General features: G+C 64.1%; 48 protein-coding genes (2 of these 48 running past the window's edge). 18 read left to right on the top strand and 30 right to left on the bottom strand.

Going from position 1 to position 57,671, the window contains the following annotated elements; genetic code table 11:
- From V1280_RS41515 to hpaR, 16 genes are all read right to left on the bottom strand, one after another.
- Window positions 1–1,302, bottom strand: the 5' portion of a protein-coding gene (locus tag V1280_RS41515) for an FAD-dependent oxidoreductase (RefSeq protein ID WP_334536584.1). The gene continues 222 nt to the left of window position 1, outside the view; the window shows 1,302 of its 1,524 coding nt (coding positions 1–1,302); the start codon lies at window positions 1,300–1,302; its stop codon lies beyond the left edge, outside the window.
- A 78-nt stretch (window positions 1,303–1,380) separates the two neighbouring features.
- Complete coding sequence (locus V1280_RS41510) at window positions 1,381–2,277, bottom strand: alpha/beta fold hydrolase (RefSeq protein WP_334536583.1); 897 nt, start codon at window positions 2,275–2,277, stop codon at window positions 1,381–1,383.
- 53 nt (window positions 2,278–2,330) lie between these two features.
- Window positions 2,331–3,158, bottom strand: a complete 828-nt coding sequence (locus tag V1280_RS41505) for a 3',5'-cyclic nucleotide phosphodiesterase (protein ID WP_148774481.1) — start codon at window positions 3,156–3,158, stop codon at window positions 2,331–2,333.
- Window positions 3,159–3,474: 316 nt separating this feature from the next.
- Window positions 3,475–5,109 carry a tetratricopeptide repeat protein gene (locus tag V1280_RS41500; protein WP_334536579.1) on the bottom strand — a complete coding sequence of 545 codons (1,635 nt, stop codon included), beginning with the start codon at window positions 5,107–5,109 and terminating at the stop codon, window positions 3,475–3,477.
- Window positions 5,110–5,302: 193 nt separating this feature from the next.
- Window positions 5,303–6,181 carry a transglutaminase family protein gene (locus tag V1280_RS41495; RefSeq protein ID WP_334536577.1) on the bottom strand — a complete coding sequence of 293 codons (879 nt, stop codon included), beginning with the start codon at window positions 6,179–6,181 and terminating at the stop codon, window positions 5,303–5,305.
- Window positions 6,178–8,712, bottom strand: coding sequence for a circularly permuted type 2 ATP-grasp protein (locus tag V1280_RS41490; RefSeq protein WP_334536575.1), 2,535 nt, complete (start codon window positions 8,710–8,712; stop codon window positions 6,178–6,180). Before V1280_RS41490 ends, V1280_RS41495 begins: the two co-directional genes overlap by 4 nt.
- 27 nt (window positions 8,713–8,739) lie before the next feature.
- Complete coding sequence (locus tag V1280_RS41485) at window positions 8,740–12,012, bottom strand: transglutaminase family protein (protein ID WP_334536574.1); 3,273 nt, start codon at window positions 12,010–12,012, stop codon at window positions 8,740–8,742.
- 197 nt (window positions 12,013–12,209) lie between these two features.
- Window positions 12,210–13,418: a hypothetical protein gene (locus V1280_RS41480; RefSeq protein ID WP_334536573.1), complete on the bottom strand. Its 1,209-nt coding sequence runs from the start codon at window positions 13,416–13,418 to the stop codon at window positions 12,210–12,212.
- Complete coding sequence (locus tag V1280_RS41475; protein WP_334536572.1) at window positions 13,408–13,899, bottom strand: hypothetical protein; 492 nt, start codon at window positions 13,897–13,899, stop codon at window positions 13,408–13,410. The genes V1280_RS41480 and V1280_RS41475 overlap by 11 nt, the downstream gene beginning before the upstream one ends.
- A 249-nt stretch (window positions 13,900–14,148) precedes the next feature.
- Window positions 14,149–15,672: a UxaA family hydrolase gene (locus V1280_RS41470; protein WP_334536570.1), complete on the bottom strand. Its 1,524-nt coding sequence runs from the start codon at window positions 15,670–15,672 to the stop codon at window positions 14,149–14,151.
- A 96-nt stretch (window positions 15,673–15,768) separates the two neighbouring features.
- Complete coding sequence (locus V1280_RS41465; protein ID WP_334536569.1) at window positions 15,769–16,545, bottom strand: HpcH/HpaI aldolase family protein; 777 nt, start codon at window positions 16,543–16,545, stop codon at window positions 15,769–15,771.
- A gap of 252 nt (window positions 16,546–16,797) precedes the next feature.
- Entirely contained in the window at window positions 16,798–17,526 is a 729-nt protein-coding gene (locus tag V1280_RS41460; RefSeq protein WP_148774473.1) for an ABC transporter ATP-binding protein, read from the bottom strand.
- Window positions 17,526–19,304, bottom strand: coding sequence for a branched-chain amino acid ABC transporter ATP-binding protein/permease (locus V1280_RS41455; RefSeq protein ID WP_334536567.1), 1,779 nt, complete (start codon window positions 19,302–19,304; stop codon window positions 17,526–17,528). Before V1280_RS41455 ends, V1280_RS41460 begins: the two co-directional genes overlap by 1 nt.
- On the bottom strand, window positions 19,301–20,173 hold the full coding sequence (locus tag V1280_RS41450) for a branched-chain amino acid ABC transporter permease (protein ID WP_234681350.1): 873 nt from the start codon (window positions 20,171–20,173) through the stop codon (window positions 19,301–19,303). The genes V1280_RS41455 and V1280_RS41450 overlap by 4 nt, the downstream gene beginning before the upstream one ends.
- An 83-nt stretch (window positions 20,174–20,256) precedes the next feature.
- Window positions 20,257–21,402, bottom strand: coding sequence for an ABC transporter substrate-binding protein (locus V1280_RS41445; RefSeq protein ID WP_334536564.1), 1,146 nt, complete (start codon window positions 21,400–21,402; stop codon window positions 20,257–20,259).
- A gap of 306 nt (window positions 21,403–21,708) precedes the next feature.
- The gene (gene hpaR / locus V1280_RS41440) at window positions 21,709–22,227 is read right to left on the bottom strand and encodes a homoprotocatechuate degradation operon regulator HpaR (protein WP_334536563.1); all 519 of its coding nucleotides are present in this window, start codon (window positions 22,225–22,227) and stop codon (window positions 21,709–21,711) included.
- Between the two features lie 112 nt (window positions 22,228–22,339).
- Here hpaR and hpaH point away from each other — a divergent pair, with 112 nt between their 5' ends.
- The 6 genes from hpaH to V1280_RS41410 all read left to right on the top strand — a co-directional run bounded on the left by hpaH (window position 22,340) and on the right by V1280_RS41410 (window position 28,909).
- Window positions 22,340–23,146 carry a 2-oxo-hept-4-ene-1,7-dioate hydratase gene (gene hpaH / locus V1280_RS41435; RefSeq protein WP_334536562.1) on the top strand — a complete coding sequence of 269 codons (807 nt, stop codon included), beginning with the start codon at window positions 22,340–22,342 and terminating at the stop codon, window positions 23,144–23,146.
- Window positions 23,147–23,178: 32 nt separating this feature from the next.
- Complete coding sequence (locus tag V1280_RS41430) at window positions 23,179–23,577, top strand: 5-carboxymethyl-2-hydroxymuconate Delta-isomerase (protein ID WP_334536560.1); 399 nt, start codon at window positions 23,179–23,181, stop codon at window positions 23,575–23,577.
- Window positions 23,570–25,108 (top strand): 5-carboxymethyl-2-hydroxymuconate semialdehyde dehydrogenase, encoded by a 1,539-nt coding sequence (hpaE, locus tag V1280_RS41425; RefSeq protein WP_334536558.1) that lies wholly within the window; start codon window positions 23,570–23,572, stop codon window positions 25,106–25,108. The genes V1280_RS41430 and hpaE overlap by 8 nt, the downstream gene beginning before the upstream one ends.
- Window positions 25,109–25,236: 128 nt before the next feature.
- On the top strand, window positions 25,237–26,220 hold the full coding sequence (gene hpaD / locus V1280_RS41420) for a 3,4-dihydroxyphenylacetate 2,3-dioxygenase (protein WP_334536557.1): 984 nt from the start codon (window positions 25,237–25,239) through the stop codon (window positions 26,218–26,220).
- Window positions 26,221–26,388: 168 nt separating this feature from the next.
- Window positions 26,389–27,258 (top strand): fumarylacetoacetate hydrolase family protein, encoded by an 870-nt coding sequence (locus V1280_RS41415; RefSeq protein WP_334536556.1) that lies wholly within the window; start codon window positions 26,389–26,391, stop codon window positions 27,256–27,258.
- A 25-nt stretch (window positions 27,259–27,283) separates the two neighbouring features.
- Complete coding sequence (locus V1280_RS41410; protein ID WP_334536555.1) at window positions 27,284–28,909, top strand: thiamine pyrophosphate-dependent enzyme; 1,626 nt, start codon at window positions 27,284–27,286, stop codon at window positions 28,907–28,909.
- A gap of 3 nt (window positions 28,910–28,912) precedes the next feature.
- Here V1280_RS41410 and alkB read toward each other — a convergent pair whose 3' ends face one another.
- The 4 genes from alkB to V1280_RS41390 form a co-directional block, all read right to left on the bottom strand.
- On the bottom strand, window positions 28,913–29,566 hold the full coding sequence (alkB, locus tag V1280_RS41405; RefSeq protein ID WP_334536554.1) for a DNA oxidative demethylase AlkB: 654 nt from the start codon (window positions 29,564–29,566) through the stop codon (window positions 28,913–28,915).
- A 9-nt stretch (window positions 29,567–29,575) separates the two neighbouring features.
- Window positions 29,576–30,322, bottom strand: coding sequence for a 2OG-Fe(II) oxygenase (locus V1280_RS41400; protein ID WP_334536553.1), 747 nt, complete (start codon window positions 30,320–30,322; stop codon window positions 29,576–29,578).
- A 158-nt stretch (window positions 30,323–30,480) separates the two neighbouring features.
- Entirely contained in the window at window positions 30,481–31,167 is a 687-nt protein-coding gene (locus V1280_RS41395; RefSeq protein ID WP_334536552.1) for a DUF2848 domain-containing protein, read from the bottom strand.
- Window positions 31,160–32,509: an amidase gene (locus tag V1280_RS41390; protein ID WP_334536550.1), complete on the bottom strand. Its 1,350-nt coding sequence runs from the start codon at window positions 32,507–32,509 to the stop codon at window positions 31,160–31,162. Before V1280_RS41390 ends, V1280_RS41395 begins: the two co-directional genes overlap by 8 nt.
- A gap of 177 nt (window positions 32,510–32,686) precedes the next feature.
- Here V1280_RS41390 and V1280_RS41385 point away from each other — a divergent pair, with 177 nt between their 5' ends.
- The 4 genes from V1280_RS41385 (at window position 32,687) to V1280_RS41370 (ending at window position 36,401) form a co-directional block, all read left to right on the top strand.
- Window positions 32,687–33,100 carry a Zn-ribbon domain-containing OB-fold protein gene (locus V1280_RS41385; RefSeq protein ID WP_334536548.1) on the top strand — a complete coding sequence of 138 codons (414 nt, stop codon included), beginning with the start codon at window positions 32,687–32,689 and terminating at the stop codon, window positions 33,098–33,100.
- A gap of 3 nt (window positions 33,101–33,103) precedes the next feature.
- Window positions 33,104–34,243, top strand: a complete 1,140-nt coding sequence (locus tag V1280_RS41380) for a thiolase C-terminal domain-containing protein (protein WP_334536547.1) — start codon at window positions 33,104–33,106, stop codon at window positions 34,241–34,243.
- A 5-nt stretch (window positions 34,244–34,248) separates the two neighbouring features.
- Window positions 34,249–35,163: an SDR family oxidoreductase gene (locus V1280_RS41375; protein ID WP_148774456.1), complete on the top strand. Its 915-nt coding sequence runs from the start codon at window positions 34,249–34,251 to the stop codon at window positions 35,161–35,163.
- A gap of 116 nt (window positions 35,164–35,279) precedes the next feature.
- Window positions 35,280–36,401: an SMP-30/gluconolactonase/LRE family protein gene (locus tag V1280_RS41370; RefSeq protein ID WP_334536546.1), complete on the top strand. Its 1,122-nt coding sequence runs from the start codon at window positions 35,280–35,282 to the stop codon at window positions 36,399–36,401.
- 69 nt (window positions 36,402–36,470) lie between these two features.
- Here the strand turns inward: V1280_RS41370 and ppc are convergent, their stop codons facing one another.
- The 4 genes from ppc to V1280_RS41350 form a co-directional block, all read right to left on the bottom strand.
- Window positions 36,471–39,260, bottom strand: coding sequence for a phosphoenolpyruvate carboxylase (gene ppc, locus V1280_RS41365; protein WP_334536544.1), 2,790 nt, complete (start codon window positions 39,258–39,260; stop codon window positions 36,471–36,473).
- A 107-nt stretch (window positions 39,261–39,367) separates the two neighbouring features.
- Window positions 39,368–39,772, bottom strand: coding sequence for a YccF domain-containing protein (locus V1280_RS41360; protein ID WP_334536543.1), 405 nt, complete (start codon window positions 39,770–39,772; stop codon window positions 39,368–39,370).
- A gap of 159 nt (window positions 39,773–39,931) precedes the next feature.
- A complete protein-coding gene (locus V1280_RS41355) occupies window positions 39,932–41,476 on the bottom strand; it encodes an acyl-CoA synthetase (protein WP_334536541.1) in 1,545 nt (514 codons plus the stop codon).
- A 162-nt stretch (window positions 41,477–41,638) separates the two neighbouring features.
- Complete coding sequence (locus V1280_RS41350; RefSeq protein WP_334536539.1) at window positions 41,639–42,448, bottom strand: crotonase/enoyl-CoA hydratase family protein; 810 nt, start codon at window positions 42,446–42,448, stop codon at window positions 41,639–41,641.
- Window positions 42,449–42,552: 104 nt separating this feature from the next.
- Between V1280_RS41350 and V1280_RS41345 the strand changes: the two genes are divergently transcribed.
- Together V1280_RS41345 and V1280_RS41340 are read left to right on the top strand one after the other, a co-directional pair.
- Entirely contained in the window at window positions 42,553–43,425 is an 873-nt protein-coding gene (locus V1280_RS41345; RefSeq protein ID WP_334536537.1) for an SDR family oxidoreductase, read from the top strand.
- A gap of 234 nt (window positions 43,426–43,659) precedes the next feature.
- The gene (locus tag V1280_RS41340) at window positions 43,660–45,237 is read left to right on the top strand and encodes a fatty acid--CoA ligase (RefSeq protein WP_334536535.1); all 1,578 of its coding nucleotides are present in this window, start codon (window positions 43,660–43,662) and stop codon (window positions 45,235–45,237) included.
- Between the two features lie 129 nt (window positions 45,238–45,366).
- Here V1280_RS41340 and V1280_RS41335 read toward each other — a convergent pair whose 3' ends face one another.
- Complete coding sequence (locus V1280_RS41335; RefSeq protein ID WP_334536534.1) at window positions 45,367–46,641, bottom strand: acyl-CoA dehydrogenase family protein; 1,275 nt, start codon at window positions 46,639–46,641, stop codon at window positions 45,367–45,369.
- Between the two features lie 214 nt (window positions 46,642–46,855).
- Between V1280_RS41335 and V1280_RS41330 the strand changes: the two genes are divergently transcribed.
- Window positions 46,856–47,635, top strand: a complete 780-nt coding sequence (locus tag V1280_RS41330) for an enoyl-CoA hydratase-related protein (protein WP_334536533.1) — start codon at window positions 46,856–46,858, stop codon at window positions 47,633–47,635.
- 104 nt (window positions 47,636–47,739) lie between these two features.
- Here the strand turns inward: V1280_RS41330 and V1280_RS41325 are convergent, their stop codons facing one another.
- Genes V1280_RS41325 through V1280_RS41315 form a run of 3 tightly spaced genes read right to left on the bottom strand, consistent with a single transcriptional unit; the run spans window position 47,740 to window position 49,891 of the window.
- Window positions 47,740–48,117: a DUF6285 domain-containing protein gene (locus tag V1280_RS41325; RefSeq protein WP_334536531.1), complete on the bottom strand. Its 378-nt coding sequence runs from the start codon at window positions 48,115–48,117 to the stop codon at window positions 47,740–47,742.
- A 2-nt stretch (window positions 48,118–48,119) separates the two neighbouring features.
- On the bottom strand, window positions 48,120–49,106 hold the full coding sequence (locus V1280_RS41320; protein ID WP_334536529.1) for a phosphotransferase family protein: 987 nt from the start codon (window positions 49,104–49,106) through the stop codon (window positions 48,120–48,122).
- Window positions 49,103–49,891, bottom strand: a complete 789-nt coding sequence (locus tag V1280_RS41315; RefSeq protein ID WP_334536527.1) for an enoyl-CoA hydratase/isomerase — start codon at window positions 49,889–49,891, stop codon at window positions 49,103–49,105. Before V1280_RS41315 ends, V1280_RS41320 begins: the two co-directional genes overlap by 4 nt.
- A gap of 203 nt (window positions 49,892–50,094) precedes the next feature.
- Between V1280_RS41315 and V1280_RS41310 the strand changes: the two genes are divergently transcribed.
- From V1280_RS41310 to V1280_RS41300, 3 genes are all read left to right on the top strand, one after another.
- On the top strand, window positions 50,095–50,874 hold the full coding sequence (locus V1280_RS41310; RefSeq protein ID WP_334536525.1) for an SDR family NAD(P)-dependent oxidoreductase: 780 nt from the start codon (window positions 50,095–50,097) through the stop codon (window positions 50,872–50,874).
- Window positions 50,875–50,983: 109 nt separating this feature from the next.
- Window positions 50,984–51,364, top strand: coding sequence for a VOC family protein (locus tag V1280_RS41305; protein ID WP_334536522.1), 381 nt, complete (start codon window positions 50,984–50,986; stop codon window positions 51,362–51,364).
- A gap of 283 nt (window positions 51,365–51,647) precedes the next feature.
- Window positions 51,648–52,925 carry an acyl-CoA dehydrogenase family protein gene (locus tag V1280_RS41300; protein WP_008138641.1) on the top strand — a complete coding sequence of 426 codons (1,278 nt, stop codon included), beginning with the start codon at window positions 51,648–51,650 and terminating at the stop codon, window positions 52,923–52,925.
- A 118-nt stretch (window positions 52,926–53,043) separates the two neighbouring features.
- On the opposite strand, the gene yghU is transcribed toward V1280_RS41300, so the two are convergent.
- Window positions 53,044–53,922, bottom strand: coding sequence for a glutathione-dependent disulfide-bond oxidoreductase (gene yghU, locus V1280_RS41295; RefSeq protein WP_334536519.1), 879 nt, complete (start codon window positions 53,920–53,922; stop codon window positions 53,044–53,046).
- A gap of 277 nt (window positions 53,923–54,199) precedes the next feature.
- On the opposite strand from yghU, the gene V1280_RS41290 reads away from it, so the two are divergent.
- Together V1280_RS41290 and V1280_RS41285 are read left to right on the top strand one after the other, a co-directional pair.
- On the top strand, window positions 54,200–55,333 hold the full coding sequence (locus tag V1280_RS41290; protein ID WP_334536517.1) for a nitronate monooxygenase: 1,134 nt from the start codon (window positions 54,200–54,202) through the stop codon (window positions 55,331–55,333).
- A 169-nt stretch (window positions 55,334–55,502) separates the two neighbouring features.
- A complete protein-coding gene (locus V1280_RS41285) occupies window positions 55,503–57,011 on the top strand; it encodes an acetyl-CoA acetyltransferase (protein ID WP_334538555.1) in 1,509 nt (502 codons plus the stop codon).
- A gap of 102 nt (window positions 57,012–57,113) precedes the next feature.
- On the opposite strand, the gene V1280_RS41280 is transcribed toward V1280_RS41285, so the two are convergent.
- A protein-coding gene (locus V1280_RS41280) for an efflux RND transporter periplasmic adaptor subunit (RefSeq protein WP_334536515.1) crosses the window boundary here: on the bottom strand, window positions 57,114–57,671 show its 3' end. It continues 639 nt past the right edge of the window; 558 of the gene's 1,197 nt are visible here — the last part of the coding sequence; its start codon lies beyond the right edge, outside the window; the stop codon is at window positions 57,114–57,116.

Below are 57,671 nucleotides of genomic sequence, written 5' to 3'. Positions count from 1 at the left end.
GCGTTCGCGCTTGCCGAGCATGTTGCGCGCCGCGGTCTGGCCCTGCCGCTCGGCGACGACCCAGTGCTCGACGCGGATGTTTTGACCCGAATGCGGATCGGGCCAGCGCGCGATGTCGCCCGCCGCGAAGATGCCGGATGCGCTGGTTTCGAGATATTCGCTGACGCGGACGCCGCGATCGGCCGCAAGCCCTGCCTGCTCGGCGAGCGCGAGCCGCGGCCTGACGCCGATGCCGACCACGACGAGGTCGGCCTCGATCACGGCGCCGCTCTTCAGCGTCGCGCGATGACCCTCGAGCTTTTCCACGGTGTCCTTCAAGTGGAAATCGACGCCGTTCTCCTCGTGCAGCGCGCGGATGAAATCGCCCATCTCGGGGCCGAGCACCCTCTGCATCGGCCGCTCCTCCGGCGCGACCACGTGCACCTCGAGCTTGCGCGCCCGAAGCGACGCCGCGACCTCGAGGCCAATAAAACTGGCGCCGATCACCAGCACGCGCCTGGCGCTGCCGGCGGCCTTGATGATGGCACGGCTGTCGGCGACCGAGCGCAAGGTGTGGACATGGGACTGGTCGGCGCCGGGGATCTGGAGCTTGACGGGCTCAGCACCGGTCGCGAGCAGCAGGCGGTCGAACGACAGCCTGTCGCCATTGCCGAGCGTCACGCTGCGCGTCTTCGGATCGATCGCGGAGACGTTGGTGTTGAGCCGGAGATCGATGCCGGCGTCCTGATAATCGTCCTCGCCCCGCAGCGGCAGCCAGTCCTCCGGCGCGCTGCCGGCGAGATAATCCTTGGAGAGGTTTGGCCGGTCGACCGGCATCGCGCCGTCACTGCTGAGCATGGTGATGGCGCCGGCAAAGCCCTCGCGGCGAAGCGTCTCGGCCGCGGCGAAGCCGGCCGCACCGCCGCCGACAATGACGAATTTTTCGGGTGTCGGCGCGCTGCGATGAGCCGACGACGGTTTTGGTGCCTCGCGTTTTCGCGCAACGGTGATCTTGTCCCGATCGCGCGTGACGTCCCACACCGCCAAAGCGTTCAGCGCCGGCGGACGCGTCGCCTCGCCGGAGCGAAGCGAGAAGCAGGCGTGATGCCAGGGACAGCGGATGGTGTCGCCGACCACCAGCCCTTCGGCGAGCGGGCCGTGGTAGTGGCTGCAGGACGGCTCGATCGCAAAGATCTCGCTGCCGGCCTGCACGAGCAGGACGTCCTCCTCGCCGACATGACCGAGCAGCTTGCCGTCCTTGAACTCGGCGAGCGACACGCCCGTGGTCAGGTCGGGGCCGCTTGGCTTGTTGTCCTCGGTCATGGTCATCTCCCTGGCAGGATAACGCGCAGCTCAGGATTGGACGACGGCGACAGCGAAAAGTTCCTGCGAGCGCGAAAATCAGGCTTTTGCGGCCGCCTTGCGCACGTCGAGCACGGCCTGGGCCCACTCGGCGGGACGCTCCTGCGGCAGATTGTGACCGGCGCCGGCGAAGACGCGCCGCTCGAAAAAGCCCTCGAACTTGCGCGCGTGATGCGCAGTGCCGGAATTGACGCCGTCGCTGTCGCCGTCGATCGCAATCGTGGGAACGCGGACCGGCGGTTGCGCGGCAAGCTTCGCCTCGATCGCGGCATAGGCGGGATCGCCTTCGACCAGCGCATAGCGATGGCGATAGGAATGGATCACGACATCGACGAAATCAGGATTGTCGAACGCCGCCGCGCTCTTCTCGAAGGTCGCATCGTCGAAGGGCCATGTCGGCGACCACATCGCCCAGAGCTGGCGGGCGAAACCGCGGCGATTGTGCTCGAGCGCGCGGCGGCCGCGCTCGTTGTGGAAGAGATATTGATACCACAGCGCCGCTTCCTCCGGCGGCGAGGCCGGCTCCATGGAACGGGCGATGTTCTGGATGTTGTAGGAATTGCCGGAGACGAGCGCGACCACGCGCTCGGGATGCAGCACGGAGACGACGCAGGCCGCGCGCCCGCCCCAGTCATAGCCGCCGACGACGGCGCGCTGGATGCCGAGCGCATCCATGAAGGCGAGGAGATCGGCGCCGAGTGCCGCCTGCTCGCCGGACCGCAGCGTCGCAGGGGAGCGAAAACGCGTCGGCCCATAGCCGCGCAAATACGGCACCAGCACCCGCGCGCCCGCTTGCGCGATCAGCGGCGCGGCCTCGGCATAGGCGTTCACGTCATAGGGAAAGCCGTGGCCCATGATGCAGGGCCAGCCATCCGGCGCGCCGTAGTCGAGATAGGCGATGTCGAGGATGTCGGTCGTGGCGGATTTTTGTTGCATGGCTACAGCAATTCTCTGCGAACCAACTTCGTGCCGCGGCTCGCTGCCTGCCCTTATCTCTGCGGCCCGGACAGCGAGATCTCGCGTTCGGCGCGGAACACGTTGCTGTAGAGATTGGCAATCCACTGCCGGCCGATCTCGGTCTTGTTGAGATAGCCGATCTCGGTCTGGATGTGCGGTGCGACGCTATTCCAATAGAATTGTGGATAGCGGTTCACGATGTCGGCCGGCGAGTCGTAGCCGAGTTGGCGGTTCATCCCGACCTCCTCGAACTCGTAATAGAGTGCGTTGGCCTTGCGCAGATAGTTGGGATCGCCGAGCTGCCCGATGAAGTCGGCGGCGCGCAGGATCGATGCATCGACGTCATACTCCTGGCCTTCCCGGGCCGGGAAGCGCGTCCCCTCGATGGCGCGGGCGATGCGTTCAGGATCAAGCCCTGGAATGTGCCGCAACCGCCGCGTCACATAGAGCTTCGAGCGATCGACGTGATACGTCATCAAGCTGGCGTCCGATGCACCGCGCGGCAACGAGATCTTGGAATTGGCGGCGTCGATGATGAAGCCGTCGATGTCATCTTCCTCGAACAGGCCGCGCACATAGCCGATATCGTGGGCGAGACAGGCGATCATGACGTGGACGTAGTCCTCGGCCGTCAGGTGGGTATGGAGGCTTCGACCACTGAGGATGGAATGGCCCGCCAGCGTCACCAGCATCGTATGCTCGATGTTATGGTAAAGTGCATCGCTGTTGCCGATGCATTCCATCGCCGTGCGGGTTGCGCTCTCGACTATACTTGCAGTGGTCTCGTCATACCGACGCCGCATGAACGTACCCAGCAACTTCTCCAAGGATTCAGCCGCCAGTCGCGGTAACGTCATCATGGATGCAGCCCCGTCTGTCGGTGATGTCCCACGCAAGCTCCTGACGCCTCATACTCGCCCTCGACGCAGGCTCCAGCATAGCCCAATCTGGGGCGACTGGCCAAATCCGGCAACAAAAATACGTAAATATGATATTGCGCCGCCGCGCAGCATCACGGTTGCGGTTACGGTTCGGTGCACCCGGTGGCCAGGCCGCGCGGGCGCTCGCCAGCCCGGCCAATGGCCGACTGTTCATCTTGTGAGGAAGGACGGTGCGCGAGGTGGGCACCCACCGCGATCGGGCTAAGACGCCTGCACCGCGTTGCGGTCGGCGGCGTCAATTCCCTCGTGCGAAGCGCGCGAGCATCCCGTCGAACGCGACCTTGATCCTGCGGATGTACGGGTCCTTGTAAGGAAATTCCGGATTCTGGTCGTGCACCAGCATGGAGGCATTGACCTCGAACACGACCAGATGCCCGTCCCGGTCGAGACCGCAATCGATGCCGAAATAATCGAGACCGATGCGATCGCGAATGACTCGCAACGCCTCATAGTGGGCCGGCCCGAACACCTGCTCGGGCGCGCGCAGAAAACGCTCCTCCTCGTCCTGCATCCAGGCGTGATGCGCCATGTCGGTGGCATCGCGATGGAGCTTCCAGTCGTCTCCGATCGCCAGATGATAAGGCAGGATGTCCGCGCCGATGAACAAGAACCGGTATTTGCGAAAGAAGCCGTCGGCGGAGCGATAGTCGAGATAATCGATCACGTAGCGGTCATGGTCGGCGTGGGCCGCGAGGAACGCGATCAGCGCCGCGGCGTCATCGAGCTTCTCGAAGACGTCGCCGCCATGCATTCCGGCCTGACGCGCCAGCAGCGGAAAGACAAGCTTGAGGCCGTCGGGAAGCCCCTCGCCGGCCGCGACGCGGATCGTGCGCGGCACCCGGCAGCCCTCGACGTCGGCGAGTGCCAAAGCCGTGGCGTCGCGCGTGGTGTTCTGGATTTTTGCGGGATCGTTGACGACCGGCTTGCCAAGGCTGTGCGCGATCGCGGTGGCGAGCGGAAGCACCGCCGCGCCTTGATCGGCGTCGGAGACAAGGTTGACGACGACGTCCGCCTCGCGCGCGAGCAGCGCGAGATCCGGCTCGCTGCCGGGCAGCAGCGACAGGATGCTGGTCTGGTAGGCGCAATCCCTGAAGAGGAATTCGACCGGGGTATTGCCGACGAAGGGTGCAAACAACGCCAGCGCCCGAAACGCCGGCGGCGATTTGGTGGCTTGCCTGCGCAGGATCGGATGCACTTGCGCGGCGTGGGCGTAGGCGGCCTGTGCCGCTTCCTGCTCGCCCCGCACCTGACGGATCGCCCCGACCCAGTAAAAATTCTCGGCCTGTCCGGGCGCGAGCACCACGGCCTGCTCGAACTGCGCCACAGCCTCCTCGGTCTCGCCAAGCTCGAAGCAGACCTTGCCAAGCTGGCTGCGCAGGTCGGCATCCTCCGGCGTCTCCTCGAGCAATTCGAGCAGCAGCGTCTTCGCGATTACGAACTGCCGGGTTGCGACCAGCGCCTGGACCAGATTCGTACGCGACGGCCGGTGGCCCGGATTGCGCCGCAGCGCCTCCAGGTAAAGCGCAATCGCGTCCTGCGTCTGGCCGCTGCGCTGATGCACGATGCCGAGATTGCACCAGCAGGCAACGAGATGCGGCGCGATGCGCAAGGCCGCCTTGTAGTGCTCCCCCGCTGACGCGATGTCGTCGCAGAGCATGAAGGCATTGGCGAGAGCGGCATGAAGATCGGCAACACAATCGACCGCGACACCGATCGACGCCGTGGCCGCACGCGCGAGCCCGACCTGAAAGACGGCGATCGCGTGCCTGATTTCGCCACGCCGGTAGTGCTCGCGACCCGCGCGCAGCAAGTCAGCTAAGCTCGGCATGCCGGCGTCCGGCAGCGCGAGGGCCATCGAAGTCGCAGTCATGGAATCCCCGCCGGGAGCCTCGCCGAGGAGATCCGCAGCGTCGGCGTCAGCAATAATGTTGAGCCAAGATGTCGCCGGGTAGACTTAACAGAAGCTTAATGAACGGCTATTCGCCACATGATAGCAACAGACCGAAACAAATTCTTTGCATCGAGACGCGTTTATTCACAAAGCGGACACAGTGAAACTACGGTCACTCCACCAGTAGCACGTCCACGGCAACGCCAAGCTTCTGCTTCCGCGAGCCGACGATGATGCCGTCCACGGGGGACACATCGGAGAAGTCGCGGCCGACCGCCAGGACGATGTGATCGTTGGCGACCAAGAGATCGTTGGTCGGATCGAAGTCGATCCAGCCGAGCTCCGCCCCGCACCACAGCGACACCCAGGCGTGCGTCGCGTCCGCGCCCTGCAAGCGCGGCTGGCCCGCGGGCGGAATGGTGCGCAGATAACCGCTGACATAGGCGGCAGGCAAACCGAGCCCGCGCAGCCCCGCGATCATCACATGAGCAAAATCCTGGCAGACGCCGTGGCGCTGGTCGAAGACCTCGTTGAGCGGCGTCGAGATCACGGTGGCCTTGGGGTCGTAGCGAAACTCGGTGCGGATGCGATGCATGAGATCGACCGCGCCGGCGAGGATGCCCGCACCTGACGCAAAGCTCTCGGCCGCATAGGCACTGACGGGACGCAGCACCGGCACCAGCGGGCTGGCAAAGACATAGCCGACCGGTGAGGACGGCCCGAGGCTCGTCGCTTCAAACGCGATGTCGCGGATGCTCTCCCAGGACGGGCTGGCGGCGTCGCGCGCCGGTGGCTTCCGGGAGACCGAGACACGCGAGCGCGAATCGATGCGCAAATTGCGATGCGCGGCCTCGATCACGATGCTTTCGGTCAGCGTGCCGAAGAAATCGCGGCGGACGTTGCGCTCGGACGGACGCGGACGGATCTCGATCTTGTGCGAGATCAGCTCCTGGCCGTTGCCGTCCCTCGGCTCGAGCCGCAGCGTGCAGCGGGCGAAGCTGACCGGGCTCTCATATTCGTAGGTGGTGACGTGCCTTATGTCGTAGATCACGCCAGCCCCGTCAGCTTTTCCGGCCGGCTCGCATTGGTGCCGTGCGGGAAGTAGTGCAGCCCGATCGCCTCGGCGAGGCTGAGCAGATCCTGCTCCAGGGCGAACAGGGTCTTGACCTCGAGCTTCTCGGCTTCGGCGGTCGCGAGCATGGACTGCACCGCGACCGCAAGCCGCTGCGGCTGCTCGATCAGGCCGTGCTCCTTCAGGCTTGGTAGTGCCGCGATATGCTCGTTCAAGGTCGTCACCTGGAACGCCACCGAACGCGGATTGTAGGGATCGAGCACGGCAAGGTCGCGCACCGGCGCCAGGATCGGCGCCAGCAGATAGCGCGAGCGATAGGTGATCTGGGAATCGACCAGCGTCAGCAGGATATCGAGGTCCTCGTCGCCCGCCTCGTCATAAGCGAACTGTCGCGCAAAACGTGCCGTGTTGATGGCCCGCTCGGTGCGGCGGCCGACATCGAGGAAGCGCCAGCCGGCGGCGCGATTCATGTTCTCCTGCGCAAGGCCTGCAAAGCTCGCAAGCTCCTGCAAGGTCAGCTCGGCCGCGCTCAACACACTGTCGTCGTCCTCGACCTCGTAGGAGAGCCGATCGGCCATCTCGGTGATGACCTGCCAGGCGTCGGGCGACAGCCGCTCGCGCAAGGAGGTCGCGGTGCGCTGCGCCGAGCGCACCAGCGACAGCGCCGAACCGAAACGCTCCGGGCTCTGCAGGGCTTCGGCGACGATGCGCCCCGGTGCCGCGCGCGAGGTCTGCGAGATCGCGCCCCAGGTCACCAGCAGGCGCTGGATCCGCTCGGCCGATTGCAGCGAGGCCGCGGTGCCCTTGTTGGGCCCGCTCGGCGAGCCCAGCGCACGCACCAGCCGAAGCGTCGCTTCGGCGCGTTCGAGATAGCGGCCGAGCCAGAACAGATTGTCGGCGGCGCGGCTCGGCAGCACGCCGGCGATGCGACGAATGCGAACCTTGTCAGTCGCCGGCAGCAGCGACGCGGTCGAGACCTTCTTCTCCGAGACCACCCAGACGTCGGCGGCACGGGCGCCGTCGCCCATCGACACCGCGCGCGCATCCGCCTGCTCGGCGATTCGGCAGAACCCGCCGGGCATGATGGCCCAGCCCTCGGGCGTTGCGGCAGCGAACACGCGGAGCACGAAAGGACGCGGCGTGATCTGCCCCTGCTCCCACACCGGCATGGTGGACAGGCGCACCACCTCCTGGCCGACATAGTCCATGCCGCGCGCGCCGATGGCATCGGTCAGGCGCTGGCGTCCGGCGGCGTCGAGCTCGCTCGCGAGCACCGGGCCGTTGCGCTCGAAGCCGGGTACGCCGCGCCGATAGGCGCCTTCGACCGCGACCTGGTCGAGCCGCGACAGCACCTCGTCGCGCGCCGACTTCTGCCCGCACCACCAGGTCGCGATGTGCGGCATCTTCAGCTCTTCGCCAAGCAGGCGACGGCTGAGCGCCGGCAGGAAGCCGAGCAGCGCCCTCGCCTCCAGCACGCCCGAGCCCGGCATGTTGGCGACGACGACGCCGTCCTTGCGCAGCACGTCGATCAGGCCCGGCACGCCGAGATGCGAGGAGGCGTCGAGCTCGAGCGGATCGAGCGAGTTGGAATCGACGCGACGCAGCAGAACGTCGAGCCGCTTCAATCCTGCGACCGTGCGGATGTGGACGCGATTGTCGCTGACGGCGAGATCGTCACCCTCGACCAGGAGGAAGCCGAGATAGCGCGCCAACGTCGCGTGCTCGAAATAGGTCTCGCTGAAACTGCCGGGCGAGAGCACGCCGATCCGCGGCTCGTCGCGATCGGCGCGCGCGCGAAGCGAGTCGCGAAACGCCTCGAAGAACGGCGCGACGCGCGGCACGTTCATCGACTTGTAGAGATCGGAGAAGGCACGCGACAGCACCAGGCGATTTTCGAGCGCATAACCCGCGCCTGACGGCGCCTGCGTGCGATCGCCGAGCACCCACCAGCGGCCGTCGGGCCCGCGGCCGACATCGGCGGCATAGAGCGAGAGGTAGCGCCCGCCCGGCGGCGGCACACCGCAGACGGGACGCAGATATTCGGGGCTGCCGGCGATCGCACCCGCAGGCAGCGCGCCTTCCGCGACCAGCCGGCCCTCGCCATAGATGTCGCGCAGCACGAGCTCCAAAAGCTCGGCGCGCTGGGTGATACCGGCGGAGAGCTGCTTCCAGTCGGCCTCGTCGATCAGCAGCGGCAGATGGCTGAGCGACCACGGCCGGTCGGCGGTGTCGCCGGGGGCGCGGTAGGTAACGCCGGCCTCGCGGAGGTGACGGTCGGCCATGCCGAAGCGCCGCTCGACCTCGTCAGGCGCGAGGGCGCCGAAGGCATCGAAGAATCGGCTCCAGACCGCGCGCGGGGCACCGTCAGGCCCCAGAAACTCGTCGGGGATGCCGGGCAGGCGGCGATAGTCGCGGACCCATTGCGCGAGCCGGCGCTGGCCTTCGCGCTGGCTTTCGCGTTGTCCTGGCGCCTTACCCGCCTTGTCCTGTTCGGCTGCGCCCTCGCCCATGCGCCTCTCCCTGCCCCTCCATCATACTCATTGCAGGAGCGGTGTCCGCAAGTCGAGGGTCAGCGGGAATTCATTTGTGCGTTCCTCGGGCGGCGGCTGCATGGGACCTGGGGTATGGCCGTGGTCCTGGAAGCGCGCCAGCCGCCGCGCCTCGGCCTCGTAGGTGTTGACCGGCTTGGTGTCGTAGCTGCGGCCGCCGGGATGGGCGACGTGGTAGACGCAGCCGCCGAGCGAGCGGCCATTCCAGGTATCGATCAGGTCGAAGGTCAAGGGCGCATGGACCGGAATGGTCGGGTGCAGGCCGGAGGCCGGCTGCCAGGCCTTGAAACGGACGCCGGCCACGGCTTCTCCCGAGCGTCCGGTCGACGTCATCGGCAGGCGGCGGCCGTTGCAGGTGACGACGTGGCGCCCCTCGATGAAACCTTCGGCCTTGACCTGGAGCCGTTCGACCGACGAGTCGACATAGCGCACGGTGCCGCCGGCCGAGCCCTCCTCGCCGAGCACATGCCAGGGCTCCAATGCCTGGCGCAGCTCCAGCGTCACGCCGCCATGATGGATGCGGCCAAAGGCGGGGAAGCGGAATTCGAGCTGGGCCAGATACCATTCCGGCTCGAACGGATAGCCGGAGCTCTTGAGCTCGGACAGCACGTCCTGAAAATCTTCCCAGATGAAATGCGGCAGCATGAAGCGATCATGCAGCGCGGTGCCCCAGCGCACGAACTTGCCATGTTGCGGCTCACGCCAGAACTTTGCGATCAGCGCGCGGATCAGGAGCTGCTGCGCCAGCGACATGCGCGGATCCGGCGGCATTTCGAGCGCGCGGAATTCGACGAGACCGAGCCGGCCGGTGGGACCATCCGGCGAATAGAGCTTGTCGATGCAGATCTCGGCGCGATGGGTGTTGCCGGTGATGTCGACGAGCAGATGCCGGAACAGCCGGTCGACCAACCACAGCGGCGTCTGGTAGCCCGGCGGCGGCACGTGCGAGAGCGCAATCTCGAGCTCGTAGATGCTGTCGTGGCGGGCCTCGTCGATGCGCGGCGCCTGGCTGGTCGGGCCGATGAAGAGGCCGGAGAAGAAATAGGACAGCGACGGATGCCGCTGCCAGTACAGCACCAGGCTCTTCAAAAGATCAGGCCGGCGCAGGAACGGCGAATCCGGCGGGCTTGAGCCGCCGACCACGACGTGATTGCCGCCGCCGGTGCCGGTGTGGCGGCCGTCGACCAGGAAGCGGTTCGCGCCGAGGCGTATCTTGCCGGCATCCTCATAGAGCCCGACGGTGATGTCGACCGCCTCGCGCCAATTCTTTGCCGGCTGAACGTTGACCTCGATGACGCCGGGGTCAGGCGTCACCTTGATGACCTCGATGCGCGGATCGAATGGCGGCGCATAACCCTCGACATGGACCTGGAGCTGCATCTCCTCGGCGGTGGCTTCGACCGCCGCGATCATCTCGAGATAATCCTCGATGCGCTCGACCGGCGGCATGAAGGCGCAGATCACGCCGTCGCGGACTTCGATCGACAGCGCCGTGCGGACCGGAATAGACGTATTGAGCTTCTCGGGCGCGACCCGCGACGGCTGCGCCTTCGGGCGCTCCGGGAGCGTGAACACCGGCAGCTTGCCGCGCGCCTCCATCGGGTCCTGCTCGACGATGTAGGGATATTCACCGGGCGGGACGTAGCCGAGCGAGCCGATCGGCAAGCGCAGGCCGAGAGGGGAATCGCCCGGCATCAGGAACAAATGATTGCGCCGGAGTTGCCAGCGCTCGCTGCGCCAGCGCGGCGGCGCGTTCCAGCGCTGCACCGGCAGCACAAAACCGCGTGGCTTGCGAAGGCCCTCATCGAACACCCGCGCCATGCGCGCGCGCTCCTCCGGATTGGACAATTTGGAATCGGAGGGATCGACGTTGACGGGAAGCTCGGCCTCCTTGAGCAGCCAGTAGGCGGTATCCTCATAGGCCGGAATGATGTAGCCGGGATCGAGTCCGAGCCGCGCCGCCGTGCCCTCCATGAAGTCTTCGGCGTCCTCGGTCACGGCGCGCTTGGGATTCTCGATCTTGGCGATGAGGTCGCCATTCTTCCAGATCGGCACGCCGTCCTTGCGCCAGTACAGACCGAACGCCCAGCGCGGCAGGCTCTCGCCTGGATACCATTTGCCCTGGCCGTAATGCAGCAGACCGCCCGGCGCGAAGCGATCGCGCAGGCGGCGGATCAGATCGTCGCCAAGCGCGCGCTTGGTCGGGCCCACCGCTTCCGTATTCCACTCCGCCGCTTCGAGATCGTCGACCGAGACGAAGGTCGGCTCGCCGCCCATGGTGAGCCGCACGTCCTGCGCGGCAAGATCGCCATCAACCTGCTCGCCGAGATCGTTGAGCCGCGTCCAGGAATCGTCGGAGAACGGCTTTGTGATGCGCGGCGCCTCGCGGATGCGCCGGACGCTCATGTCGAAAGAGAACTCGACTTCGGCAAAACCGGCACCGCCGGAGATCGGGGCGGCCGAACGATAATGCGGCGTGGCGGCAACCGGGATATGCCCCTCGCCCGCGAGCATGCCGGACGTTGCGTCGAACCCGATCCAGCCAGCACCCGGCAGATAGACCTCGGCCCAGGCGTGCAGATCGGTGAAGTCGTTCTCCACCTCCGGCGGCCCCTCGATCGGATCGATGTCGGGGCGGATCTGGATCAGGTAGCCGGACACGAAGCGCGCGGCGAGGCCGAGATGGCGGAAGGTCTGGATCAGGAGCCAGGCGGAGTCGCGGCACGAACCGGCGCTGGAGGTGAGCGTCTCCTCCGGCGTCTGCACGCCGGGTTCCATGCGGATGACATAGTTGATCTTCTGCTGCAACTCGCGATTGAGATCGACCAGGAAGTTGACCGTGTTCGGCGCTTCGCGCGGGATCGAGGCGAGATATTTCGCGAAGGCGGGATCGGGCTTGATGGTCTCGAGATACGGCGCCAGCTCGGCCTTGAGGTCTTTCGGGTATTCGAACGGAAAGCTGTCGGCATAAGGCTCGACGAAGAAGTCGAACGGATTGACCGTCGTCATCTGTGCCGTGAAATCGACTTCGATCTTCAGCTCGGTCGTCTTCTCCGGGAAGACGTAACGCGCAATCCAGTTACCTAACGGATCCTGCTGCCAGTTCACGAAGTGATTGGCCGGGGTGACCTTGAGCGAATAGCTCAGGATCGGCGTGCGCGTATGCGGCGCCGGCCGCAGGCGGATGGTCTGCGGTCCCAGATCGATCGGGCGGTCGTATTTGTAGTGCGTGACGTGGTGCAATGCGACGTAGATCGACACGGGGTGCGGTACTCCAGCAGCTTTTTTGAGCAGAACACCGCTGGTGACCTCGATCAAGCATTAACAACGGGCAAAGGGTGCCTACGGCACGGGCGAGGAGCCCAATGAAGCGGCGAGGTCCGGACCGGTGGTGGAGCGGACTTGATAAAGCAAATTCAACGCGAGTTTTGATAAGCGAACGGTTTCCGCAACGACGATTACTGTATGGGCTGAACCTCGCATGTCATCTTAAGGCGCAACTTTTGTCCCAAGTCGTGCTTGATGATCGCAAGGACTTGGTTTTGAAACCATTCGAGATCACTGTCGCTGTTTCCGTCGCCAATATCTCGATAGTCCTTGGACCGGTCGGAAGGTTCGACACTTATCAGCAAATTGAACAGCCCTCCAATTGACACGCTTCTCTTGTGGTAAGGGTCGGCTTCTGCGACCTTCACGGTATAAACCGCATAGGCGTTATCATAGTATCCAGCAAAGAACTTTGAAGGCGTGGCCAAGTTTTTTCCAGCGACAGATACCTCCTGTTTCTTTCTCGAAAACTCCTTCAGGTCGATGTTCGTAATGCCATTCTTCATGATACTTTGAAAATTAGCTAATACATCATCAAGAGACATCTTAGTTTCGAATTCACAATCTGCACCAAACGCGGCTCCGCCTTCTCTGATTTGAGGCGTGTCGTAACTTAGCACATACCAGCCACCCTTTTCTTCGTATGCAACGACGTTGCAGTTGAAAGGAAACCCAAGCCCGATCGGAGAGTTCATGATTGAGCAATACGCGTACGCCTCGCTGCCTTTCCGGTCGCCATGAACAACAACCGAACAAAAATCTTGCACTTCCAGGCATTGCCGGTTGGGTCGCTTGCCTACTTGTTCTTTCCAAAATTCGAGCGCATCCATTCCGCCAATCGCCTGATCCGCAGGAGCAAAAACGTGAGATTGGCTCTCGTGGCCAAGAACAACGGTGTGTTCAGGAAGTTCTGTCCTTTCCTTTGAAGACAGAATCCGCGGCGCGAACGGCTTTCGGCTCGCAAGGTATTTCGTGTTCCTAACTTTATCCCAGTTAGGCTCGCCAGGACCGTAAAAATAAGAAAGAACTGCAATCGGCCTCACGAACGCGAGACCATCTCCATAATCGTAGTCGCGTTTCGGCCGGCCCGTCAGCTTGAAGCAAGCCGCCTTCATGTCTGCAAAATAGCAATCGATTTTTTGCAATCCCTTCGCCGATTGGTCCCTCCAGATGGGAACGTCCTCAGGCCCAAACTCTAGCGATATCTGGTTGTGCGCGAAAAGAATCGTTTGGCCTTCCCAATCCACTTTCAACGGCCACGTCGAATCCGCGCGAACAACGTAAGGGACAAGAAATAAGATTGAGAAAAGAAGTAAAAGCCGGCTTGTTTTAACTACCACTGCCAACCTCGTCTTTCGCTGGAGGCGCGCCAAAAAGGTAACTTGAAATGATACTAACGGTAGCCGCAAGTAAGCCCAAGCAAACCGATAGATATCGACTTAGCGAATTGAAATCCATTCGATCAATGCGCGGTTCATTCGTAGCCAGCGGCCGATGCGATAGATAATGTGCAAGAAAAAGAGCCGAGACTGCCGCGATAAAAATCAAAAAAGGTCCATGGACTAACAATCTCATCATACCAACGTTTTGGGGGTCAACGTCTCGGCCGCGATTCGCATTGAACAAAAAATGAGAAGCGGCTCCTAGGTAACCGAAGAAGGTTGGCAGAACGATATCGATCAGCCTCAGGTTTTGCTCTTGGCCATAGTCAAATCGCATTCCGAGAGGTTGCGCTAAGATAAGACAAACGATCAGTACTCCGGTAATTGCCAAACTATAAATTACAATTGCCATCCTCGCGGATTGGGCTGGCGTTGTCATGCTGACTCCCTCATGTCGCCGATCGAGCGAGATGAAGTTGTATTGCTGCTCAGTGCAATTGTCGATCATTCTAGCGATGTTGCGCTAAGTCTGGGACAAGCTCCCCCAAAAGACCTGAACACCGCGGACAAAGCGATAAATTTTGGAAAGGTGGATGAATCGAAGGCCTGACGAGCGCGGGTGCTTAGACCGATGGGTCCAGCGAGCGGTTGCGGAAATGCTCAAATTCCCTATTCGCCACCAGCCCCATTACATCGTCGCGCCGAGCACCCAGGGCGCGAACTCGGCGCCGCCGAAATCAAAGCTTTCGCTCTTGGTCGGCTGGCCGGACGCGGTCTTCAGGATGAGATCGAAGATGCGTTGGCCGCAGTCCTGCACGCTCTCCTCGCCTTCGAGGATGGTGCCGCAATTGACGTCCATGTCCTCTTCCATGCGCTTGTACATGGGCGTGTTGGTGGCGAGCTTGATCGAGGGCGCGGGCTTGCAGCCGAACACGCTGCCGCGGCCGGTGGTGAAGCAGACGAGGTTGGCGCCGCCGGCGACCTGACCGGTGGCCGCGACCGGATCGTAGCCGGGCGTGTCCATGAACACGAAGCCGCGCTTGGTCACCGGCTCGGCGTAGCGGAGCACGTCAACCAGATTGGTGGTGCCGGCCTTGGCCATCGCGCCGAGCGATTTTTCCAGGATGGTGGTAAGGCCGCCGGCCTTGTTGCCGGGGCTCGGATTGGCGTTCATCTCGGCGCCCTCGCGCTCGGTGTATTCGTCCCACCAGCGCATGAGATCGACGAGCTTCTCGCCGACCTCGCGGCTGACGGCGCGGCGTGTCAGCAGATGTTCGGCGCCGTAGGTCTCGGGCGTCTCCGACAGGATCACGGTGCCGCCGTGACGCACGATGAGATCGCTGGCAGCTCCCAGCGCCGGATTGGCCGATACGCCGGAATAGCCGTCCGAGCCGCCGCATTGCAGCGCCACGGTGAGCTCGCTCACGGCGACAGTCTCACGCTTGACCTCGTTGGAGTCGGCGAGCGCCTCGCGCACGAAGGCAATGCCGGCCTCCACCGTCTTGCGGGTGCCGCCGACTTCCTGGATGTCCATCGCGCGCAGACGGCCGGCGAGCTTCTGCTCTTCCATCAGCCCGCCGATCTGGTTCACCTCGCATCCCAGCCCAAGCACGATGACGTGGGAGAAATTGACATGCCGTGCATAGCCGCCGAGCGTACGGCGGAGCAGCGCCAGCGGCTCGTTCTGCGTCATGCCGCAGCCGGTCTTGTGGGTTAGCGCGACCACGCCGTCGACATTGGGGAAGTCGGCGAGCGGGTTGTCGCCGGTGAAGGGATTCTTCTTAAAGACGTCGGCGACGAGGCTAGCGACATGCGCGCTGCAATTCACCGAGGTGAGGATGCCGATATAGTTGCGCGTGGCGACGCGGCCGTCCGGGCGGCGGATGCCCTCGAAAGTCGCCGGCAGATCGAAGTTCGGCGTCGGCTTGACGTCGGCGCAATAAGCGTAGTCCTTGGCGAAATCGCCCATGCCGATGTTCTGCACATGCACGTGCTGGCCCGGCGCAATCGGCGCCGTCGCAAAGCCGATGATCTGGCCGTAGCGGATGACGGGCTCGCCCACCGCGATCGGCTTGATCGCGACCTTGTGGCCGGAGGGAATGCGCTCGACCGTGGTCACGCCGTCGGCGACCACCGTCCCCGGCGGCAGGCTCGCGCGCGCGATCAGCACGCCATCAGCGGGATGCAGGCGGATGACGGGGCTGATGGTCATGAGAGTCTCCTTCGGAGGCGAGTAGCGAATGGTGAGTGGCGAATGGAAAAAGGGAATAGCACTATTCGCCACTCCCTATTCGCCATTCGCGAGTTGTTACGCCTTGCCGCCCGAATCCTTGCGGGTCGCGTTGACCTGCATCTTGGCGTAGGTCGTCATCAGGCCGACCTCGTTCGAGAGCGTCACCAGCCTGAAGCCCATGTTGATGGCGCGCGCCGCACCTTCGGCGCCGCTGCAATGGATGCCGGCGTTGAGGCCGCGCTTGCTGCACTCCTTGATGATCTTGTCGTAGATCGCGAGGATCTCGGGCTCGGTGCGGTCGAGCTTCGGCTCGAGGCCGTAGGAGAAGCCGAGATCGGACGGACCGATATAGACGCCGTCGATGCCCTCGACGTCGAAGATCGCTTCCATGTTCTCGACCGCGGTCTTGGTTTCCATCATCGGCAGCAGCACGATGTCGTCGTTGGCCGTCTTCTGGTAGGAACCCGCGGTGCCGTACATGCCGGCGCGGATCGGGCCGTTGGAGCGGACGCCCTTCGGCGGATATTTCGAATAGGAAACGAGGTTCTTGGCTTCCTGCGCCGTGTTGACCATCGGGCAGATCACGCCATAGGCGCCGCCGTCGAGCACCTTGCCGATGATGCCGGGCTCGTTCCAGGGCACGCGGACCATCGGGGTCACCGGATGCTTGTCCATCGCCTGGAAGCACTGCACCATCGACTGATAATCCTGCACGCCGTGCTGGATGTCGACGGTGACGCTGTCGAAGCCGCATTGCGCGATCATCTCGGCGGAGAAGCCGGAGGGAATGGCGAGCCACGCGTTGACCACGGCCTTGCCCGACTTCCAGATTTCCTTGACCTTGTTCGCCACGTTGCCTTCCTTCTTCGTTGTTTGGACGCGTGTTTTTTGGACCGCGCTGTTTGGACCGTCGTCACCAGCCGAGCGCCGCGACGGCACACCCTTGCTGTTACCGCGAACCGGGCCGCCGCGCTACGCTCGCGATGACGCAAGACCTATGCGCTCGCCCACTGGGTGCGGGCCTCGCGGGCGGCGACACTATCGCCGCCCGGGTGCCGTCCGGCAAGGGGACCCGGATTGGGACCCTGGACGGAACCCTCCCGGCTACGCACTCACCTTGGCATGGCCACCGAGATAGGCGGCGCGGATGGCCTCGTTGCCCCAGAGCTCGTCGGGCTTGCCGCCGAGCACGATACGGCCGGTCTCGAGCACATAGCCGTAGTCGGCGACCGACAGGCCCATGCGCGCGTTCTGCTCGACCAGCAGCACCGTCGTGTTGCGGCGGATTTCGGAGATGATCTTGAACACGGCCTGCACGATGACCGGCGCAAGCCCAAGCGACGGTTCATCCAGCAGCAACAGCCGCGGTTTTGCCATCAGCCCGCGCGCGACTGCCACCATCTGAAGCTGGCCGCCGGACAGCGTCCAGCCGAGCGCGTTGGTGAACTTGCGGATGTCCGGGAACAGATCGAACATCGCATCCGCCTCGCGCGAGATCTCCGAGGTCGCGGCCCGGCGGTTGGACGCGCCGAGCATGATGTTCTCTTTCACCGTCAGCCCGGGGAAGACGCGGCGGCCTTCCGGCACGTGGCTGATACCCATGCGGACGATCGCTTCCGGGCCGAGCCCCGCGATCGACTTGCCGTCGTACAGGATGTCGCCCGACGTTGGTTTTGCGAGCCCCGAGATCGCGCGCAAGGTCGTCGACTTGCCGGCGCCGTTGGCGCCGAGCAGCGTCACCACCTGTCCCTCTTCGACGGCGCAGGTGACGCCGCGCAGCGCTTCGATCTCGCCGTAGCGCACCACGAGATTGCGGATTTCCAGCAACGGCATCATTCGCTCCCGAGATAGGCGGAGACGACGTCGGGATGACGCAGCACGGCCATGGATTCGCCGTCCGCAATGCGGCGTCCGAAGTTGAGCACGGTGATGTGCTGGGCTGCTTCCGAGACCAGCGTCATGTCGTGATCGATGATCAGGATCGTCAACCCCTGTGCGGCGATGCGCTTGAGCAGCTCGTGCAGCTCGAGCTTCTCGGTCGAGTTCAGGCCGGCCGCGGGCTCGTCGAGCAAGAGCAGCGTCGGGTTCGACGCCAGCGCACGCGCGATCTCGATCAGGCGCTGATGGCCGTAGGAGAAGCTCGAAATCAGCTCGTTGGCGCGGCTGCCGAGGCCGACGAAGGTGAGCGCTTCCATCGCACGCTCGGTCAGCGCGTCATCGCCCTTCCCGACCATGGTATTGCCGGGCCGCTCGGCGCCGATCTCGACATTCTCCAGCGCCGTCATCGAACGGAACAGGCGGATGTTCTGGAACGTGCGGCCGAGGCCCGACGCAGTACGCTGATGCGGCGGCATGTGGGTGATGTCGGTGCCGTCGAGCACGATCTTGCCGGCGGTCGCCACGTAAAGGCCCGAGAGCACGTTGAGCGTCGTGGTCTTGCCCGAGCCGTTCGGCCCGATCAGCGCATGCACGCCGCCGCGCTTCACGGCGATGTCGACGCCGTCGACAGCCTTGAGGCCTCCGAAATATTTCGAGAGCCCCGTCACTTCGAGCACGACGTCGCCGCCGACCGTCGCGGGCTTGAGCTGCAAGGCCGCGGCTGCCGGCGGTGTCTTGATCTTGGCGCGCCAGCGCGTGAAGGCATCCGCGACAAAGCCCCAGATTCCGTCGGGCATGAAGCGGATGATCAGGATCACGAACAGGCCGTAGATCGCGAGGTACAGGCCCGGCACGCTCTTGAGGAAGCGCAGCCATTCCGGGATCAGAATCAGGAGACCCGTGCCAATCGCAGAGCCGATCGGCGAGGCCACGCCGCCGAGCAGCGACATGGTCAGGAACACGATCGATTCCGCGAAGGAGAACTGATCGGGGCTGACATAGGCGAAGCCGCCGGCGAACAATCCACCCGCGAGCCCGCCGAGCAGCGCGCACAGCGCAAACGCGTAGATCTTGGTGCGGAAGACGTCGATGCCGTTGACGCCGGCCGCGAGCTCGTTGTCGCGCACCGCCCGCATGGCGCGGCCAAGCTTGGTATCGGAGAGATGCCAGACCAGATAGCCGACGATCGCCAGCATCGCGACGCAGAAGGCGAGATAGCTCTGCGAGCTCTGGAACAGGTCAGGACGCTTGATGTTGGAGACGCCGTCGGGACCATGCGTCAGCCAGATCGCGTTGATCATCACCAGCGTGACGATCTGCTGGAACGAGATCGTCACCATCGCGAGGTAATGGCCGCCGAGCCGCAAGGTCGACATGCCCAGGAGCGCGCCGGCCAGCAGCGAGATCACGCAGCCGCCGACCAGGCACAGCCAGAAGCTGACCTGCAGATCCGTCGTGCCGATGCCGACCGCATAGGCACCGAGCCCGAAGAACGCGGCCTGCGCCAGATTGATCTGGCCGCACAGGCCAAGCACGACCGAGAGCCCGAACACCGCGATCGCGAATGTGGTCGCCTGGAGCAGGATGTTATGAACGTATCCGTCGAAGTTCATATTGGCCGCGAGCACGACCAGGATGGCCGCGCCGATGAAATACGGCAGATGCCGGACCAGCAGCGGCTTCGAGTGGATGGCGGGTGCCGGAATCGGCATGTTGTCGCTGGGGGCGCTCATGCCTTCTCCGCCACGCGTTCACCAAAAATGCCCTGCGGCCGGAAGATCAGGAAGGCGATCAGCACCAGGAAGGCGAAGCCGTCCTTGTAGGGCACCGAGATATAGGCCGCCCCAAACGTCTCGATCACGCCGAGCGCGAGACCGCCGATGATGGCGCCGGCGACGTCGCCGAAGCCGCCGATGATGGTGGCGGCAAACGCCTTCAGCGCGATGGTCGAGCCCATCTGGATCGAGACGAACAGCACGGGCGCGACCAGAATGCCGGCTAGGCCGCCGAGCACGGCCGAATAGATGAAGGTGATCATGATCATGGTGGAGACGGAAATGCCGAGCAGGGAGGCCATTTCCTTGTCCTGCGAGGTCGCCTGCAGCTTCTTGCCGAGCAGCGTCTTCTCAAAGAACCAGAAATTGAAGATCACGAGGCAGATGGTGACGCCGATGATCAGGAGATACTGGCTGTCGAGATAGACCGGGCCAAGCTGAATGCCGGGCGTGTCGAACCAGCCCTGCAGCACCTGCGGCTGCGGGCCGTATATCGCGAGCACGGAGTTCGCCAGCAGGATCGAGGCGCCGATGGTGGCGATGATCACAGGGAGATAGGTGCGGTGGCGCAGCGGATAATAGACACCGAGATTGAAGACCACGCCGAGCAGCGCCATGCCGAGCAGCGCGACGATGAAGGCCGCCCAATAGGGCAGACCGGCCTCGACCGCGACGACCATCAGATAGGCCGCGACCATGGAGAATTCGCCCTGGGCGAAATTCACCACATTGGTGGCACGGAAGATCAGCACGAAGCCGAGCGCGACCAGCGCGTAGACGGCGCCGATACCGATGCCGGTAAAGAGCAGTTGTAGGGCGAGATCCATGACAAGCTTCTGTTGGAGGGTCAGATTCGTCCACTGAATGACGTTTGACCTCCCCGATCCGAATCGGGGAGGACAATTCAGCGTCAGTCGTTGAACTCGATGTGCTTGTCGAAGACGATATTCCCCTTGTCGTTCTTCACGATGTTGTAGCCGTGAAGACCGTCGCCGTTCTGGTCGAAATTATATTCGCCCTCGGCGCCTGCGAATTTTTTGGTCGCCAGGATGGCTTCGCGGATCTTGGCGGGATCGGTGGAACCTGCCTTGTTGATCGCAGCCGACAACACGTTGATCGCATCGAACGTCCAGGAGCTCTGGTTGTCAGGCGCGACCTTGACCGCATCGCGGTAGATCTTGCCGAACGCCTTCGAGCCCTCGCTGGAATCCTCGGCATAGTCGGCGACGCCATAGGTGTTGTAGAGCGCGGGACCGGCGAGCTTCAGCGCGGTGATGTTGACGATCGAGGGCGAGCCAACCCACGGGATGTTGACGCCGAGCTGACGGAGCTGGCGGGCGAAAATGCCGAGGTCGTTCTCGAAGGTGAAGTAGGAGCCCAGGATGTCGGCGCCCGACTGTTTGATCGCGAGCACGACCGGCGTGAAGTCCTGGCTCTGGTTGGCGTAGCCCTGATCGAGCACCGAGGGGGCACCGAGCTTTTCCAGCGCGCCCGTCAGCGCTTTGCCGCCGGCGGTGCCGAAGGCGTCGGTCGAGTGCAGCACGGCCCACTTCTTCTTGCCGAGCGTGTTGACGCCGTATTCGGCGATGACGCGGCCGGAATAGCTGTCATTGGGGCGGAAACGGAACAACCATTGGTTGCCCATATGGGTGAGGTTCGGATCGGTACCGCCGATCATCACGGGCTTGCCGAGCTTGGTGACGTCAGGCGCCATCGCGTGGACCTGGGTCGAACGGATCGAACCAAGGAAGCCGACGATGTCGGGTTGAGAGGCGAGCTTGGAGAAGGCGAGCACGATGCCGGGATTGGTGGTCTGATCGTCCTCGACGATCAACTCGCCCTGCTTCCCCAGAATGCCGCCGGCCTTGTTGACGGCTTCGAGCGCGAGCTTGGCGCCCTTGATGGCGTAACCGCCGGATTCGGCGGCGGGACCGGTGACGGGCGCGCACATGCCGATCTTGATGGTCGCGCCCTGCGCATTCGCGCTCTTGATGAGGTATGGCGCGGCAATACCGGCAGCAATTCCGGCAGCGAAATCGCGTCTCGTCAGTCTCATACATTCCTCCCTGGGGCCGGGCATCCTTGTCGGCCCTTCTTGTCTTCGCGTTCATTTGGCTTTGTTTCTGAATACAGAGCCGGATGCTACTTACGGACTCTTCCGGCGTGAGTAAATTGATATTGAGATGTCATCGACTAAGTGCGGAGAGATCACGCCCCAGAAGTGATTAACACCTGCGGCGGCGATCTATTCTCAGCTGCTTTTCCAGGGGAATCTCGCGCAATTCACGTCGCGCGCGCTGCCCACGCGTTATGCAATGACGACAGTCATGCGTGACGGGAACATCATCATGCAAATTTGCCGCTACGCATCATCAGTGATCTCGTCACGCGTATCCGTGGAAGCGAGGCACAATTCCAACTCTCCGAGCATCTCCTGCAACTCGGCGAGCTTGCGCGCGCCGAAGCGCTGCGTGATCTCGGCATAGATCGCCTCGGACGACGGCGCGACCGAGGCCATCAGTTTCACGCCCTCTCTCGAAATCGAGACCATGCTGCGGCGCTGATCCGCCTTCGCGGTCTTGCGCTCGATCAAATTGCGCGCCTCGAGATCGCGCAGGATGCGCGACAGGCTCGGTCCCAGGAGAAACGCGGTGCGCGCGAGTTCCGTGACCTCGGCGCCGTCGATGGCGGCAAGCGCGCGCAGGATGCGCCATTGCTGCTCGGTCAGGCCGTGCTCGCGCAGCGATGGGCGAAATTGCCGCATCACCGCCTCGCGTGCCCGCAGCAGCGACATCGGCAGCGATCGCGAGAAATCGCGCATCGGCACCTGGCGCGCGGCAGGCGCGTTTCCGTTGGTGGGATCAGCCGGTCTCTTCGCCATATCGCCCTTTCAAGCCGCAAAAAGTTTGCAGTGCAGCAAGCCCAGATTCAGTTTGACGCATTCGCTTAACATGTTAAGTATTTCCGGGCACCACGATTTTGGTCGATCACCAATGGCGCTTTCCGAAGACGATATCCTTGCTTGCGCGAACCGTCTGCACCAGGCGGAGAAAACCCGCGTGCAGATCCGGCAGCTCTCGCAGGATTTCCCCGACATCACCATCGCCCATGCCTACGCGATTCAGAAGGCGTGGGTCGACATCAAGATCGCCGAGGGACGCCTGGTCAAAGGTCACAAGATCGGCCTGACCTCGAAGGCGATGCAAAGCGCGCTTGACATCAACGAGCCGGATTCCGGCGTGCTGCTCGACGACATGTTCTTCGCCGACGGCGGCCTTGTCCCGACCGAACGCTTCATCGCGACGCGCGTCGAGGCCGAGCTCGCCTTCGTCATGAGCAAGCGGCTGTCGGGACCCGACTGCACGATGTTCGACGTGCTCAACGCCAGCGACTTCGTGGTGCCGGCGCTGGAGATTCTGGACACCCGCATCGAGCGCGTCGATCCCAAAACGAAAGCCACGCGCAAAATCTACGACACCATCGCCGACAATGCGGCGAATGCCGGCATCGTCCTCGGCGGACGGCCGATCCGTCCGCTGGATGCCGATCTGCGCTGGATCGGCGCGCTCTGCTTCAAGAACGGTCAGCTCGAAGAGACCGGCCTTGCCGCCGGCGTGCTCAATCATCCCGCGACGGCCGTGGCGTGGCTCGCCAACAAGATCGCGCCGCTTGGGCTGGCGCTGGAGCCGGGCCAAATCGTGCTCGCGGGCTCCTTCATCCGTCCGATCGAGACCCGCAAGGGCGACACAATTCAAGCCGATTATGGCACCTACGGCTCGGTCAGCTGCTACTTCGCTTAAAGCAATAAGAATACACAGGGAGTGAAACCGCCATGCCGCATTTCACGATCGAATATTCGGCCAATCTCGATAGCCGTCTCGACATCGGCGCCGTCTGCGAGATCGTGCGCAAGGCAGCAGTCGCGACCGGCATCTTCCCGCTTGGCGGCATCCGCGTTCGTGCCATCCGCTGCGAGCACTACGCGATCGCCGATGCCGAGCGCGATTACGGTTTCCTCGACATGGTGCTGCGCATTGGCGAGGGCCGCGACCTCCCCACCCGCCAGAAAGCCGGCGAGCATGTCTTCCAGGTGCTCTCAAAGCATCTCGATCCCGTCTTCGCTGGCAGCAAGTTCGCCTTGTCGTTCGACATGCAGATCAACGACAAGGACACCAGCTGGAAGCGCAACAACATCCACGACGCATTGAAAGTGGTGGCCGCCCATGGATAAGCCCACTCCGAAAGCCGATGTCTTCCAGGCCAACCGCGAACGTGTCGCGCCGCTGCTGAAGAAGCTCGGAGCCGACGGCATCGGCCACATGATCGACGGCAAGATCGTCCCTTCGATCTCCGGCGAGAGGTTCGAGACGAAGTCGCCGGTCGATGGCGCGACGCTCGCAAGCGTTGCCCGCGGCAATGCCGAGGATATCGACGCCGCGGCGACGGCCGCTGCGCTCGCCTTCAAGTCCTGGCGCGACATGGGGCCAGCGATGCGGAAGAAGCTGCTGCATCGGGTCGCTGATGCGATCGAGGACAATGCCGAAGACATCGCCGTGCTCGAATGCATCGACACCGGGCAGGCCTATCTCTTCATGGCCAAGGCCGCGATCCGCGCCGCCGAAAACTTCCGCTTCTTTGCCGACAAATGCGCCGAGGCACGCGACGGCCAGAATACGCCGAGCGACGAGCACTGGAATATCTCGACCCGCGTGCCGATCGGCCCCGTCGGCGTGATCACGCCGTGGAACACGCCGTTCATGCTGTCGACCTGGAAGATCGCCCCAGCGCTGGCAGCCGGCTGCACCGTCGTGCACAAGCCGGCCGAATGGTCCCCGGTGACGGCCTCTATTCTCACAAAGCTCGTGAAGGAAGCCGGCGTCCCCGACGGCGTGCTCAACACCGTGCATGGCTTTGGCGAAGAAGCCGGCAAAGCCCTGACCGAGCATCCCGCCATCAAGGCGATCGGCTTCGTCGGCGAGAGCGCGACGGGCTCGGCGATCATGGTTCAGGGCGCGCCGACATTGAAACGCGTTCACTTCGAGCTTGGTGGCAAAAACCCCGTGATCGTGTTCGACGATGCCGACCTCGACCGCGCGCTCGATGCCGTCGTGTTCATGATCTACTCGCTCAATGGCGAGCGCTGCACATCCTCCAGCCGCCTGCTGATCCAGCAGAGCATCTCGGACAAGTTCATCGAAAAGCTGACCGCGCGCGTGAAGGCGCTCAGGGTTGGTCATCCCCTCGATCCCGCCACCGAAATCGGGCCGTTGATCCACGAGCGGCATCTGGCAAAGGTCTGCTCCTATTTCGACGTCGCACGCCAGGACGGCGCGACGATCGCGGTCGGCGGCAAGGCTTATGACGGCCCCGGCGGCGGACATTATGTCGAGCCGACGCTGGTGACCGGCGCGAGCGGCAAAATGCGCGTGGCGCAGGAAGAGGTGTTCGGCCCCTTCCTCACCGTGCTGCCCTTCAAGGACGAAGCCGACGCGATCGAGATCGCCAACGACATCCGCTATGGCCTGACCGGCTATGTCTGGACCAACGACGTCGGCCGGAGCTTGCGCGTCGCCGACGCGCTGGAGGCCGGCATGATCTGGTTGAACTCGGAGAACGTCCGCCATCTGCCAACCCCGTTCGGCGGCATGAAGGCGAGCGGCATCGGCCGCGACGGCGGCGACTACTCGTTCGATTTCTACATGGAAACCAAGCACGTCTCGCTGGCGCGGGGCACGCACAAGATTCAGAAACTGGGAATTTAGGGAAACGTCATTCCGGGGCGTGCGCAGCACGAGCCCGGAATCCATTCATCCACCAACACTGCTGCGCGATGGATTCCGGGCTCGGCTCTGCGAGCCGCCCCGGAATGACAGGATCGAGGGGAAACGCAATGCCCGTACCGCAACACATCTTCGAGCCGCCGTTCAACATCATCCGCTCCAGCCACGTCGTGCTCGACGTGACCGATTTGAAGCTGAGCCGCGCATTCTACGAGACCATTGTCGGCCTGCATGTCGAGGACGCCGACGACAAGTTCGTTTACCTGCGCGCGGCGGAGGAGCATCAGCATCACTCGCTGGTGCTGCGCAAGGCAGCCGCGGCGGCCTGCGCCCGGCTCGGCTTCAAGGTCGGCAATGACGGAGACCTCGACAAGGCCGCAAAGTTCCTCTCCGAGAACGGCCTTGGCTACGCCTTCGCAGACCAGCCGTTCCAGGGCCGCACGCTGCAATTCACCGATCCCTTCGGCTTCCAGATCGAGCTCTATGCATCGATGGACCGGCGGCCGCATCTGCTGCGTCGTTTCGACCTCTACAAGGGCTGCCATCCGCAGCGGCTCGATCATTTCAACGTCTTCGCCGCCGAGGTGCAGGACACCGTCGACTTCTATGCACAGCTCGGCTTCCGCCTCACCGAATATGCCGAAGAGGACGGGCCGAACGGGCGCATTGCGGCGGCCTGGATGCATCGCAAGGGCAATGTCCACGATTTCGCGATCACCAACGGCAAGGGCCCGCGGCTGCATCACTTCGCCTACTGGACACCGACCGCGATGAACATCATCCATCTCTGCGACGTCATGGCCTCCGCGGGCTTCGTGAAGAATATCGAGCGCGGCCCCGGCCGCCACGGCATCTCGAACGCGTTCTTCCTCTACGTCCGCGATCCCGATGGCCACCGCCTCGAGCTCTACACCAGCGATTATTTTACGGGCGACCACGACCACGAGCCGCTGCGCTGGTCGCTGCGCGATCCGCGCCGCCAGACATTGTGGGGCGCACCCGCGCCGCGCTCCTGGTTCGAGCAGGGCTCGCCATTCACGGGGCAAGCCGTGCGTGAGCCAAAGTTCGTCGCCGACGTGCTGGTGGCGGATTGATGTGGCGATGAACTCTCAGCCCGTCGTCCCGGCGAAAGCCGGGACCCATAACCACAGGGTGGAGTTTGGCGAAGACTCGTGGTTCGATACTGCTGCCGAACACAATCGATAGATCACGCGGTATGGGTCCCGGCTTTCGCCGGGACGACAAGGAATGAAGAGCAACCAATGAAGCTCCCTCGCCTCGCCACCTATTCCGTCAAGGGTGAAACCAAGTACGGCGCCGTCCTGGAGGGCGGCATCGTCGATCTCTCCGCGCGCCACGCAAAAGACTATCCGACGCTGCGCGAAGTCATCGCAGCCGGAAAGCTCGTGAGCTTCGCCGAAGAGGCCGCGGGCCGCACGCCAGTTCATGCGCTCAGCGAGATCACATGGCTGCCGCCAGTGCCGGCGCCGGAAAAGATCATCTGCATCGGCGTCAACTACCCTGATCGCAACGCCGAGTACAAGGACGGCCAGGACGCGCCGAAATATCCGAGCATGTTCATGCGGAGCCAGCGCTCCTTCGTCGGCCACGACACGCCGCTGGTGCGCCCGCGCGCGTCGGAGCAGCTCGACTATGAAGGCGAGATCGTGCTGGTGATCGGCAAGCCCGGGCGGCACATCGCGGAAAGTGCCGCGCTCGATCACATCGCAGCGCTGACGCTCTGCAACGAAGGCTCGGTGCGCGACTGGTTGCGCCACGCAAAGTTCAACGTCACGCAGGGCAAGAACTTTGATTCCAGCGGCAGCCTCGGGCCGTGGCTCGTGCCCTACATGAGGGAAGCGCAGCTTGCCGACATTCGCCTCACCACGCATGTCAACGGCGAGCTGCGGCAGGATGACCGCACCAGCCGCTTGATGTTCCCATTCCGCTACCTCATCAGCTATATCTCGACCTTCGCGACGCTGGTCCCCGGCGACATCATCGTCACGGGCACGCCAACCGGCGCCGGCGCACGGTTCGATCCACCGCGATACCTGAAGCCCGGTGACGTCATCGAGGTCGCGGCCGAGGGCATCGGATCCTTACGCAACGGCGTCGTCGACGAAGCCTGACCAACAACACGAATGGAATGATGCAATGACCACCCTCACCGGCGGCGAAGCGATCGTAAGCGGGCTCGTCGCCCACGGCGTCGACACCGTGTTCGGCCTGCCCGGCGCGCAGGTCTATGGCCTGTTCGACGCGTTCCACCAGGCCCAGCTCAAGGTGATCGGCGCACGGCATGAGCAGGCCTGCGGCTACATGGCTTTCGGCTATGCCCGCTCCAGCGGCAGGCCCGGCGTGTTCAGCGTGGTGCCCGGCCCCGGCGTGCTCAACGCCAGCGCGGCGCTGCTCACCGCCTATGGCTGCAACGAGCCGGTGCTGTGCGTCACCGGCCAGGTGCCGACGCAGTTTCTGGGCAAAGGCCGCGGCCATCTGCACGAGATGCCTGATCAGCTCGCCACCTTGCGCACCTATGTGAAATGGGCCGACCGCATCGAACATCCCGGCAATGCGCCGACCACGGTCGCGCGCGCCTTCCAGGAGATGACGTCGGGACGGCGCGGCCCCGCCTCGGTCGAGATGCCCTGGGACATCTTCACCCAACGCGCCGACACCGCCGCCGCGCAGGTGCTGGAGCCGCTGCCCGCGCCGCTACCTGACCCTGACATGATCAGGCAGGCGGCCGCGCTGATCAAGAGCAGCAAGGCACCGATGATCTTCGTCGGCAGCGGCGCAATCGACGCGCGGGAGGAAATCCTCGAGCTTGCCGAGATGATCGACGCGCCGGTCGTCGCCTTCCGCAGCGGCCGCGGCATCGTCTCCAATGCGCATGAGCTTGGGCTCACCATGGCCGCCGCCTACAAGCTGTGGCCGAAGACCGATCTGATGATCGGCATCGGCTCGCGGCTCGAGCTGCCGACCATGTCGCGCTGGCCTTATCGCCCCGACGGGTTGAAGAGCATCCGGATCGACATCGATCCGGTCGAGACGCGGCGCTTCATCTCCGACACCGCGATCGTCGCCGATGCCAAGGCCGCGACGGCCGGTCTCACTGCTGCCGTCAGCAAGGCCGGCTACAGCAAGACCGCCGGCCGCCGCGCCGCGATCCGCGAGGCGACGGCGATCGCGCAGCAGGAGATCCAGCGCATCCAGCCGCAGATGGCATATCTCAACATCCTGCGCGAGGTGCTGCCGGCGAATGCGATCGTCACGGATGAGCTGTCGCAGTTCGGCTTCGCCTCCTGGTACGGCTTTCCGATCTACGAGCCACGTACCTTCATCACCTCGGGCTACCAGGGCACGCTCGGCTCGGGCTTCCCGACTGCGCTCGGCGCCAAGGTCGCCAATCCCGACAGACCGGTGGTGGCGATCACCGGCGACGGCGGCTTCATGTTCGGCGTGCAGGAGCTTGCTACCGCCGTGCAGTTCAACATCGGCGTGGTGACGCTGGTGTTCAACAACAACGCCTATGGCAATGTCCGCCGCGACCAACGCGAACGCTTTGACGGCCGCGTGGTGGCATCGGATCTGGTCAATCCGGACTTCGTCAAGCTCGCGGAATCCTTTGGCGTCGCGTCCGCACGCGTCACCGCGCCGGATCAGTTCAAGGCGGCGATGGAGAAGGCGCTTAGCCACAGCGGGCCGTACCTGATCTCGGTCGAGGTGACGCGGGACTCCGAAGTCAGCCCGTGGGCGTTCATTCACCCGCCGAAGCCTTAATCGTCAACGCGTCCGGCGGAACGTCAGATTGATCCGTTTCCGCCCGAGCAGCGCGTGCTCGCCCTCGGCAAGCGGCGCCACGCCGTGATAGGCGAGCCTGGACGGACCGCCCCAGACCACGACATCGCCATGGACAAGCCGGTAGCGCCGCGGCTTGTCTGCGCGCGCGAGGCCCCCGAACAAGAAGGTTGCGGGCAGGCCGAGCGAGACCGAGACGATCGGCGCCGAATAGTCCAGCTCGTCCTTGTCCTGGTGCAGCGACAGCCGCGTGCCCGGTTCGTAGCGGTTAACGAGACACGCATCCGGCGCAAAGTTTTGGAAGCCGCCCTGCTCCGCCGCGTGACGGGCGAGGTCACGGAGCAGCGGCGGCATCGCCGGCCATGGCGCGCCGGTTCGCGGGTCGATCGGATCATAGCGATAACCGGTGTGATCGGTGATCCAGCCGCGCTCACCGCAATTGGTCATGGCGACCGACATCAGATGACCGCCGGGCGTGGTCATGCGGCGGAACGGCGATTGGGCGACGATCGCGCGCACGGCTTCGATCAGCTCGCCCTCGATCGGCTTGACGAATCCGCGCAACAGCACGGCGCCGTCGGCGATTTTTTCGCGCGATGGCTGTGCCTCGGCGACGCTGTCGAACAAGTCAGACGTCAATCGCAGTGCTCATTTGGCATCATGAAAGATCACACCCAGCGTGTGGCGCTGGCCGGCGCGAACCCGGCTGACGCCATGGCGCAGGTTAACGCGGTAGGTGCCGCGTGTCCCCTGCACCGGACGATGATGCACAGCGAAGGCGACCGCGTCGCCCCGCGCGAGTGGAACCACTTCGGCGCGGGACTGCATGCGCGGGCGCTGCTCGGTCAGCACGAACTCGCCGCCGCTGAAATCGCGGCCCGGCTCGGACAGGAGGATCGCGACCTGGAGCGGGAACACGTGCTCGCCGTAGAGGTCCTGGTGCAAGCAGTTGAAATCGCCGGCCTCATATTGCAGCAGCAGCGGCGTCGGGCGCGCCTGGCCCGCTTCGTGGCAGCGCTTGAGGAAGGCTGCATGCGCCGTGGGATAGCGGATGTCGATCCCCATCGCCTCGTTCCAGCGATTGGCGACGCCTTGCAGGCGCGCGTACAGCGCCGGGCGCAACTGCGCGATCAGGTCGGGCAGCGGGTAGGAGAAATATTTGTACTCGCCACGGCCAAAGCCGTGGCGGCCCATCACGATCCGGCTGCGGAAGTGCGCATCGTCGGGATAAAGTTCGGCGACGGCGCGACACTGGTCCGGCGTGAGCAGGCCCTTCAGGATTGCGCAGCCCTGGGAGTCGAGCTCGGCGGTGATTTGGGGCCAATCGAGGGCGTCGACGCGGGCGGCGAGGTCGATGGAGGGCTTTGGGGGCGATTTTCGTGCGGTCATTGTCATGGCAATCACCTTCGCAGTCCGACGTTCACCCCACCACCCGATTTCCGATGACTATCTCCTCGTCATTGCGAGCGAAGCGAAGCAATCCAGAATCCCTCCGCCGAACCAGTCTGGATTGCTTCGTCGCAAGGGCTCCTCGCAATGACGGTGGAGAGAGATCAACCCCTCACCGGCAACGTCACCACGTCGTACCCATGCCTGATGGTCCGCTTCAGCACCGGGTCCTCAAGCTCGAACTCGAAGCGATCCGCCGGGCGGATGCCGCCCTTGGCGGCAAAGGTGCCGCCAAACATGGCGCAACCGTCGGGGAATTTTCCGCCTTCGAAGCCGCGGGCGATGAGGTCGGCGACCGGCAGCATCGCGTCCAGCGTGCCTTCCTGGTAGAGCACGCGCTCGCCGTTGATCGTGGCGTAGGAGCGCAAAATCATCTTGTCCCAATGGCCGATCACGTCCTCCAGCTCCCACAGCGTGGAGGCGATCGGCTTGTCGCACATCTGCTTGGACACGGTGACATTATAGGCCTCGACCTTGCGGTCGGTATGGTCGGAGCCGCAGCCGACGAAGAGGCGGCCCTGCCATCCGATCAGCACGAACTCGACCTCGCCAGATGAGTCCCCGCCGCAGCACTCGATGCTGTCTTCCTGGGTCAGCCGTCGTGCCGAGGCGCGGTAATAGATCGGCGTCGAGGCCGGCCGGGCGATGCCCATCGCCTCGAGCTCGTCGATGTGCTTGTCGCGCGCGATCGCGTCGCGGCCGGTCCAGCCGGCGATGACCATCTGGTCGATCGCCAGCGTCAGCGGCGTGGTGGTGTCCCGGGCGTCGACGGTGAAAGTCAGGTCAAACACGAATGACGGCCTCCATGCCGGCAGCAAGTTCAAAGATACGACGATCCGATCCGCCCGCCCCTGCAAGCATCAGGCCGACGGGAACATCGCCCTCGCGATGCGCGGGCAGCGAGATGGCACAGCCGTCTATCATGTTGATCAGGGTGCAATTGCGCAGTGCGCGCATGTTTTGCGCGGTAAACGCCTTGTCGTCGGCGAGATCTGAAATCTTCGGCGGCGTGTTGGCGGTGGTCGGCAGCACCAGCGCGTCGTAGGGCGCGATGCGCGCGTTGACGCGGGCGATCAGCGAGCGGCGCTCGTTGAGGAGATCGATGTAGTCGGCCGCGCTCTGCGCCTCGCCGCGCATGATACGGACGGAGACTCTGGGATCGTAAACGTCGCCCTTGGACGTGATGAGGTAGCGATGCCAGGCATAGCTTTCGGACGCCGCAAAGCCGCCCTTGGCGTTCATCGGGCCGATGTCGTGGAATTCCGCCATCTCGATGCGCTCGATGATGGCGCCGTGATCGGCAAGCGATTTCAGCGCGCGCTCGAAGGTATCAGCCACGGCAGCATCGAGATCGTCAAGTGCGATCGTGGTCGGCACGGCCAGCCGCATGCCTTTCACGGGGCGCGGCTTCAGCGCGACGATCGGTTCGTTCGCGAGCACCGCGTCGAGAATGGCACAGCAGCTGACCGATCGTGCCAGCGGCCCGATGCTGTCGAGCGAGAAGGACAGCGGCACCGCGCCATCGAGCGGCACGCGCCGCTGCGTCGGCTTGTAGCCGACGATGCCGTTATAGGCCGCCGGAATGCGGCAGGAGCCGCCGGTATCGGTGCCAAGCGCGCCGTGCGCCATGCCGTCGAGCACGGAGACCGCGGCGCCCGAGGACGAGCCGCCGGGCACGTGGCCCTCGGCCCGGTTCCAGGCGCCTTTGGGTGTACCATAATGCGGATTGATGCCGATGCCGGAATAGGCGAACTCGGTCATGTTGGTCCGCCCGATCACGACGAAGCCGGCCTTGCGCAGCCGCGCCACGGTGGCGGCATCCTGCTCGGCCGGCGGGGAATCGTCGAGCGCGCGGGAGCCGGCGCGCGTCACCTGGCCCTTGATGTCGAACAGATCCTTGATCGAGACGGGGATACCGGCATAGCGCGACGGCGCGGCCTTGGCCTTGCGCAAGGCATCCATGGCATCGGCGGTCACGAGTGCTGCGTCCTTGTCGACGTGGATGAAGGTGCGCTGCCCCTCGCCGGCGGGATCGGCGATCTTGGCGATGCACGCCTCGACCAGTTTTCGGGAGGTGGTGCGGCCGCTTTCGAGGTCCTCGGCGAGCTTCGCCAGTGTCGGAAAATCGGGCATGTCTGTCTCACGGAATATTGCGCGCGCAATCTATAGCGCCGGCTCAGTTCGACACAAGCATTGTGCGCATGATGGCATGCATGCTGTCAGCTGGACCGTTGACGCACCATAGTCAATTGTCGCATCAAGATCGAAACGGGCAGGCGCGAAGCCTGTTCTCTGGGAGGACCAGCCGACATGGCCGAACCGCAGCGCGCGCGACCGAAACCGACGCCGGAAACCCAGCATTTCTGGGACGGCACGAAAGCGGGCGAACTGCGCCTGCAGCGCTGCGACGCCTGCGCGCATGTCTATTTCCCGCCGCGCCCGTTCTGCCCGTCCTGCGCCTCGCGCAAGGTCTCGATCTTCAAGGCAAGCGGCAAGGGTTTTCTCTACAGCTACGTGATCAACCATCGCCCCGCCGCGCCCGGCTTCACGCCGCCGTATGCAATCGCAGTGGTCGAGCTCGCCGAGGGGCCGCGGATGATGAGCAACATCATCGACTGCCCGCAGACGCCGGAGGCGCTCGAACTCGACATGAAGCTCGAGGTCGCGTTTGAGACACTTGACGACAAGATCACCCTCCCCGTGTTCCGTCCGGCGAAGGGGTAAACCATGCGCAGCAACCAGGTTGCCATCGTCGGCGCCGCCGAGACCACTGAGCTCGGCGTCATCCCCAACATGTCGCAGCTCCAGCTTCATGCGGATGCGGCACTCAACGCCATCGCCGATGCCGGGCTGAAACTGTCCGACATCGACGGCTTCGCCACCGCGGTCGAGACGCCGCAGCAGGTCTGTCACTATCTCGGCATCAAGCCGACCTGGGTCGACGGCACCTCTGTCGGCGGCTGCTCGTTCATGCTGCATGTTCGCCATGCGGCAGCTGCGATCGAGGCCGGTCTTTGCAAGACCGTGCTGATCACGCATGCCGAGAGCGGCAAGTCGATGATCGGCAAGGCGCCGCGCTCGATCCCCGCCGACAGCCTGCAAGGCCAGTTCGAGGCGCCCTTCGGCGTCTACGGTCCGCCCAGCATGTTCCCGATCCCCGTGCTGCGCTTCATGAAGACCTACGGCATTACCCACGAGCAGCTGGCCTCGGTCGCGGTGGTGCAGCGGGAATGGGCCGCGAAGAATCCGCGGGCGATGATGAAGGACCCGATCACGGTGGCCGACGTCCTCAACTCGCGCATGATCGCCTATCCGTTCCGGCTGCTGCAGTGTTGCCTCGTCACCGACGGCGGCGGCGCGCTGATCCTGACCTCGGCCGACCGCGCCAGTGACTTTCCACGCAAGCCGGTCTACATCATGGGCACCGGCGAGAGCGTCGAGACGCCGATGGTCAGCCAGATGGAGACGTTCAACTCCTCGCGCGCGTTCAAGACGGCTGGTCCCCTCGCCTTCGAGGAAGCTGGCATTGCGCACAAAGACGTCGATCATCTCATGATCTACGACGCCTTTGCGCATCTGCCGCTGTTCGGCCTCGGCGACCTCGGCTTCATGCCGCACGAGGAGACCGGCCAATTCATCGCCGACGGCAACACCCGCGCCGGCGGCAAGCTCCCGCTCAACACCAACGGCGGCGGCTTGAGCTACATGCATTCGGGCATGTACGGCATGTACGCGCTCCAGGAGAGCGTGCGCCAGATGCGCGGCATCGCGCCGGCGCAGGTGCCGAACGCGAAGATTTCAGTGTGCCACGGCGTCGGCGGCATGTTCGCCGCCAGTGGCACGATCGTGTTTACGAACGAGAGGTAATCCACATGAGCAAATCACTGCAGGACAAGGTCGTCATCGTCACCGGCGCAGGCCGCGGCATCGGGCGCGAGATCGCGCTGCTTTGCGCGGCGGAAGGCGCCAAGGTCGTCGTCAACGATCCCGGCGGGGCCGCCGATGGCGCCGGTTCCAGCGCTTCGCCTGCCGAGGAGGTGGTGGAGGAGATCAAGAAGCGCGGCGGCATCGCCGTCCCCAATTTCGAAAGCGTCGCAGAAGCCGTCCCGGCGAGCAAGATCGTGAAGACCGCGACCGATCATTTCGGCCGGCTCGACGGCGTCGTCAACAACGCCGGTATCCTGCGCGACATGATCTTCCACAAGATGAGCGTGGAGGCGTTCGAGGCCGTCATCAAGGTTCATCTGATGGGCTCGTTCTATGTCAGCCACGCCGCCGCGCGCATCTTCCGCGAGCAGGAGTCTGGCTCCTTCGTGCACTTCACGTCGACCTCGGGCCTGATCGGCAACTTTGGCCAGGCCAACTACGCCGCCGCCAAGCTCGGCATCATCGGGCTGTCCAAATCGATCGCACTCGACATGGGCCGCTTCAACGTCCGCTCGAACTGCGTCTCGCCGTTCGCCTGGACCCGCATGATCGGCACCATTCCGACCGAGACCGAAGCCGAGAAGGCGCGCGTCGAGAAGATCAAGCAGATGGGTCCGGAGAAGATCGCGCCGATCTGTGCCTATCTGCTCTCCGATGCCGCCAAGGACGTCTCCGGCCAGATCTTCGGCGCGCGCATGAACGAGCTGTTCCTGTTCAGCCAGAACCGCCCATTGCGCTCGGTCCATCGTAGTGAAGGCTGGACGCCGCAATCGATCGCGGAACACGGCATGCCGGCGCTGAAGGGCTCTTTCTACAAGCTCGACCGCTCCGCCGACATCTTCCCGTGGGATCCCGTCTAGCCACATTTTTGGCATTCCTGCGCCGCGATCTTTGGTTGTCTTGTCCAGAGATCGCCCCGCTTTATGCCTGAATGCGGGCGAATGGTGTCCTCCCAACACAACTTTGGGAGGAAACCATGACAAGAATACTGACCAACCCCAACGACAACTCTTCCACAACGGAACCCGGCGGCCTCGGTCGCCGCGATATTTTGAGAGGCGCGGCGGTGCTCGCCGCGTCCACTGTGCTCGCCTCAGGCGCCGACGCGCGCGACTTCGGCGCCAATGCCGAGCCGCAGCGCTATCCCGATCCCGATATCATCGCCATCGACCCCAAACGCTTCAAGGCCAAGGTCGGCAACACCTCGATCAAGCGGCTCTACACCGGCTGCCTGTGGGCGGAAGGACCGGCCTGGAACGCCCAGGGGCAATATCTCCTCTGGAGCGACATCCCTGCCAACCGACAGCTGCGCTACCTCGACGACGACGGCCACATCTCCGAACAGTTCCACAAGCCGTCAAACGAGGGCAACGGCAATTCGTTCGACACCGAGGGACGCCAGATCACCGCCGAGCGCACCCGCCTCGTCCGCTACGAGCACGACGGTTCGGTGACGGCGCTCGCCGAGCAGGCCAACGGCAAGCCGCTCAACGGCCCGAACGACATGGTCGTGCATCCCAACGACAAGTCGATCTGGTTCACCGATCCCGGCTACGGCGCGATCAGCATCTACGAGGGCAAGCTCGCCAATACCGGCTCGCTGCAGCCCTACCAGAAAGAAGCCGTCTATCGCCTCGACGCGCAGTCCGGCCAGCTGACCAAGGTCGCCGACGAGCCGTTCAAGCCGAACGGCATCGCCTTCTCCCACGACTACAAAAAGGTCTATGTCTGCGACACCGGCATCACACACTATCCGCAGGCGGAAAACGTGGTGTGGTCCTACGATCTCGACGGTCAAAAGCTATCGAATCCGAAGCGGCTGATCGACATGAAGCTCGACGGCAAGTCGGGCTTCCCCGACGGCCTGCGTGCCGACACCGAAGGCAATATCTGGGTCGGTGCCGGCTGGGTCGGCCCGGGCTATGACGGCGTTCAGGTGTTCGCATCGACCGACGGCGCACGCATCGGCCAGATCCTGCTGCCCGAGACCTGCGCCAATCTCTGCTTCGGCGGCAAGAAGCGCAACCGCCTGTTCATGACCGCGAGCCAGTCGCTCTATTCGGTCTATGTGGAGACGCAGGGCGCGCATTTCTGCTGATGTGAGGCGAATGGTGAGTGGCGAATGGCGAATGGAATCCATTCGCTACTCCCTATTCGCCATTCGCCACTACCCCGTATTCCGCAACCCCGCCGAGATTCCGTTGATCGTCAGCTGAATCCCGCGCAGCACCTGCTCATCCGGGTTCTGCGCGCGGTGCTCCCTCAAGAGCTCGACCTGCACGTGGTTGAGCGGGTCGAGATAGGGGAAGCGGTGACGCACGGAGCGCTCCAGCAGCGGGTTGCCTTGCAGCAGCCGGTCCTGATCCATGATGTCGAGCAGCGTCTCGATGCAGGAATGCCATTCGCGGCGGATGCGGCCGAAGATCTTTTCGCGCAGCGCTTCGTCCGGCACCAGCTCGGCATAGCGCGAGGCGATCGCGATCGAGCTTTTGGCGAGCACCATGTCCATGTTCGACAACAGCATGCGGAAGAACGGCCATTCCTTGTAGAGCTCTTTGAGGAACGGCATGCCCTTGTCGGGATGCTCCGCAATCCATTGCTCGACCGCGCTGCCAAAGCCGTACCAGCCGGGCAGCATCAGGCGGCATTGTGCCCAGGAGAACACCCAGGGGATCGCGCGAAGATCCTCGATCGCGCGGGTTTTCTTGCGCGACGCCGGACGGCTGCCGATGTTGAGCGTCGCGATCTCGTTGATGACGGTCGAGCCCCAGAAATAGTCGACAAAGCCGTCGGTCTCGTAGACGAGGCCGCGATAGGCCTTGAAGGCGAGATTGGATAGCTCGTTCATCGCGGCGAGATATTCGCGACGCGGCGCGCTCTCGCGCGGCTGCAACAGGCTGGCGTCCAGCGTCGCCGCCGCCAGGATTTCGAGATTGTTGCGGCCGACCTCGGCGTTGGAATATTTCGACGAGATGATCTCGCCCTGCTCGGTGATGCGGATCTGCCCGTTCACCGCCCCGCCCGGCTGCGCCACGATGGCGTCATAGCTCGGTCCGCCGCCGCGGCCGACCGAACCGCCGCGGCCATGGAACAGGCGGAGGCGGACGCCGTGGCGCTCGAACACTTCGACGAGGCCGATCTCGGCCTTGTAGAGCTCCCAACCCGAGGTGACGAAGCCGCCATCCTTGTTCGAGTCGGAATAGCCGAGCATGACCTCCTGCACGCTGCCGCGACTGTCGACGAGGCGACGGTAATCGTGCAGCGACAGCATGCGGTCCATGATACTGCTTGAGGCCTGCAGATCCTCGATGGTCTCGAACAGCGGCACGACATTGATGGCGCTGCGGCCGGAGGGATGGACCAGGCCCACCTCCTTCAACAGCACCGCGACCTCGAGCATGTCGGACATGCCCTTGCACATCGAGATGATGCATTGGGGAATGGCATCCGAGCCGAACTTCGCATGCGCCTCCGCAGCGGCATGAAAGACGTTGAGCTCGCCCATGGTCTCGTCGCTGTACTTGACGAACGGCGAGACCAGCGAGCGGATGCTGCGCAACTCGTTGGTAAGCAGCGAGATGCGCGCGTCCTCGCCGAGCGCGAGATAGGACATGCCCGGGTTCGCCGCATCCATCAGCTCGGCGATGGTGCGTTCGTGCACCGCCGAGTTCTGGCGGATATCGAGCCGCGCCAGGTGGAAGCCGAAGCAATCCACTGCGCGTCGCAACAGCCGCAGCCGGCCGCGCGCAATGACGCGGGCGTTGTTGGAGATCAGCGAGCGGTGCAGCACGTCGAGATCGGCCTGAAGCTCCTTGACGCTGTCATAGGGCGCGCCCTTGCCGACGGGACGGCGGGTGATCTCGACCTCGAGCTTTTCGGCCGTGGCCGTCAGGCGGGCGTAGATGCCGGAGACGGCCAGCCGATAGGGCTCGCCGCTCCGGTGTGGCGAGGTATCAGGCGAACGCTCCGCCAGCGTGCGCAGCTCTTCGGAGACGTCGGCGAGATGGGCTGCGATCGACAGCTCCGAGCCGAGCACGTGCAGCTCGTTCAGATAGAACTGCATGACGCGGCTCGATTGCAGCCGCAGCGTGCCGCGCATGACGTCTGCGGTGACGAACGGATTGCCGTCGCGGTCGCCGCCGATCCAGCTTCCCATCCGCAGGAACGAGGCGAGCTCGCTGGCGGCCTGCTCGCCGCCCTCCTCCAGCTTGTCTTCCAGCGCGTTGACCAGCCGCGGCACCTCGCGCAGGAAAGTGTAATCGTAGAACGACAGGCCGTTGGCGACCTCGTCGAGCACGGTGAGCTTGGTCCGGCGCAACAGATTGGTCTGCCACAGCGTCAGCACCTCGCGACGCAGCTGCTCGTCGCTGGCGGTGGCCTCGTCTGCGGTCAGCGCCACGCGCTCGCGGCGATCGAGCAGGGCTGCGACCTCCATCTCGCGATCCATCGTGCTCTTGCGGCGGACCTCGGTGGGATGTGCGGTCAGGACCGGGCTGACCTGGGCCGTCTTGAAGAAGTTGCGCAGCTGGTCTGTGCCGATTCCAGCACCCTTGGCCTTGGCCAGCGTCTCGGCCAGCACGCCGGAGCCGCCGCCCTTGCCGGCGCGCATCTGGCGGATGTTGTTCTGATCCTCGGCGATGTTGGCGAGATGGGAGAAATAGCTGAAGGCGCGGACGATCCGCACCGTCTCGGAGGTCGACATGCCGTCGAGGATCTGCTCGAGCTCGCGCCGTGCAACCCGGTCCTCGTCGCGGTGGAACCGGATCGAGGTCTGCCGGATGCGCTCGACCAGGTCGAACACATCTGCGCCCTCCTGGTCACGGACGGTGTCGCCCAGCATGCGCCCAAGCAGGCGGATATCGTCGCGCAGCCGCGCATCAGCCTCCAGCGCCTGGGCGTCCTCAGGCCGGTTCGGGCGAAGCTCGGCGGCGTCGGATGGTATTGTCTGGAGGGACATGGCTCGCTCCCTGGTTCGAGCTCGCTTGGATGCCCGGCCTGCCAAGTGTGCAAGTTTTTTGCCGCAGCGCAAGATGAAGTTGGGGGCGGCGCACACCAAGGGCGGAGCTAGGCCGGCACGATCACCTTGCCGATCGGCCAGAGCGCGATGCCCGCAAGCTTCAGATGGGCCCAGGCGAAGGGAATGCCGATGATGGTGATGGCGAAGACCACGGCGGTCAGGACGTGGCCCAGCGCCAGCCACCAGCCGGCCAGCACGAACCAGATGATGTTGCCGATCACCCCGAGCAGACCGGTGCCGATATCACTCACGCCGGTGACCTCGTCGCGGTTGACCGCTCGCGAGCCGAATGGCAACAGCGTGTAGACGGCGATATTGAACGCCGCGCGCGCCCAGGGCAGGCCGATAATGGTGACGGCCATGATCACCGCGGCGATCAGCCAGCCGACGGCCATCCAGGCACCGCCGATGAGAATCCAGATGACGTTGAGCAGAATGGAAACGGGGGCCATGAGATTCAGGAACCTTGGGATCATCCAGAGATCAGTGAGCCGCCTATATAGGCGCGAAATCCATCGCTGCGAAGACAGGGTAGTCCAGCGAAATCCAAGATTCTTCCCGAGGCCTGAAGGCCCCGGATTTCGCTTCGCTCCATCCGGGCTACAGGGCGTTCAGATATTCCGCCCCGCCTGCTCCCAATAGGGATCGCGCAGACGGCGCTTGAATATTTTTCCGGAGTCTTCGCGCGGCAGGCCTAAGCGGATCTCGATATGCTTCGGCACCTTGTAATCGGCGAGTGACGCTTTCAGCCGCGCGCGGATGCCGGTGGCATCGAGTGTGATGCCCGGCTGCGGCTCGACCACCGCCATCAATGCCTCGCCGAATTCGGCGTCGGGGATGCCGAACACGGCACAATCATGCACGCCGGGCACCGCATGCAGCACCGACTCGATCTCGGCCGGATAGATATTGACGCCGCCTGAGATCACCATGTCGCGCTTGCGGTCGCAGATGAAGACGTAGCCGTCCTCGTCGATATAGCCGACGTCGCCCGAGGTGATGAAACCGTCGCGATCGATCTCGGCGCGTTTCTCGGGCTTGTTGTGGTAGGTGAAGTCCGCCATCCCGGCCATGCGCGAATAGATCTCGCCGATCTCACCCACACCCAGCACGCTTCCGTCATCGCCGATGAAACGCAGCTCGGTGCCGGGTGAGATCTTGCCGACGGTGCCGGGCTTCTTCAGCGCGTCCTCGGAGGTCGCAAACGTGACGGCGCTGGACTCGGTCGAGCCGTAGAATTCATAGATCACCGGCCCCCACCATTCGATCATGGCGCGCTTGACGTCGGCCGGACAGGGAGCGGCGGCGTGGATGATGTGGCGGAGCGAGGAGACGTCGTACTTCTTGCGGACTTCCTCCGGCAGTTTCATCAGGCGGATGAACATGGTCGGCACCATGAAGATGGTGTCGATCTCAAAGCGCTCGATCAGCTCCAGAAACTCTTCCGGCTCGAAGCGCGGCATCAGCACCAGCGCGCCGCCAAGCTTGCCTGCGCGAATGCCGAACGAGTTCGGTGCGGAATGATAGAGCGGGCCCGGCAGGATCGCGCGGGCGCCGGGCTTCAAGCCATAGATCATCGCGCGCATGCGCTCGCCGGCGGCCTGCTGATCCGCCGTCGGCGCGTTGCGCCGCACGCCCTTGGGATGGCCTGTCGTCCCCGACGTGTAGATCATGTTCATCGGCTGCGGCACGACCGGGCCGTCATAGGGATGGTGCTGCGCGAGCCAGCTTTCGAAATCGATCGCAAAGTCCGGAGTCGTCAGGTGATCCGGATCGATCTTGTAGTTGGCCAAGATCTCTGGCGGCGTTGGCACGCTGAGCACCGTGACGCCCTTGGGGATCGCATCGCGTAGGCCGTGCAGCATGTCGGCATGCGCGATCAGGACCGCAGTGCCGGTGTCCTTGAGGATGTAGTTGATCTCCTCCGGCTTGAAGTGCCAGTTGACCGGCACACCATAGGCACCCAATCGCATCGCGGCGTAGGCAGCTTCCAGGAAGGCGATATCGTTCCGCATCAGCATGCAGACGCAATCGCCTTGGCGGACGCCAATCTTGGCGAGGCCACTTGCGATGCGGTCGGCGCGATTGGCGACCTCGGCATGGGCGCGACGGCGATCGCCGGAGACGATGCCGAGGAATGGGGACGTTTCGCTCATTTGTTGAATTCCGATCTTTCGTCGGGTTGACAGAGGCGGGTACCACTCAGGCCGTCATTCCGGGGCGATGCGAGGCATCGGACCCGGAATCCATTTCACAGCGGACAATGAGGCGCGATGGATTCCGGGCCTGCGCCTACGGCGCATCCCGGAATGACGAACTCAGTCCGCATACTTCGCCGCGCGCTTCTCCAGATTCGACCGCACCGCTTCGGTCTGGTTCGCGCTGCCGATCAGCTTCTGCTGCTCGACCGACTCCGCGAGCAACGCCGGTCCCGGATCGACCGAGAGATTGTTGAGCAGGCGTTTTGCCGCGCGGATCGCATCGGGACTCTTGCCGGCGATCTCGCGCGCGACTTCGAGCGCTGTGGCGCGCGGGTCATCGCAGATGCGCGTGGCGAGGCCATAGGTCATGGCTTCCTGCGCGGAGAAGATGCGGCCCGTGTAGGTGAGATCGCGCAAGATGTCGTCGCGCACGAGCGAGGCGAGGATCGGTGTGCCGGCCATGTCCGGCACAAGGCCCCATTTGATTTCCATCACCGACATTCGCGCATCGGGTGCGAGAAAGCGCATGTCGGCGCCGAGCGAGAGTTGGAAGCCGCCACCAAAGGCAACGCCATGCACGGCCGCGATCACGGGAACCGGAAGCTGGCGCCAGCCCCACACCGCGGCTTGCGGAAAATTCGCCTGACCATGCGTCCGCTTGGTGAGATCGCGATTTTCGCCACCCGGAATTCCGTTGCCGCCCTTCTCCTTCATGGCGGCAAAACGCCCCATGTCGAGACCGGCGCAGAAGGCGCGGCCCTCGCCTGACAGCACGACGACGCGGACGCCGTTTTCCTTCGAAAGCCGCTCGGTTGCCGCAACGAGGGCCTCGAACATGGCCTGATCGAGCGCATTCATCTTGTCCGCACGCACCAGGCGCACGTCGGCGACGCCTTCCGAGATCGAGATCGAGACGCGCTCTTCCATGGATGAATTCTCCCTGTTCTTGTTCGGTGCCGCTTTACAGAAAGCTGACGGCCGGATTTAGTCAATCGACCAATTAACCGACAATCCGTACGGGAGAAACAGCCATGTTCAAGGAAAATCTTCTGGCCGGCAGGAACATCCTTGTCACCGGTGGCGGCACAGGGCTCGGCAAGTCGATGGCGGCGCGCTTCCTCCAGCTCGGCGCCGAGGTGCACATCTGCGGCCGGCGCAAGATCGTCTGCGACGAGACCGCGACCGAGCTGATGGCTGAGTATGGCGGCCGCGTCACCAGCCACGGCGTCGACATTCGCAATGCGCTCGCGGTCGACGAGATGATCGAAAACATCTTTCGCGACGGTCCCCTCACCGACCTCATCAACAACGCCGCCGGCAATTTCATCTCGCGCAGCGAAGAACTCTCGCCGCGCGGCTTCGATGCCGTCGCCAACATCGTCATGCACGGCACGTTCTATGTGACGCATGCGGTCGGCAAGCGCTGGATCGCCTTGAAGCAGCCCGGCAACGTCGTCTCGATCACCGTGACCTGGGTGCGCAACGGCTCGCCTTACGTGGTGCCGTCGGCGATGAGCAAGTCGGCGATCCACGCCATGACGATGTCGCTCGCGACCGAATGGGGTCGCTACGGCATCCGCCTCAACACCATCGCGCCGGGCGAGATCCCGACCGAGGGCATGAGCAAGCGCATCAAACCGGGCGATGAAGCCGGCGCACGCACCAAGGCGATGAACCCGATGGGCCGCGTCGGCACCATGGAGGAGCTGCAGAACCTCGCGGTGTTCCTGATTTCCGGCGGCTGCGACTGGATCACCGGCGAGACCATCGCCATGGACGGTGCCCAGGCGCTCGCCATGGGCGGCAATTTCTACCAGCTTCGCGACTGGAGCGACGACGACTGGAAGACCGCGCGCGAGAGCATCATGGCGCAGAACGAGAAGGATCGGGCGAAGCGGGGGTAATCTCATGCCCCGGACGCAGCGCAGCGCGCCACCTTCGGCGTGGTGCGCTGCAGAGCCGGGGCCCATCTCTCCTTACACACCAAAACATCATGGGTCCCGGCTCAGCGCAGCAGCACAAGAGCGCTGCAGCGCGTCCGGGACACGGAAGCCACCACCGCCCCTCTCCCACCTTGTCTTCACTCGCGGATAACGCCACACTCCGCGGCATAAAAACAAAACGCCCACGGGAGAGACATGACCACACAGCCATTGGCGAATCTCGCCGAGATGGTGCGCGAGCGCGCGACGAGCCGCGGCGATGCCACGGCCTATGAGTTCGAGGGCCGCGTCACCAGCTTTGCCGAGTTCGACGTCAAGACCAACAAGGTCGCCAGCGCGTTGATCGCGATGGGCGTGAAGAAGGGCGACCGCATCGCCTATCTCGGCAAGAACAGCGATCTCTATTTCGAGCTGCTGATGGGCGCGATGAAGGCCGGCGCGGTGATGGCGCCGGTGAACTGGCGGCTCGCCGGACCCGAGGTCGCCTTCATCGTCGTGGATTGCAAAGCGCCGGTGTTGTTCGTCGGGCCGGAGTTCATCACACTCGTCTCGCAGATCAAGGATCAGCTTCCGGGCGTGCGTACCGTCATCACCACTGAAGGCGGCGCGCCGGAATGGCAGGACTTTACCGCATGGCGCGATGCGCAGAGCGGCGACGATCCCAAGGTGCCGATCGACACGAAAGACATCGCGATCCAGCTCTACACGTCGGGCACCACCGGCAAGCCGAAGGGCGCGATGCTGAGCCACGCGAACTTCCTCAACCTCGTGCAGACCGGCAATGCCGAAGACAAGCCGGAATGGAACCGGTGGTCGACCACCGACGTGTCGCTGGTGGCGATGCCGATCTTCCATATCGGCGGCTCGGGCTGGGGCGTGATGGGGCTCTATCACGGCGCCCGCGGCGTGATCGCGCGTGAGTTCGATCCGACCAAGGTGCTGGATTTCTTCGAGCAGTCGGGCATCACGAAACTCTTCATGGTGCCGGCGGCGATGCAGTTCGTGGTGCGGCAGCCGCGCGCGAAGACGGTCGATTTTTCGCGATTGAAATACATGCTGTACGGCGCCTCGCCCATTCCTGCAGCGCTGCTGAAGGAATGCATCGAGATCTTCAAATGCGGCTTTGTGCAGATGTACGGCATGACGGAGACGACGGGCACCATCGTCGCGCTGCCGCCGGAGGATCACGTCGAAGGCCTGGAGCGGATGCGCTCCGCCGGCAAGGCGCTGCCGGGCGTCGAGATCGCCATCCTCGACGCCGACGGCAAGCCGCTGCCGCCGCGCGAGGTCGGCGAGATCGCGACGCGCTCGGGCTCCAACATGGCCGGTTACTGGAATTTGCCGGAGGCGACCGCGTCGACGCTGCGCGGCGACGGCTGGCTGCGCACCGGCGATGCCGGCTACATGGACGAAGACGGCTACCTCTATATCCACGATCGCATCAAGGACATGATCATCTCCGGCGGTGAGAACATCTACCCGGCCGAGGTCGAGAGCGCGCTATGCGATCATCCTGATGTCGCCGAGGCCGCCGTGATCGGCATCCCCGACGACAAATGGGGTGAGGCCGTGAAGGCTGTCGTAGTGATGAAGCCGGGCAAGCAGGCGACCGCAACCGACATCATCAACTTCACCCGCGAGCGCATTGCAGGGTTCAAGACGCCCAAGAGCGTGGAGTTTCTGCCGGCGCTGCCGAGGAATCCGTCAGGCAAGATCTTGCGGCGGCAATTGCGCGAGCCGTATTGGGCGGGGAAGGACCGACGGGTGAATTGATCGCGAAGCGACGAAGTGCCGTAGGGTGGGCAAAGGCGCGCTCTTCGCGCGCCGTGCCCACCATCTTGTCCCGCATTCAAGGCGTGGTGGGCACGCTTCGCTTTGCCCACCCTACGATAGCCGTGTGCCCTAATGCTTCCCCGGCCCCATAAACCCGAACAAAAACCCCGCCACCTTGCGCATCTGGATCTCCTCGCTGCCCTCGGTAATGCGATAGCGGCGATGGTGCCGATAAATATGCTCGAACGGCTTGTGGCGTGAGTAGCCCATGCCGCCGTGGACCTGCATGGCGCGGTCGGCGGATTCGCAGCACAGGCGGTTTGCCCAGTAGTTGCACATGGAGACGCGATCGGACAGCGTGCGCTCGATCTGCTCCTCGTTGAGCTGATCCATCTCCCAGGCGGTCTTGCGGATCAACAGGCGCAGCATCTCGGCCTGGGTTGCGAGCTCGACCAGCGGGAACTGGATCGCCTGGTTCTCGGCAAGCGCCCTGCCGAACGGCTTTCGCTCGCGCGCGTACTTCACGCTCTCGTTGATGCAGTAGACGGCGGCGCCGAGTGAGCTCGCCGCCTGGCGAATGCGGTTCTGATGGACAAAACATTGCGCCAGCGACAGGCCACGGCCGACCTCGCCGAACTGGGCGTCCTCAGGCACGAAGACATCGGTAAAGCTGACGCGGGGATGGTCGGTCGGCATGTTGAAGGTCCACATATATTCCTCGACCTTCACGCCGTGACTCTTGGCCGGCACCAGGAAGCAAGTGATGCCGCGGGCATCGCCGTCATTGCCCGACGTGCGCGCGAACAACGCGCAATGCGTGGCCACGTGCATGCCGGTCGTCCACATCTTCTCGCCGTTGATGATCCAGCCCTTGACGTTGTCGCGGGTCGCCGGCACCGCGCGCGTCTCCATATGGGTCGCGTCCGAGCCGTGATGCGGCTCGGTCAATCCGAAGGTGATGCGATACTTGCCCTTGATCGAGCCGTCGATCATCGCCTTCTGGTCGTCGCGGCCGTAGCGGTCGAGCATGGTGACGACGGGAAAATTGCCGACGATGGAATGCTCGTTCTGGAGGTCGTTATGCAGGCCAAGACCCTTTGCCGCAAAATGCTCGCGGATCACGGCCATCCAGAGGTTGGAGCCGTCCTTGCCGCCATATTGCTTCGGCACCGGCAAACGCAGATGGCCGGCGGCGTCTGCGAGATCCTTGGCCCTGCGCAGCAGCGCTTCCCATTCGTGGCGCGGCAGGCCGTCATTCTCGAAATCGGTGCGCGCCCATTCGCGGCGATGATCGAAGAAGCGGATGTTGTCGTCGGCCTGTTCGAGCGGCTTGATCTCGCGTTCGATGAAACGATCGAGCTCTCCGAGATAGGCGACGAGATCGGCAGGCAATGAGAAATCCAAAGGTTCTCTCCCGGATTGATTTTATCGTTTTGCGTTAAGGCGCTAGGCGCGTTTTTGCTTCGCACGATTAAGGTGAGAAGAGCGCGCGCAAGTCAAGCAAGGTGAGATGTGTGAGAGGCGCAAGGCGCGCCCCGCGCAATTCGATGGTGCTCGGACGCTGACGCGCGGTAGTATGACGTCAATATTCCTTCACGAGAAACTGCGGGAGCGCGCGATGGAGCTGAAATTCTCAAAGGTGGAACGCAAGGGGCCGATCGCGATCATCACGCTGTCGCGGCCCGAGGTCTACAACGCGCTGCACATCGACGCGCATTTCGAGCTCAACAAGGTGTTTGATGATTTCGCCGCCGATCCAGAGCAATGGGTCGCAGTCGTCACCGGCGCCGGCGACAAGGCCTTCTGCGCCGGCAACGATCTGAAGTGGCAGGCAGCGGGCGGCAAACGCGGCTGGGACAAGGGCGGCTTTGCCGGCCTCACCTCACGCTTCGACTGCGACAAGCCGATCATCGCCGCGGTCAACGGCGTCGCCATGGGTGGCGGCTTCGAGATCGCGCTCGCCTGCGACCTGATCATCGCCTCGGAGAACGCGACCTTTGCCCTGCCCGAGCCGCGCGTCGGCCTCGCCGCACTTGCCGGCGGCCTGCACCGGCTGCCGCGGCAAATCGGCCTGAAGCGCGCCATGGGCATGATCCTCACCGCGCGCCACGTCAGCGCCAAGGAAGGCCACGAACTCGGCTTCGTGAACGAGGTGGTGCCGCAGGGCGAGGCACTCACGGCTGCACTGCGCTGGGCGGAGATGATCACCAAGAACTCGCCCATGTCGATCCGGGCGTCCAAGCAGACCATCCGGAAGGGGCTCGCCGTGTCGCTGGAGCAGGCGATCGAGGAGCAGCGCGAGTATCCGGCGGTGAAGGCGATGGTGGCCTCACAAGATTACATCGAGGGCCCGAAGGCGTTTTCCGAGAAGCGGCCGCCGAAATGGGTGGGGAAGTAGCTCAACTCGTCATTGCGAGCGCAGCGAAGCAATCCAGAAATGCATCCGCGGAAACACTCTGGATTGCTTCGTCGCAAGGGCTCCTCGCAATGACGGGGAGAGAGTTACCCGCCTCGCCCCAGCTCGCGCTTGTACGACGCATAATTCGGCTGATCGACCGCGAGCTTGTCCATCGTGGTCGCCCACAGATGCTCGGCAAGCCCCGGCGTTGCGAGATCAGCCTCGCCCTTGGCGATACGTTCCGCGAGCGCGCGGTTGAGGTCAGTGACTGAGCCGTCGGCACCCAGCAGCGCGCGCAACCGCTCCACTTCCTTCGCGTCACTCCCCTCCTCCCGCGTCAGCTGCCGCGTGACGAGGTCGAGGATGTTGATCGCCACGCGCAGCTTGAAAGCCTGATGACCGGAGATCAGCGGCGCGATGTCGTTGCGGAGGAAATCGGCGACCGCCTTGGTCAGCTCGATCGGTGTCGGTTCGTCCTGCATGCCTAACCTCCCCGCGGCGCGAGCAGCCGCAGCAGATCGATCTCGGTCTCGGACGCACGGCGGCCGATCATCGCGCGCTCCATGGAATGATCCGGCCCCTCGCGGAACCGCTGCATCATGCCGCCGCACATGATGCCCCAGCGCAACGTGCCCATCACTTCCCAGAATTTGACGCGCGACGGGTCAACCTCCCGGCCCGCCGCTTCGTAACCCGCAAACAGCTCTTCGCGCGAACCAAAACCACCGACGGGCTTGTCGATCTCGCCGAACCGCCAGGAATTGACGCAGACCCAGCCGAGATCCTCCATGGGATCGCCGAGATGGGCGAGTTCCCAGTCGAGCACCGCGCGAATGCCGTCAGCGCCGATGATAAGGTTGCCGTTGCGGAAATCGCCATGCACCAGCGTGGTCTCGGTCGACGGGCCCGGATCGTGGTCGCGCAACCAGCGCAGCGCCAGCTCGAACACGGGCTTTGGCCAGTCCAGGCTGCGATAGTCGCGCTCGAACTCGGAGATCTCCTCGGTCGCCGAGCGGCTGCGCAGCTCCGGCAGCTTGTCCTGCGGTAGCCTGTGCAAGCCCGCAAGCACGCCACCGATCTGTCGCGCGAGACGCGGCCGCGCCGCCGCGAACTCCTCGTCGCGAAGGATCTTGCGCGCGATGGTCTCGCCCTCGACGCGCTGCATGATGAAGCCGGTGCCGAGATCCTCGTCCGGCGTCAGCACATGCATCACACGCGGCGACGGCACGCCCGCCTCATAGGCGAGCTGCATCAGCTGCGCCTCGGCGGCAAGGCCAGCCGCGCGCGTCGGCGCCGCGCCATAGCCTTTCGGCGAACGGCGCAGGATCGCGTCGATCGGTCCGTTGGGATGCGTGATGTCGAAGCGCCAGGTTTCCTGACTGGCGCCGCCGGACAGCTTTGCCGCGCCGGTGACGCCGGTCGCACCGGGACACCAGCGCTGGACGCTACGGGAAAGCTCCGCCTCGATCATTTGCCTTTGAACTGCGCGGGCCGCTTCTCCAGGAACGCGCCGACGCCCTCACGGAAATCCTCAGTATCGCCGGCGCGGAGCTGACACTGGAATTCGAGATTGAGCTGGTCCTCGAATGAGTTTTCGGGGCTGTCCCAATAGAGCTTGCGGATCAGCGACAGCGCAACTGTGGGCCCGCTCGCGAGGTCGCGCGCGAGCTTCATCGCCTCCTCCATCAGCACGCCGTCATCATAGACGCGGTTGATGAGGCCCCATTCCAGCGCCTTCTCGGCCGGCAGCCGCTCGCCCATCAACGACAATTCGAGCGAGCGTGCCTTGCCGATCAGGCGCGGCAGCAGCCAGGTCGAGCCGCAATCCGGCACCAGACCGATGCGCCGGAATGCCTGGAGGAAGTAGGAGGACCGCGCGCACAAAATCATGTCGCCGAGCAGGGCGAAACTCATGCCGGCGCCTGCGGCCGGGCCGTTGACAGCGGTGACGATCGGGCAATGCAGATTGCGGACGCGGCGCAGGAACGGATGAAAGCCGGTCTCGAGCGTCAAGCCGGCCTTGGTCTTCTTCGACTGGTTGTTGCGGCCCTGGAGATTCGCACCGGTGCAGAACGCGCGGCCTGCGCCGGTCAGCACGACGCAGCGCACCTCGTCCCTCTTCTCCTCGATCGCGTCGAGCGCATCGGAGAGCCCGCCCAGCATGTCCATCGAGACCGCGTTCATCACCTCCTGATGGTCGAGCCTGAGGATCGCAACCGAACCATCGAGATCGAGCGTGACGTGTTTGAACTGCATCGTTTCCTCATCAGTTTTGGGCGGCGATGTTTCGCAGACCGGAATTCATTTTGCCGCGGCGCATATTTGATTTTTGGCGCGGTCTTGTCCATGGTGACGAAAGCATACCCCACCGTCATATCGCATGATCTTGCGCGCACCGGCTGACGCGCGTCGTATCAAAAAACCCTGCCAAAAACCTTGCCAAAAACAGGAAACGCGCCATGAACCTTTTCGATCTCACCGGCCGCGTCGCCGTGATCACCGGCGGCAACGGCGGTATCGGGCTCGGCATCGCGCAGGCGCTGGCCGGCCAGGGCTGCAACGTCTCGATCTGGGGCCGCAATGCTGACAAGAACAAGGCTGCTGCCGCGAGCATGGCGGGCCTGTCCGGCAAGGTCGATACCCGCGTCTGCGACGTCACCGATCCGGCTTCCGTCAATGCCGCGATGAAGGCAACGCTCGACACGTTCGGCCGGGTCGACGGCTGCTTCGCCAATGCCGGCATCGGCGGCGGTGGCCGCCGGTCCTTCATCGAGCGCACCGAGGAGGAATGGCGCACGATGTTTGCGACCAATCTCGACGGTGTGTTCCACGCCTTTCAGGCCGCCGCAAAACACATGACCGATCGCGCCAATGCCGGCGATCCCTTCGGCCGGCTGGTCGCGACCTCGAGCCTCGCCTCGATCTTCGGCACTGCGCGCAACGAACATTACGCCGCGACCAAGGCTGCGATCAACGCGCTGGTGCGCGCGCTCGGCGTCGAGCTGGCGCGCCATGGTGTCACCGCGAACGCGATCTTGCCCGGCTGGATCAAGAGCGACATGACATCAGGTCTCATGGCCAATGAAAAGTTCGTCGCCAACGTGATGCCGCGGATTCCGACGCGCCGCTTCGGCGAGGCCAGCGATTTCGGCGGCATCGCGGTGTATCTGATGAGCAAGGCGTCGTCCTATCACACCGCGGATACGTTCGTGATCGACGGCGGCTATACGGCATTTTGATTTTCGTAGCCCGGATGGAGCGAAGCGCAATCCGGGATTTTCAAAACTAAGCAAGACCCGGATTTCGCTGCGCTCCATCCGGGCTACAAACTCTGAGGGGAATGGGCAAATGTTCTCACACATCATGATCGGCACCAACGACCTCGACAAGGCCAAGTCGTTCTACGACAATTTGCTGAGCACGCTCGAAGTGCGCCCGGCCAAGGTCGACGGCCATCGCATCTTCTACTTCACCAAGACCGGCGTGTTCTCGGTGACCAAGCCGATCAACGGCGAGCCCGCGACGTGCGCAAATGGCGGCACCATCGGCTTTGCCGCCAACTCGCCTGAGCAGGTCGACAAGTGGCACGCCGCCGGCATCGCCGCCGGTGGTACGCCAATCGAGAATCCGCCCGGCATCCGCGAGGGCGCGGGGAACAAGCTCTATCTCGCCTATTTGCGCGATCTCGACGGCAACAAGATCTGTGCGATGCATCGGATGCCGAACTGAGCTAGACGCATTCACCGCTGTCATGCCCCGGCTTGACCGGGGCATCCAGTACGCCGCGGCCTTTCGGTTCGATCACTGTGGTCTCTGGAATACTGGATCGCCCGATTAAATCGGGCGATGATAGCGGAAGTTGTGGCAACGCCTCCATTCAAACAACATTTCAAACGGCCTTGCGAAATTCCATCGCATGGCATGGCTTGCGTGAGAAAATACGCGCTCGCCCTTTGGCCGCGCTCCGACTATTCTCCGGCCCAACGCGATCTCAGTGACCCCGGGAGGAACAATGACAAAGCACGCCTACATTCCCCGCACCACCAACTACACGCTCAATCCCGGCGACGAGCTCAACGATCTGCGCATGTCGGACCAGGTCCGGCCGCTCTACGATCACGTCAGGAAGTTCATCCGCGAGACGGTCGAGCCGATGTCGATCGAGTTCGCCAAGGCCGGCGAAGGCAAACAGGATCGCTGGAGCTTTACCCCGAAGCAGCTCGAGGTGCTCGAGGTCGCCAAGAACAAGGCCAAGAAGGAAGGCCTCTGGAACTTCTTCCTGCCCGATGACGAGACCGGCCAGGGCCTGAAGAATCTCGACTACGCCTATATCGCCTCCGAGCTCGGCAAGAGCCCGCTCGCATCCGAGACCATGAACTGCTCGGCGCCCGACACCGGCAACATGGAGGTGCTGGAGCGCGTCGGCACCAAGGAGCAGAAGGAGAAGTGGCTGAAGCCGCTGATGAACGGCGAGATCCGTTCGGCCTATGTCATGACCGAGCCGAACGTCGCCTCCTCCGACGCCAAGAACATTTCGACCACGGCAAAGCTCGTCGGCGACGAGTGGGTCATCAATGGCGAGAAGTATTACATCTCCGGCGTCGGCGATCCGCGCTGCAAGATCCTCATCGTGATGGTGAAGACCAATCCGGACGCGGCGCCGAGCAAGCAGCAGTCGCAGATCCTGGTGCCGCGCGATACGCCCGGCGTCGAGGTGCTCGGGCCCATGTATGTGTTCGGGCAGGACCACGCGCCGCGCGGTCACATGCACATGCGCTTCAACAATGTGCGCGTGCCGAAGGAGAACATGCTGCTCGGCGAGGGCCGCGGCTTCGAGATCTCCCAGCTCCGCCTCGGACCGGGACGCATCCATCACTGCATGCGCACCATCGGCAAGGCCGAGAAGGCGCTCGATTTGATGGTGCAGCGGGGCCTCACCCGCGAAGCCTTCGGCAAGAAGATCGCTCATCTCGGCGGCAACATGCAGATCATCGCGCAGGCGCGCTGCGAGATCGAAGCGATGCGGCTGATGGTGCTGAAGGCCGCGAAGGCCATGGACGTACTCGGCAACAAGGAAGCCCGCGTCTGGGTCTCCATGGTCAAGGCCATGGTGCCGGAGCGCGCCTGCAAGATCATCGACCAGTCGATCCAGATGCACGGCGCCACCGGCATCTCGCACTGGACCCCGCTTGCGGAGATGTACCAGGACGTCCGCCACCTGCGCTTTGCCGATGGTCCGGACGAGGTGCACTGGATGGTGGTGGGACGTCACGAGCTGAGCATGGCGTAAGCCACGAGATGCCGTAAGGTGGGCAAAGGCGCGCATTTTGCGCGCCGTGCCCACCATCTCGACTTGTGCAAGAAATGGTGGGCACGCTTCGCTTTGCCCACCCTACGATATCTGCGAGTTACGCAGTCGTCGCGGCCTCTAACTTGTCCTGGGTCTTGGTCTCGAAATCGCTGGCGTCGTGGCGTTCGTGGAGCTGGCTGGCGGGGTCGCCGGAGACGCGGTTGACCATGCGGCCGCGCTTTACCGCGGGGCGTTGCGCGATCTGGTCCGTCCAGCGCTGCACGTTCTTGTAGTCCTGCACCGAGAGGAACTCGCCGGCGCCGTAAACCAGCCCCTTGGCGAGCGCGCCGTACCAGGGCCACACCGCCATGTCGGCGATCGTGTACTCCTTGCCCGCGAGATATTCGTTGTCGGCAAGGCGGCGGTCGAGCACGTCGAGCTGGCGCTTGACCTCCATCGCGAAGCGATCGATGGCGTATTCGATCTTGAACGGCGCGTAGGCGTAGAAATGGCCAAAGCCGCCGCCGAGATAGGGGGCGCTGCCCATCTGCCAGAACAGCCAGGACATGGCCTCGGTGCGGGCCTTGATCTCCTTCGGCAGGAAGGCGCCGAACTTCTCGGCGAGATAGAACAGGATCGAGCCGGATTCGAACACGCGGATCGGCTCCGGGCCGGAGTGGTCCATCAGCGCCGGGATTTTCGAATTCGGATTGATATCGACAAAGCCGCTGCCGAACTGGTCGCCATTGCCGATCTTGATCAGCCAGGCATCGTATTCGGCCCCCTTGTGGCCGAGCGCCAGAAGCTCCTCCAGCATCACCGTCACCTTCACCCCGTTCGGGGTCGCCAGCGAATAGAGCTGGAAGGGATGCTTGCCGACCGGCAGCTCCTTGTCATGGGTGGCGCCGGCAATCGGCCGGTTGATGCTGGCGAACTGACCGCCGTTCTCCTTGTTCCAGGTCCAGACTTTTGGCGGCACGTAAGGGGTATCGGTCATGCGAGGGCTCCGGCGAAAGATGCGCTTGCATTAATTAGCCCGTTGACGGCCAATGACAAGCCCTGCCGGGTCTGCGCCCGGCGCGGGCCTCCGGCTCGCGTCATGCGTCCGGCCACCGCCCTGCGGGGCTGATGAATGGTTCGTCCACGACGCAACGCCTGCGCGCAAGATGCTCGCCCAAATCCGGCGTGGCATCGCCGGCATCGAAGGACTAGCGTCGAACAGCCCTCGCAAGGCAAAACAAGAAGAGCAACGCGAAGGCCGCCGGGAGAGGACCATGAAATCGCCGATCTGCGACATGCTGGGCATCGAGTTCCCGCTGCTCGCCTTCAGCCATTGCCGCGATGTCGTTGCTGCCGTCAGCCGCGCCGGCGGCTTCGGCGTGCTCGGCGCCACGGTGCACACGCCTGATACGCTCGAACGCGAGCTGACATGGATCGACGACCATGTCGACGGCAAGCCCTACGGCATCGACGTGCTGATTCCCGAAAACATCTCGACCGCGGGCGAGAAGGACGTCACCTGGAAGAGCCTGGAAGCGCGTGTGCCGAAGGAGCACCGCAAATACACAAGCGACCTCCTGAAGAAATACGACATCGAGCTGATCACCACCGATGTTGCCGACAACCAGCCGCAACCATTCGACGCCGAGACCGCACTGGAGCTGCTGAAAGTCTCGTTCAATCATCCGATCCGGCTGATCGCGAACGCGCTGGGCGTGCCGCCGAAAGCGATGATCGAGATGGGCAAGAAGCATAACGTGCCGGTGGCAGCCCTCGTCGGCGCCAAGGAGCACGCGCTGCGCCAGGTCGCGGCCGGCGTCGATATTCTCGTGGTGCAGGGCACCGAGGCCGGTGGCCATTGCGGCGAGGTCTCGACCATGGTGCTGGTGCCGGAGGTGATCAAGGCGATCAAGCCGATCCGCGACGTGCCGGTGCTGGCGGCCGGCGGCATCATGACGGGCCGGCAGATGGCGGCCTGCATGGCGATGGGCGCGGCCGGCGCATGGACCGGTTCGGTGTGGCTTGCCACCGTCGAGTCCGAAACCTCCGAGATCTTTCGCGAGAAGATGATCGCCGCATCGTCCCGTGATGCAATCCGTTCGAAGGGCCGCACCGGAAAGCCGGCGCGACAGCTCCGTTCGGTCTGGACCGATGCCTGGGACCGCGCGCCGGAGAGCCCCGGCGCCCTGCCGATGCCGCTGCAGAGCATCATCAGCCGCGATGCCTTCAACTCGATCGACCGGGCCGCGGCCGCCGGCAATGCCAGGGCGCGCGACCTCGTCAGCTATTTCGTTGGCCAGGGCGTCGGCCTGATCGACAGCGTGAAGTCGGCCGGTGCCGTGGTGCAGGAGTTCAAGGAAGAGTTTGCCGAAGCCGTCGAGCACATGAATGCGCTGGTGGCGGAGTGATGGTCTGCGCGGCCCATCCTTCGAGGCTCGTCCAACGGCGCGTTGCGCCGCCGGCCTCGCACCTCAGGATGACGCTGTCCCCGTAGCCGTCACCCTGAGGTGGCCGCTTCTTCAGCGGCCCTCGAAGGGCGACGGCGTGCCGAAGACGTAGAAAGTGAACCAAGAAGAAATGACCAACATTCCCGAAGACCGCATCCCCGTCATCGTCGGCATCGGCGAGATCGTCGACCGCCCCGAGGAGATCGCCGAGGGCCTCGAGCCGCTCGATCTGCTCGAGCAGGCACTGCGACGCGCAGAAGCTGACGCAGGCGCGGAGCTGCTCGGCGAGGTGCAGTCGCTCGACGTCGTCAACTTCCTGAGCTGGCGCTATCGCGATCCGGAGAAGCTGCTGGCGCAACGGCTCGGCGTCTCGCCGGCGCATTGCCATTACGGTCCAGTCGGCGGCGAGAGCCCGATCCGCTTCATTCACGAGGCCGCAAAGCGCATCGCACGCGGCGAGTGCACCGTCGCCGCAATCTGCGGCGCGGAAGCGCAGTCGACCGCGACCAAGGCTGAGCGCGCGGGCGCCAAGCTGCCATGGACGCCGTTCGCCCACGATGTCCCGGAGCCGAAGCGCGGCGCGTCGTTCCAGAAACCGCTCGCCATGAAGCTCGGCGTGTTCCGCCCCGTCACGGTCTATCCGTTCTATGAAGCGGCATCGTCCGCGCATTGGGGCCAGACGCCGCGCGAGGCGATGGCGGAATCAGTCACGCTGTGGTCACGCTATGCGGCGGTCGCCGCGCAAAATCCCAATGCCTGGCTGAAGCGGCGCTATGCGCCGGACGAGATCACGACGCCGACCGCGGACAACCGGCTTATTGCGTGGCCGTACAACAAGCTCATGGTCGCCAACCCCAGCGTCAACATGGGCGGTGCGCTGTTGCTCACCAGCCGTGCCAAGGCACGCGCCGCTGGCATTGCTGAGGATAGACTGGTCTACCCGCTCGGCGGCGCCTCGGCAGAGGAGCCGCCCGACTATCTCGTGCGCGACCAGTTTTACGAGAGCCATCCGCAGAACGCGGTACTGAAGGCCGTGATGGATATCGCCGGCGGCGACGGCAAAAGGTTCGACGCGATCGAGCTCTATAGCTGCTTCCCTTGCGTGCCGAAGATGGCGCGGCGGACGCTGGGCCTTTCCGCCGACGTGCAGCCCACCGTGAACGGTGGCCTCACCTTCTTCGGCGCGCCGCTCAACACCTACATGACGCATGCAGCCTGCGCGATGGTGCGGCGCCTGCGCGGTGGCGACAGGCTCGGCTTGCTCTACGGCCAGGGCGGCTTCGTCACCAAGCATCACGGCCTGGTCGTTTCGAAGACACCACCGCGGGATGCGCTGGCGCAGGAGACCAGCGTGCAAGGCGAGGCCGACCGCAACAAGCGTGCGGTGCCGGAGTTCGTCACGGAGGCTTCAGGCAAGGGGAAGGTCGAAAGTTTCACGGTGCTCTATGGCCGTAGTGGCGATGCCGAGCACGGTGTGGTGATGTTGCGCACGGCAGATGACCAGCGCACGCTGGCGCGGATTCCGGCAAGCGATGGTGCGACGCTGGCGCGCTTGCTTGACATGAATCGTACGCCGGTGGGGTCGCTCGGCGAGATCACGATGGCCGCGGATGGCGTGCCGGAGTGGCGGGTGGCGTGATCTCGTAGGGTGGGCAAAGCGAAGCGTGCCCACGTCTTGCCGATTTGATGAAAAGACGTGGGCACGGCGCAAGGGCGCCTTTGCCCACCCTACGAGACCGCGCTAGCCCTTCGGCGCCTGCTTTTCCGAGGCCGTCGCCGGCTTGCCGCCGGCGCCGACGACGCGAACCGCATCGCCGTCGGACAGGCCGTCCGGCGGAGCGGTGATGACGCGGTCGTCGGGCGCAATCCCTGAGGCAAGCTCGATCTCCTTGCCGAGATCGCGGGCAATGGTCACGGTCTTGAATTGCACCTTGTCGTCCGCACCGACCGTCGCGACCCGCAGACCGCTGCCGTTGAAGATCAGGGCGCTGGCGGGAATGCTCAGCGGCGCAGTGTCGCGCTGCAAATTGAGTTTCACGCTGGCATAGCCACCGGGCATCAGCTCGCCGTTGGAATTGTCGAGCCCGAGCTGCATGCGCGTGGTGCCCGAGGCGACATCGACGGCCTGCGAGGAGGCTTCCACCGTCGCCTGGAACGTCCGGTTCGGGTACTCCGGCATCACCATCGTAGCCTTGGCGCCGATCTTGATCGCCGGCACGTAGTTCTGGGGAACGTTGACGTAGACGCGCAGCTTGGTGATGTCGGAGACCACGAACATCGCCGGTCCGGACCCGCCGCC

Source organism: Bradyrhizobium sp. AZCC 2230 (assembly GCF_036924495.1).
GTDB classification, from domain to species: Bacteria; Pseudomonadota; Alphaproteobacteria; order Rhizobiales; family Xanthobacteraceae; genus Bradyrhizobium; species Bradyrhizobium rifense.
This window is presented reverse-complemented; position numbering and strand designations above follow the sequence as displayed.

Bases quoted from the DNA above. Each gene is read 5' to 3' on its own strand.
- V1280_RS41510 (WP_334536583.1), bottom strand. From the start codon at position 2,277: ATGCAACAAAAATCCGCCACGACCGACATCCTCGACATCGCCTATCTC.
- V1280_RS41505 (WP_148774481.1), bottom strand. From the start codon at position 3,158: ATGATGACGTTACCGCGACTGGCGGCTGAATCCTTGGAGAAGTTGCTG.
- V1280_RS41500 (WP_334536579.1), bottom strand. From the start codon at position 5,109: ATGACTGCGACTTCGATGGCCCTCGCGCTGCCGGACGCCGGCATGCCG.
- V1280_RS41490 (WP_334536575.1), bottom strand. From the start codon at position 8,712: ATGGGCGAGGGCGCAGCCGAACAGGACAAGGCGGGTAAGGCGCCAGGA.
- V1280_RS41475 (WP_334536572.1), bottom strand. From the start codon at position 13,899: ATGACAACGCCAGCCCAATCCGCGAGGATGGCAATTGTAATTTATAGT.
- V1280_RS41470 (WP_334536570.1), bottom strand. From the start codon at position 15,672: ATGACCATCAGCCCCGTCATCCGCCTGCATCCCGCTGATGGCGTGCTG.
- V1280_RS41460 (WP_148774473.1), bottom strand. From the start codon at position 17,526: ATGCCGTTGCTGGAAATCCGCAATCTCGTGGTGCGCTACGGCGAGATC.
- V1280_RS41455 (WP_334536567.1), bottom strand. From the start codon at position 19,304: ATGAGCGCCCCCAGCGACAACATGCCGATTCCGGCACCCGCCATCCAC.
- V1280_RS41450 (WP_234681350.1), bottom strand. From the start codon at position 20,173: ATGGATCTCGCCCTACAACTGCTCTTTACCGGCATCGGTATCGGCGCC.
- V1280_RS41445 (WP_334536564.1), bottom strand. From the start codon at position 21,402: ATGAGACTGACGAGACGCGATTTCGCTGCCGGAATTGCTGCCGGTATT.
- hpaR (WP_334536563.1), bottom strand. From the start codon at position 22,227: ATGGCGAAGAGACCGGCTGATCCCACCAACGGAAACGCGCCTGCCGCG.
- hpaH (WP_334536562.1), top strand. From the start codon at position 22,340: ATGGCGCTTTCCGAAGACGATATCCTTGCTTGCGCGAACCGTCTGCAC.
- V1280_RS41430 (WP_334536560.1), top strand. From the start codon at position 23,179: ATGCCGCATTTCACGATCGAATATTCGGCCAATCTCGATAGCCGTCTC.
- hpaE (WP_334536558.1), top strand. From the start codon at position 23,570: ATGGATAAGCCCACTCCGAAAGCCGATGTCTTCCAGGCCAACCGCGAA.
- hpaD (WP_334536557.1), top strand. From the start codon at position 25,237: ATGCCCGTACCGCAACACATCTTCGAGCCGCCGTTCAACATCATCCGC.
- V1280_RS41415 (WP_334536556.1), top strand. From the start codon at position 26,389: ATGAAGCTCCCTCGCCTCGCCACCTATTCCGTCAAGGGTGAAACCAAG.
- V1280_RS41410 (WP_334536555.1), top strand. From the start codon at position 27,284: ATGACCACCCTCACCGGCGGCGAAGCGATCGTAAGCGGGCTCGTCGCC.
- V1280_RS41400 (WP_334536553.1), bottom strand. From the start codon at position 30,322: ATGACAATGACCGCACGAAAATCGCCCCCAAAGCCCTCCATCGACCTC.
- V1280_RS41390 (WP_334536550.1), bottom strand. From the start codon at position 32,509: ATGCCCGATTTTCCGACACTGGCGAAGCTCGCCGAGGACCTCGAAAGC.
- V1280_RS41385 (WP_334536548.1), top strand. From the start codon at position 32,687: ATGGCCGAACCGCAGCGCGCGCGACCGAAACCGACGCCGGAAACCCAG.
- V1280_RS41380 (WP_334536547.1), top strand. From the start codon at position 33,104: ATGCGCAGCAACCAGGTTGCCATCGTCGGCGCCGCCGAGACCACTGAG.
- V1280_RS41375 (WP_148774456.1), top strand. From the start codon at position 34,249: ATGAGCAAATCACTGCAGGACAAGGTCGTCATCGTCACCGGCGCAGGC.
- V1280_RS41370 (WP_334536546.1), top strand. From the start codon at position 35,280: ATGACAAGAATACTGACCAACCCCAACGACAACTCTTCCACAACGGAA.
- ppc (WP_334536544.1), bottom strand. From the start codon at position 39,260: ATGTCCCTCCAGACAATACCATCCGACGCCGCCGAGCTTCGCCCGAAC.
- V1280_RS41360 (WP_334536543.1), bottom strand. From the start codon at position 39,772: ATGGCCCCCGTTTCCATTCTGCTCAACGTCATCTGGATTCTCATCGGC.
- V1280_RS41355 (WP_334536541.1), bottom strand. From the start codon at position 41,476: ATGAGCGAAACGTCCCCATTCCTCGGCATCGTCTCCGGCGATCGCCGT.
- V1280_RS41350 (WP_334536539.1), bottom strand. From the start codon at position 42,448: ATGGAAGAGCGCGTCTCGATCTCGATCTCGGAAGGCGTCGCCGACGTG.
- V1280_RS41345 (WP_334536537.1), top strand. From the start codon at position 42,553: ATGTTCAAGGAAAATCTTCTGGCCGGCAGGAACATCCTTGTCACCGGT.
- V1280_RS41340 (WP_334536535.1), top strand. From the start codon at position 43,660: ATGACCACACAGCCATTGGCGAATCTCGCCGAGATGGTGCGCGAGCGC.
- V1280_RS41330 (WP_334536533.1), top strand. From the start codon at position 46,856: ATGGAGCTGAAATTCTCAAAGGTGGAACGCAAGGGGCCGATCGCGATC.
- V1280_RS41325 (WP_334536531.1), bottom strand. From the start codon at position 48,117: ATGCAGGACGAACCGACACCGATCGAGCTGACCAAGGCGGTCGCCGAT.
- V1280_RS41320 (WP_334536529.1), bottom strand. From the start codon at position 49,106: ATGATCGAGGCGGAGCTTTCCCGTAGCGTCCAGCGCTGGTGTCCCGGT.
- V1280_RS41315 (WP_334536527.1), bottom strand. From the start codon at position 49,891: ATGCAGTTCAAACACGTCACGCTCGATCTCGATGGTTCGGTTGCGATC.
- V1280_RS41310 (WP_334536525.1), top strand. From the start codon at position 50,095: ATGAACCTTTTCGATCTCACCGGCCGCGTCGCCGTGATCACCGGCGGC.
- V1280_RS41305 (WP_334536522.1), top strand. From the start codon at position 50,984: ATGTTCTCACACATCATGATCGGCACCAACGACCTCGACAAGGCCAAG.
- V1280_RS41300 (WP_008138641.1), top strand. From the start codon at position 51,648: ATGACAAAGCACGCCTACATTCCCCGCACCACCAACTACACGCTCAAT.
- yghU (WP_334536519.1), bottom strand. From the start codon at position 53,922: ATGACCGATACCCCTTACGTGCCGCCAAAAGTCTGGACCTGGAACAAG.
- V1280_RS41290 (WP_334536517.1), top strand. From the start codon at position 54,200: ATGAAATCGCCGATCTGCGACATGCTGGGCATCGAGTTCCCGCTGCTC.
- V1280_RS41285 (WP_334538555.1), top strand. From the start codon at position 55,503: ATGACCAACATTCCCGAAGACCGCATCCCCGTCATCGTCGGCATCGGC.